52 protein-coding genes and 1 tRNA gene (2 of these 53 cut by a window edge) are annotated in these 56,672 nt (G+C 65.5%); 28 read left to right on the top strand and 25 right to left on the bottom strand.

Translation table 11 applies throughout. The features are described from left to right. Both B0G62_RS04075 and B0G62_RS04070 read left to right on the top strand, forming a co-directional pair. Positions 1–187, top strand: partial view of a hypothetical protein gene (locus B0G62_RS04075; RefSeq protein ID WP_027815839.1) — the 3' portion only. Its footprint begins 26 nt before the window's first position; 187 of the gene's 213 nt are visible here — the last part of the coding sequence; the start codon falls outside the window, past its left edge; it ends in the stop codon at positions 185–187. A 213-nt stretch (positions 188–400) separates the two neighbouring features. Beyond that, a complete protein-coding gene (locus B0G62_RS04070; RefSeq protein WP_103702707.1) occupies positions 401–1,441 on the top strand; it encodes a serine/threonine protein kinase in 1,041 nt (346 codons plus the stop codon). Positions 1,442–1,463: 22 nt separating this feature from the next. On the opposite strand, the gene B0G62_RS04065 is transcribed toward B0G62_RS04070, so the two are convergent. Further along, positions 1,464–3,386: a DUF3857 domain-containing transglutaminase family protein gene (locus B0G62_RS04065; RefSeq protein ID WP_103702705.1), complete on the bottom strand. Its 1,923-nt coding sequence runs from the start codon at positions 3,384–3,386 to the stop codon at positions 1,464–1,466. 343 nt (positions 3,387–3,729) lie between these two features. Here B0G62_RS04065 and B0G62_RS04060 point away from each other — a divergent pair, with 343 nt between their 5' ends. From B0G62_RS04060 to B0G62_RS04050, 3 genes are all read left to right on the top strand, one after another. Beyond that, positions 3,730–4,422, top strand: a complete 693-nt coding sequence (locus B0G62_RS04060) for a PepSY-associated TM helix domain-containing protein (RefSeq protein WP_103702703.1) — start codon at positions 3,730–3,732, stop codon at positions 4,420–4,422. 319 nt (positions 4,423–4,741) lie between these two features. Continuing rightward, positions 4,742–6,145 carry an L-lactate MFS transporter gene (locus B0G62_RS04055; protein WP_103702701.1) on the top strand — a complete coding sequence of 468 codons (1,404 nt, stop codon included), beginning with the start codon at positions 4,742–4,744 and terminating at the stop codon, positions 6,143–6,145. Positions 6,146–6,158: 13 nt separating this feature from the next. Beyond that, positions 6,159–6,296 carry an MFS transporter small subunit gene (locus tag B0G62_RS04050; protein WP_103702699.1) on the top strand — a complete coding sequence of 46 codons (138 nt, stop codon included), beginning with the start codon at positions 6,159–6,161 and terminating at the stop codon, positions 6,294–6,296. Positions 6,297–6,432: 136 nt separating this feature from the next. On the opposite strand, the gene B0G62_RS04045 is transcribed toward B0G62_RS04050, so the two are convergent. The 14 genes from B0G62_RS04045 to B0G62_RS03980 form a co-directional block, all read right to left on the bottom strand. Then, the gene (locus tag B0G62_RS04045; protein WP_103702697.1) at positions 6,433–7,455 is read right to left on the bottom strand and encodes an XdhC family protein; all 1,023 of its coding nucleotides are present in this window, start codon (positions 7,453–7,455) and stop codon (positions 6,433–6,435) included. Continuing rightward, a complete protein-coding gene (locus tag B0G62_RS04040; RefSeq protein ID WP_103702696.1) occupies positions 7,428–8,018 on the bottom strand; it encodes an SRPBCC family protein in 591 nt (196 codons plus the stop codon). The genes B0G62_RS04045 and B0G62_RS04040 overlap by 28 nt, the downstream gene beginning before the upstream one ends. After that, positions 8,009–9,301: a vWA domain-containing protein gene (locus B0G62_RS04035; protein ID WP_103702694.1), complete on the bottom strand. Its 1,293-nt coding sequence runs from the start codon at positions 9,299–9,301 to the stop codon at positions 8,009–8,011. Before B0G62_RS04035 ends, B0G62_RS04040 begins: the two co-directional genes overlap by 10 nt. A gap of 5 nt (positions 9,302–9,306) precedes the next feature. Then, positions 9,307–10,194, bottom strand: a complete 888-nt coding sequence (locus B0G62_RS04030; RefSeq protein WP_103702692.1) for an AAA family ATPase — start codon at positions 10,192–10,194, stop codon at positions 9,307–9,309. 101 nt (positions 10,195–10,295) lie between these two features. Continuing rightward, on the bottom strand, positions 10,296–11,096 hold the full coding sequence (locus B0G62_RS04025) for an FAD binding domain-containing protein (RefSeq protein WP_103702690.1): 801 nt from the start codon (positions 11,094–11,096) through the stop codon (positions 10,296–10,298). 13 nt (positions 11,097–11,109) lie between these two features. Beyond that, entirely contained in the window at positions 11,110–13,506 is a 2,397-nt protein-coding gene (locus B0G62_RS04020; RefSeq protein ID WP_103702688.1) for a xanthine dehydrogenase family protein molybdopterin-binding subunit, read from the bottom strand. Between the two features lie 15 nt (positions 13,507–13,521). Further along, complete coding sequence (locus B0G62_RS04015; protein WP_103702687.1) at positions 13,522–14,046, bottom strand: (2Fe-2S)-binding protein; 525 nt, start codon at positions 14,044–14,046, stop codon at positions 13,522–13,524. A gap of 330 nt (positions 14,047–14,376) precedes the next feature. Next, positions 14,377–15,780, bottom strand: coding sequence for a branched-chain amino acid transporter BcaP (bcaP, locus tag B0G62_RS04010; RefSeq protein ID WP_103702685.1), 1,404 nt, complete (start codon positions 15,778–15,780; stop codon positions 14,377–14,379). A 442-nt stretch (positions 15,781–16,222) separates the two neighbouring features. Continuing rightward, complete coding sequence (rqpR, locus tag B0G62_RS04005) at positions 16,223–16,879, bottom strand: response regulator transcription factor RqpR (protein WP_103702683.1); 657 nt, start codon at positions 16,877–16,879, stop codon at positions 16,223–16,225. Next, a complete protein-coding gene (locus tag B0G62_RS04000; protein ID WP_103702681.1) occupies positions 16,876–17,907 on the bottom strand; it encodes a sensor histidine kinase in 1,032 nt (343 codons plus the stop codon). The genes rqpR and B0G62_RS04000 overlap by 4 nt, the downstream gene beginning before the upstream one ends. Positions 17,908–18,362: 455 nt before the next feature. Next, positions 18,363–19,133, bottom strand: coding sequence for a ferredoxin--NADP reductase (locus B0G62_RS03995; RefSeq protein ID WP_103702679.1), 771 nt, complete (start codon positions 19,131–19,133; stop codon positions 18,363–18,365). 620 nt (positions 19,134–19,753) lie between these two features. After that, positions 19,754–20,407 carry a LysE family translocator gene (locus tag B0G62_RS03990; RefSeq protein WP_103702677.1) on the bottom strand — a complete coding sequence of 218 codons (654 nt, stop codon included), beginning with the start codon at positions 20,405–20,407 and terminating at the stop codon, positions 19,754–19,756. Positions 20,408–20,592: 185 nt separating this feature from the next. Beyond that, positions 20,593–21,420 carry an endonuclease/exonuclease/phosphatase family protein gene (locus tag B0G62_RS03985; RefSeq protein WP_146055193.1) on the bottom strand — a complete coding sequence of 276 codons (828 nt, stop codon included), beginning with the start codon at positions 21,418–21,420 and terminating at the stop codon, positions 20,593–20,595. A gap of 64 nt (positions 21,421–21,484) precedes the next feature. Next, positions 21,485–22,072 carry a hypothetical protein gene (locus B0G62_RS03980; RefSeq protein ID WP_407671108.1) on the bottom strand — a complete coding sequence of 196 codons (588 nt, stop codon included), beginning with the start codon at positions 22,070–22,072 and terminating at the stop codon, positions 21,485–21,487. 456 nt (positions 22,073–22,528) lie between these two features. Here B0G62_RS03980 and B0G62_RS03975 point away from each other — a divergent pair, with 456 nt between their 5' ends. The 3 genes from B0G62_RS03975 to B0G62_RS03965 all read left to right on the top strand — a co-directional run bounded on the left by B0G62_RS03975 (position 22,529) and on the right by B0G62_RS03965 (position 24,675). After that, positions 22,529–22,768: a DUF4148 domain-containing protein gene (locus B0G62_RS03975; protein WP_103702673.1), complete on the top strand. Its 240-nt coding sequence runs from the start codon at positions 22,529–22,531 to the stop codon at positions 22,766–22,768. A 284-nt stretch (positions 22,769–23,052) separates the two neighbouring features. Further along, the gene (locus B0G62_RS03970) at positions 23,053–24,159 is read left to right on the top strand and encodes an NAD(P)/FAD-dependent oxidoreductase (RefSeq protein ID WP_103702671.1); all 1,107 of its coding nucleotides are present in this window, start codon (positions 23,053–23,055) and stop codon (positions 24,157–24,159) included. Positions 24,160–24,363: 204 nt separating this feature from the next. Further along, on the top strand, positions 24,364–24,675 hold the full coding sequence (locus B0G62_RS03965; protein ID WP_103702669.1) for a high-potential iron-sulfur protein: 312 nt from the start codon (positions 24,364–24,366) through the stop codon (positions 24,673–24,675). A 44-nt stretch (positions 24,676–24,719) separates the two neighbouring features. Here the strand turns inward: B0G62_RS03965 and B0G62_RS03960 are convergent, their stop codons facing one another. Both B0G62_RS03960 and B0G62_RS03955 read right to left on the bottom strand, forming a co-directional pair. Next, on the bottom strand, positions 24,720–26,234 hold the full coding sequence (locus B0G62_RS03960; RefSeq protein ID WP_103702667.1) for an amidase: 1,515 nt from the start codon (positions 26,232–26,234) through the stop codon (positions 24,720–24,722). 133 nt (positions 26,235–26,367) lie between these two features. Continuing rightward, on the bottom strand, positions 26,368–27,066 hold the full coding sequence (locus B0G62_RS03955; protein ID WP_227473342.1) for a dienelactone hydrolase family protein: 699 nt from the start codon (positions 27,064–27,066) through the stop codon (positions 26,368–26,370). Between the two features lie 231 nt (positions 27,067–27,297). On the opposite strand from B0G62_RS03955, the gene B0G62_RS03950 reads away from it, so the two are divergent. Continuing rightward, positions 27,298–28,398 carry an NAD(P)H-dependent flavin oxidoreductase gene (locus B0G62_RS03950; protein WP_103702663.1) on the top strand — a complete coding sequence of 367 codons (1,101 nt, stop codon included), beginning with the start codon at positions 27,298–27,300 and terminating at the stop codon, positions 28,396–28,398. A gap of 556 nt (positions 28,399–28,954) precedes the next feature. After that, positions 28,955–30,100 (top strand): branched-chain amino acid ABC transporter substrate-binding protein, encoded by a 1,146-nt coding sequence (locus B0G62_RS03945; protein WP_103702661.1) that lies wholly within the window; start codon positions 28,955–28,957, stop codon positions 30,098–30,100. Positions 30,101–30,221: 121 nt separating this feature from the next. Here the strand turns inward: B0G62_RS03945 and B0G62_RS03940 are convergent, their stop codons facing one another. Next, positions 30,222–31,463 (bottom strand): MFS transporter, encoded by a 1,242-nt coding sequence (locus tag B0G62_RS03940; RefSeq protein WP_341865956.1) that lies wholly within the window; start codon positions 31,461–31,463, stop codon positions 30,222–30,224. Positions 31,464–31,710: 247 nt separating this feature from the next. Here B0G62_RS03940 and B0G62_RS03935 point away from each other — a divergent pair, with 247 nt between their 5' ends. The 3 genes from B0G62_RS03935 (at position 31,711) to B0G62_RS03925 (ending at position 34,573) form a co-directional block, all read left to right on the top strand. Continuing rightward, complete coding sequence (locus tag B0G62_RS03935; protein ID WP_103702659.1) at positions 31,711–32,379, top strand: HugZ family pyridoxamine 5'-phosphate oxidase; 669 nt, start codon at positions 31,711–31,713, stop codon at positions 32,377–32,379. A gap of 446 nt (positions 32,380–32,825) precedes the next feature. Then, the gene (locus tag B0G62_RS03930; protein ID WP_103702657.1) at positions 32,826–33,134 is read left to right on the top strand and encodes an H-NS histone family protein; all 309 of its coding nucleotides are present in this window, start codon (positions 32,826–32,828) and stop codon (positions 33,132–33,134) included. Positions 33,135–33,409: 275 nt separating this feature from the next. Then, positions 33,410–34,573: a cation diffusion facilitator family transporter gene (locus B0G62_RS03925; protein WP_103702655.1), complete on the top strand. Its 1,164-nt coding sequence runs from the start codon at positions 33,410–33,412 to the stop codon at positions 34,571–34,573. An 87-nt stretch (positions 34,574–34,660) separates the two neighbouring features. Here the strand turns inward: B0G62_RS03925 and B0G62_RS03920 are convergent, their stop codons facing one another. From B0G62_RS03920 to B0G62_RS03910, 3 genes are all read right to left on the bottom strand, one after another. Next, positions 34,661–35,131, bottom strand: coding sequence for an Lrp/AsnC family transcriptional regulator (locus tag B0G62_RS03920; RefSeq protein WP_181315535.1), 471 nt, complete (start codon positions 35,129–35,131; stop codon positions 34,661–34,663). 90 nt (positions 35,132–35,221) lie between these two features. Beyond that, entirely contained in the window at positions 35,222–35,857 is a 636-nt protein-coding gene (locus tag B0G62_RS03915) for a 3'-5' exonuclease family protein (protein ID WP_103702653.1), read from the bottom strand. A 55-nt stretch (positions 35,858–35,912) separates the two neighbouring features. Continuing rightward, on the bottom strand, positions 35,913–36,584 hold the full coding sequence (locus B0G62_RS03910) for an MBL fold metallo-hydrolase (RefSeq protein WP_103702651.1): 672 nt from the start codon (positions 36,582–36,584) through the stop codon (positions 35,913–35,915). A gap of 762 nt (positions 36,585–37,346) precedes the next feature. Here B0G62_RS03910 and B0G62_RS03900 point away from each other — a divergent pair. After that, on the top strand, positions 37,347–37,961 hold the full coding sequence (locus B0G62_RS03900; RefSeq protein WP_103702647.1) for a septal ring lytic transglycosylase RlpA family protein: 615 nt from the start codon (positions 37,347–37,349) through the stop codon (positions 37,959–37,961). A gap of 173 nt (positions 37,962–38,134) precedes the next feature. On the opposite strand, the gene rsmI is transcribed toward B0G62_RS03900, so the two are convergent. Then, on the bottom strand, positions 38,135–39,037 hold the full coding sequence (gene rsmI, locus B0G62_RS03895) for a 16S rRNA (cytidine(1402)-2'-O)-methyltransferase (RefSeq protein WP_103702645.1): 903 nt from the start codon (positions 39,035–39,037) through the stop codon (positions 38,135–38,137). Between the two features lie 37 nt (positions 39,038–39,074). Between rsmI and B0G62_RS03890 the strand changes: the two genes are divergently transcribed. The 7 genes from B0G62_RS03890 (at position 39,075) to B0G62_RS03860 (ending at position 42,649) form a co-directional block, all read left to right on the top strand. Further along, positions 39,075–39,563, top strand: coding sequence for a YraN family protein (locus tag B0G62_RS03890; protein WP_407671102.1), 489 nt, complete (start codon positions 39,075–39,077; stop codon positions 39,561–39,563). A gap of 180 nt (positions 39,564–39,743) precedes the next feature. Beyond that, positions 39,744–40,331, top strand: coding sequence for a phosphoheptose isomerase (locus B0G62_RS03885; RefSeq protein ID WP_103702641.1), 588 nt, complete (start codon positions 39,744–39,746; stop codon positions 40,329–40,331). A 49-nt stretch (positions 40,332–40,380) separates the two neighbouring features. Further along, a complete protein-coding gene (locus B0G62_RS03880) occupies positions 40,381–41,172 on the top strand; it encodes a BON domain-containing protein (protein WP_103702639.1) in 792 nt (263 codons plus the stop codon). Then, positions 41,172–41,498, top strand: coding sequence for a c-type cytochrome (locus B0G62_RS03875; RefSeq protein ID WP_103702637.1), 327 nt, complete (start codon positions 41,172–41,174; stop codon positions 41,496–41,498). Before B0G62_RS03880 ends, B0G62_RS03875 begins: the two co-directional genes overlap by 1 nt. Positions 41,499–41,568: 70 nt before the next feature. Beyond that, a tRNA-Ala gene (locus tag B0G62_RS03870) sits at positions 41,569–41,644 on the top strand. 329 nt (positions 41,645–41,973) lie between these two features. After that, a complete protein-coding gene (locus B0G62_RS03865; protein ID WP_103702635.1) occupies positions 41,974–42,267 on the top strand; it encodes a hypothetical protein in 294 nt (97 codons plus the stop codon). A gap of 109 nt (positions 42,268–42,376) precedes the next feature. Next, entirely contained in the window at positions 42,377–42,649 is a 273-nt protein-coding gene (locus B0G62_RS03860; protein WP_103702633.1) for a hypothetical protein, read from the top strand. 371 nt (positions 42,650–43,020) lie between these two features. On the opposite strand, the gene B0G62_RS03855 is transcribed toward B0G62_RS03860, so the two are convergent. Continuing rightward, on the bottom strand, positions 43,021–43,338 hold the full coding sequence (locus B0G62_RS03855) for a DUF4148 domain-containing protein (RefSeq protein WP_103702631.1): 318 nt from the start codon (positions 43,336–43,338) through the stop codon (positions 43,021–43,023). A 288-nt stretch (positions 43,339–43,626) separates the two neighbouring features. On the opposite strand from B0G62_RS03855, the gene B0G62_RS03850 reads away from it, so the two are divergent. The 6 genes from B0G62_RS03850 (at position 43,627) to B0G62_RS03825 (ending at position 49,826) form a co-directional block, all read left to right on the top strand. After that, the gene (locus tag B0G62_RS03850) at positions 43,627–43,875 is read left to right on the top strand and encodes a BufA1 family periplasmic bufferin-type metallophore (protein WP_103702629.1); all 249 of its coding nucleotides are present in this window, start codon (positions 43,627–43,629) and stop codon (positions 43,873–43,875) included. An 18-nt stretch (positions 43,876–43,893) separates the two neighbouring features. Then, positions 43,894–44,733, top strand: coding sequence for an MNIO family bufferin maturase (bufB, locus tag B0G62_RS03845; protein WP_103702969.1), 840 nt, complete (start codon positions 43,894–43,896; stop codon positions 44,731–44,733). After that, entirely contained in the window at positions 44,730–45,518 is a 789-nt protein-coding gene (locus B0G62_RS03840) for an HvfC/BufC N-terminal domain-containing protein (RefSeq protein ID WP_103702627.1), read from the top strand. The genes bufB and B0G62_RS03840 overlap by 4 nt, the downstream gene beginning before the upstream one ends. A 284-nt stretch (positions 45,519–45,802) precedes the next feature. Next, the gene (locus B0G62_RS03835; RefSeq protein WP_103702625.1) at positions 45,803–47,308 is read left to right on the top strand and encodes a sensor domain-containing diguanylate cyclase; all 1,506 of its coding nucleotides are present in this window, start codon (positions 45,803–45,805) and stop codon (positions 47,306–47,308) included. A gap of 80 nt (positions 47,309–47,388) precedes the next feature. Next, the gene (locus B0G62_RS03830) at positions 47,389–48,057 is read left to right on the top strand and encodes a DUF2239 family protein (protein ID WP_244193097.1); all 669 of its coding nucleotides are present in this window, start codon (positions 47,389–47,391) and stop codon (positions 48,055–48,057) included. A 467-nt stretch (positions 48,058–48,524) separates the two neighbouring features. Further along, a complete protein-coding gene (locus B0G62_RS03825; protein WP_103702623.1) occupies positions 48,525–49,826 on the top strand; it encodes a solute carrier family 23 protein in 1,302 nt (433 codons plus the stop codon). Between the two features lie 81 nt (positions 49,827–49,907). On the opposite strand, the gene B0G62_RS03820 is transcribed toward B0G62_RS03825, so the two are convergent. Beyond that, positions 49,908–51,575, bottom strand: a complete 1,668-nt coding sequence (locus B0G62_RS03820) for a Na+/H+ antiporter (RefSeq protein WP_103702621.1) — start codon at positions 51,573–51,575, stop codon at positions 49,908–49,910. Positions 51,576–52,061: 486 nt separating this feature from the next. Here B0G62_RS03820 and B0G62_RS03815 point away from each other — a divergent pair, with 486 nt between their 5' ends. Further along, entirely contained in the window at positions 52,062–53,339 is a 1,278-nt protein-coding gene (locus B0G62_RS03815; protein ID WP_103702965.1) for an EAL domain-containing protein, read from the top strand. Between the two features lie 73 nt (positions 53,340–53,412). On the opposite strand, the gene B0G62_RS03810 is transcribed toward B0G62_RS03815, so the two are convergent. Further along, a protein-coding gene (locus B0G62_RS03810) for an indolepyruvate ferredoxin oxidoreductase family protein (RefSeq protein WP_103702619.1) crosses the window boundary here: on the bottom strand, positions 53,413–56,672 show its 3' portion. The gene runs 385 nt beyond the window's last position; 3,260 of the gene's 3,645 nt are visible here — the last part of the coding sequence; its start codon lies beyond the right edge, outside the window — the gene reads right to left on this strand; its stop codon occupies positions 53,413–53,415.

The following is a 56,672-nucleotide window of genomic DNA, read 5'->3' as shown; positions in this document are numbered from 1 at the left end:
TGTCCATATCGCCGTGCCTCATGGCGCGCGCGGCATCGTGATGCGTATTCTCGGCGACATGGCCATGGTTACCTGGTACATCGGCGAGCCTGGCGCGTCGCGACAGCTCAATACCGAGCCCTTTTTTCTGGAAGATTTGATCGACACGGGCGAGCAGGTCATGCCCGCCGGCGCGAAAGTCCACTGACGTTCAGCACATGCACTGAGCGGTAACTCACAACGCTCCGATCCCGGCGCGCATCCAGCGCGCCGACTCATCCCCGCAGCGCATCGGCGCGGCGTGTGCGATCCGCGCGCCGCTTCCAGGGATCCCAGGGCTTCCAGGCACACCCCGGCCGCATGGCGCAGGGCTTCGCGCGCGCAACTCGCGGACGCAGCCCGCAAGATGCACAATGCGGGGATGAACGATCACAACTCCTCTTCTTCCGGTACGTCTGACGAATCCAGCGATTCGTCCGCGCCCTATGCGCGCCTGACGCCCGAGTGCGTGCTCGATGCCGTCGATGGCGTGCTGATGCCCACGGGCCGGCGCACCGACGGACGCATGCTCGCGCTCAACAGCTACGAAAACCGCGTCTATCAGATCGGCGTGGAGGACGAAGCGCCGCTCGTCGCCAAGTTCTATCGGCCCGAGCGCTGGAGCGACGAAGCCATTCTCGAAGAGCACGCCTTCGTGGCCGATCTGGCCGCGCGCGAGATTCCCGCTGTGCCCGCGCTGGTGCTGGAAGGGCGCTCGCTGCACGAGCACGAGGGTTTTCGCTTCGCGTTGTTCGAGCGGCGCGGCGGCCGCGCGCCCGACATCGACCGCAGCGAGACGCTCGAATGGATCGGCCGCTTCATCGGCCGCATTCATGCGGTGGGCGCCGCGCAACCGTATCGCGCGCGTCCCTCGATCGATATTCAAAGCTATGGCTACGAGCCGCGCACGTATCTGCTCGAACACGATTTCGTGCCCGCCAACGTGCGCGACGCGTGGCAGACGGCCATGGGTCTTGCGCTGCAAGGCGTGGAAGCGGCCTTCGAGCGCGCGGGCGACGTGCGCCAGTTGCGCCTGCACGGCGACTGCCACCCGAGCAATGTGCTGTGGACCGATGCAGGCCCGCATTTCGTCGACTTCGACGACAGCCGCATGGGCCCCGCGATTCAGGATCTGTGGCTGCTGCTGCCGGGCGATCGCGCCGATGCATCGCGCGCGCTCGCGGATCTGCTGGCCGGTTATGAGGACTTCTGCGAATTCGATCCGCGCGAGCTGCATCTCGTCGAAGCGCTGCGTACGCTGCGCTTGATCCACTACTCGGCGTGGCTCGCGCGGCGCTGGGGCGATCCCGCTTTCCCGGCGGCGTTCCCGTGGTTCAACACGCAACGTTACTGGGAGGAGCGCATCCTCGAATTGCGCGAGCAGATCGGCGCGATGCAGGAAGGGCCGCTCTGGCCGGTTTGAAGAGCAGACCTGTACAGGTTTTCTACTGATCGCGCGTCATGCCTTGCGCGCCCGAGGCTGTCTTCGCCTCGGGTTTCACGATCAGTTGCGCGCGCAGGTCGCGCGCCATCGTCTCGAACGCGGGCCGCATCTGCGCGAAATCGGCGGCGCTGCACACGTCGCTCGCGAAATGCGTGTGGCCCGTGCGCGTCACGCGCAGCACGTTCGCGTTCGCATCCATCACATAGTCCGACTGAAAATCGATGAACGCGTTGCCCGCGTGCTGGGGCGCGGGCATGTCGAGCACGCGCAGACCCGGCGGCAGCGCGATGCGCGCGCGCTCGGTCACCTCCATGTTGTGGCACACGAAGGGCTGCGTGCGGCGCGGCTCGCCCAACCAGTAGCGCAGGCTCGCGTCGAGCCCGCCCACCAGGCTCGTGAGCGTTGGCACGGGCGTGGTCATCTCCGGGTCGACGAAGCCGTCAAGCGTCCCCGTGAGCGTCACCACGAGCGGCCCCGCCGTGGCGTCGAGCGGGCTGGACGCCAGCGTCGCGTAGCCGCGCAGATTCGCATTGCGCAACTCCCATTGCATCGACTCCTCGCGCTGCGCGGGCGTCTGCAGGCGTAGTACGCTGCGCGTCTGCTCGGCGGCCCAACCGGTGGATTCGAGCCGATAAACAAAGCGCGCCGATCCGTCGGGCGCGACGGTGATGTCGAGATCGCTGTCGCGCGTCGTGTTGGCGGTCGAGGGCGTGCGCAGCAGCGTGCCGTCACCGGCGAGCACGGTTTCGCGGTTCATGTCGGTCGAGGGCAGGAAGCCGAATTCGACGTTATTCGCCGTGGAGTCCGCGAACATCTGCAGATCGGGCAGCCAGGTGATGACGTGATTGATCACGCCGAAGCCGGGCACCGCGGGCAGCGTGTAGACCGTGCCGCTGTTCACGAGCGCGGGCACGTTGCGCACGCCCACGGCGTCGAGCAGCGCGCCGTAGAGCGCGACGTGGTCCTTGCAGTCGCCATAGCGGTTCGCGAGCACATCGGTGACGCGATGCGGCACGATCTCGCCGCGCCCGACATTGATCGCCACATAGCGGATATTGCGGCGCACCCAGTCGTAGAGCGTCTGCGCTTTCGCGCGCGGCGTGGCGTCATGGGCGGTGAGCGACTGCGCTAGCTCGACCACGGCGGCATCGTGCGCGCCCGGGTCGGCGGACGCTTCGCGATAGACCTTCGCGAATGCGGCGTAATCGGGAAACGTGGAGACCATCAGCCGGTCGCCGTAGCTTACATAGGAAACCGAACCATATTCGAGGCGATCGAAATTGGCCTTGTCGTAGCGATATTCGTAGCGCGTGCGGCCATTCGCCGAGACCGGTTTGAGCGCCGTGAAGCCGCGCGCATCGGCGTGTAGCGGCACGCTCGCGGGCAGATCGTAGATCACGCGGAAGTTGTGCGTGGGTGCCATGTCGGGTGGCGTGAAGTCGCTGAACCAGCCAGGCACGAGCGGCACGCGCTGGGTCTTGCGCCAGGTGAGATGCACGCGCGCGCCGGGCTCGACGGCGGGAAACACGATCACCTTGTCCTGTACGTCCTGGAACATGGGCGCGTCGAACGAGCGCACTTCCTGCACATCGCGGATCTGGTCGGGCCGCACGTCGTGGCGGCCGCCCTGGGCGTCCTCGGTCCACGCTTCGAGGATATCGACGTGCGCCATCTCCCGGTTGAACCACACGTAGTACTGGCCCGCGCGCGCGATGCCGGCTTCGGTGTTGACGCGCAGCGTGAGCTTGTCGAGCTTGGTGTAGGAGCCGTCGGCGTTGACGGTGAAGGTCTGCGTTTCCGCTTCGTTCGTATAAGGCGCCTGGCTGGCGGCCGAGAGCGAGGAGACCGGTTCGCCGCTCGCCTGAGCGCCGAAGCCGATAGCCGTGCCGAAGAGGGCAGTGCAAAGAACGAGGACGTGGCGCATGGCGGCGTTCCGTTGGCGGCGCGGCGGTTGTCGGGGACGGCGTAAATGGGGGTTTGGCGCAACTCTCCTACTTAAAAGTCACGTTATTCCCTTGTCAAGCGGGTCTTCCGCACAGGGGTGCGGAACGCCTCACGGCGCAGCACGCAGGGTCGTTTCGGGTCGCTTCGGCGCGTTTCGCGCATCGGATTCTGACAGTTGCCTTTCCATCATGTAATAATAACTATTCTCAATTGTAAGTTTGGCGCATGTTTCGAGTGGCGCCCGCCGTATCTGGAGTCATGCCTTGAACGCCCGTCTTGACGAGCCCCTGATCGAATCCCCGAGCGCCGGTGTCGCCGCAGACATGATTCGCCGCGCGGGTCAGCCGCTCGATGCCGCCGATCTGGCTGCGCGCCGCAAGCGTTCGCGTCGCGCCAGCTTCATCAAGTGGCTGCGCAAGGTGCATGGCTGGGTGGGCCTGTGGGGCGCGGTGCTGGGCCTGCTGTTCGGCGTAACCGGTTTCCTGCTCAACCATCGTGCCGGGCCGCTGAAGATTTCCTCGGGGCAGGCGCAGGTCAAGGAGATGCAGGTCGCGCTGCCTGCCGATCATCTCAATCATCCCGATCGTCCCGCCACGCCCGAAGCGCTCGCGCTCTGGCTGCAGCAGACGCTCGATTTCGACGGCAAGCCCGGCCGCATCCGCCGCGAGAAGGCGCATCCGGTCGCGTGGGGCGAGCGCAGCGTGGTGCAGCCCGAATCGTGGCAATTCGCGCTGATGGGGCCGCGCGAGAGCATCGCGGTCGAATACTGGGTGGGCAACAACACGGTGTCGGTGAAGCGCACGCAGAGCGCGTTCTTCGCCACGCTCAACAATCTCCATCGCGGCGTGGGCATGGGCATCGGCTGGGTGCTGCTGATGGACACCATCGCGGGCAGTCTCATTCTGCTGTCGCTGACCGGTGTGCTGCTCTGGACCGAACTCAATCGCAAAAAGACCGTGGGCGTGGTGCTCGTGGTCGGATCGGTCGCGGCGGCGTGCGCGATCGGCCTGCTTTAACGCGCGCTTTTCTCGTTTTTCGCGCTTTTTTCTCCTTCCGGCAGGGCGTTTTCTTCGCTCTCCTGCGTGCCCGAACGAGGCTGCCGACGGTGCTTTTCAGCCCATCCAAACCGTCGCGCCGGCCAGATATGCATCGCTATCTCATATTGCCAAGTGCCCCGTTGTCGCACTAACGTTCGTGCGTGCCGGATTTCCGGCACGTAAGTGCTTCGTGCAGCAGCGCGCCCAATCGTGCGAAACGGCCTTCGCGGCCGGTCTCCATAACAAACCGCGCGCCTGCACGTGATGACGAACATACGCTTCCCAGGGAGACCGACCAATGAGCAGCGTTGCGGATTCGACGCGCGGCACCGCAGCCGCGCCCTTCTTCTCCAAGGAGGCCACCATTGCGCCACCCGGCTTTTCACGCTGGATGGTGCCGCCCGCCGCGCTCGCGGTGCATCTGTGCATCGGCCAGGCCTATGCCTTTTCGGTGTTCAACGCGCCGCTCACGAAAGTGATCGGCGTCACGCAGTCGTCGCCCGATGACTGGACGCTCACTTCGCTCGGCTGGATTTTCTCGCTGGCGATCGTGTTCCTGGGGCTTTCCGCGGCGTTCGGCGGCAAGTGGCTCGAACGCGTCGGCCCGCGCCGCACGATGTTCACGGCGGCTTGCTGCTTCGGCGGCGGCTTTCTCGTGTCCGCGCTCGGCGTCTATCTGCATCAGATCGTGCTGCTGTATCTGGGCTATGGCGTGATCGGCGGCATCGGGCTGGGTCTGGGCTATGTCTCGCCGGTCTCGACGCTGATCCGCTGGTTCCCGGACCGCCGCGGTCTGGCCGCGGGCCTCGCGATCATGGGCTTCGGCGGCGGCGCGATGATCGCGGCTCCGCTGTCCGTGATGCTGATGAAGCACTTCGCGAGCGACACGAGCGTGGGCGTCGCGCAGACCTTCGTGGTGCTGGGCGTGGCGTACTTCATTTCGATGACGATCGGCTCGATCGCGATCCGCGTGCCCCCCAAGGACTGGCAGCCCGCAGGCTGGACGCCGCCCACGACGACGGGCAAGCTGGTCTCGCGTTCGCACGTGCATATCGACCAGGCGCTCAAGACGCCGCAGTTCTACCTGATCTGGCTCGTGCTGTTCCTCAACGTGACGGCGGGGATCGGCATTCTCGGCCAGGCCTCGGTGATGATTCAGGAAAGCTTCAAGAACACCGTGAGCGCGGGCGCAGCAGCTGGTTTCGTCGGCCTGCTCTCGCTCTTCAACATGGGCGGGCGTTTCGTGTGGGCGTCGGCGTCTGACTGGGTCGGCCGCAAGAACACCTACTTCATCTTCTTCGTGTTCGGCGCGGTGCTCTACTACGCGGTGCCGCAGTTCGCGCAGAGCGGCAATATCGTGCTGTTCGTGCTGGCCTACTGCCTGATCCTGTCGATGTACGGCGGCGGTTTCTCGACCGTGCCCGCGTATCTCGCGGACATGTTCGGCACGGCTTTCGTCGGCGGCATTCATGGCCGTTTGCTGACCGCGTGGGCGGCGGCGGGCGTCGCGGGCCCGGTGCTCGTGAACTACGTGCGCGCCTATCAGGTTGCCAACGGCGTGGCCAAGGCCGATGCCTACACGATGACCGTCCACATCATGGCTTCGCTGCTGGTGGCGGGCTTCATCTGCAACCTTCTGGTGCGCCGCGTGCACGAGAAGCATCACATGAGCGACGCGCAACTCGCGACCGCCGGCAAATAAGGAGCGCACGATCATGACGAACGCAAACAACGTTGCCGCGCCGAAGCAGTCGAACAAGGCGCTGATGGCGGTTTTCTGGCTTTACGTGGTGGTGCCGCTCGTGTGGGGCGTGACCAACACGCTCGCGCAGGCCATGAAGCTGTTTGGCTGATGCAGCAGGACAGGCGCTGAACCAGGCGCCATAAAGCGCGGCGAACATTGCCGCGCGAATTTCGACGGGCCGCAGGCGTGAAGCCGCGGCCCGTTTTTCATGGACGTATGCTGCCCGGCCCCAATCCGGCGATGCGTCAAACGTCGCAACTCGACCCGACGCTCGCGGCCTGCTCGCGCGCGGCCTTCGCGCCTTCGACCTGGAGGATGGTTGGCAGCGACACGCCGTTCTTCGCCGCCGTGACCTCCGCGAGAATCGACACGGCGATCTCCGGCGGCGTGCGGCTGCCGATGTAGATGCCCACCGGCCCGTGCAAGCGAGCCAGTTCCGCATCGCTCAGATCGAACTCCTTGAGCCGTTCGCGCCGCGCCTGATTGTTGCGCCGCGAACCCAGCGCGCCCACGTAGAACGCGCGCGTCTTGAGCGCTTCCATCAGCGCGAGATCGTCGAGCTTGGGATCGTGCGTGAGCGCGATCACGGCGCAGCGCTCGTCGAGCTTCATGTCGAGCACGGTGTCGTCGGGCATGGTGCGCACGAGCGTGGTGCCGGGCACGTCCCAGGTATCGGTGTATTCCTCGCGCGGATCGCATACCGTCACCTGGTAGTCGAGCCCCACGGCGATCTGGCAGAGATAGCGCGAGAGCTGCCCCGCGCCGATCACCAGCATGCGATAACGCGGCCCGTGGATCGTCAGCAGACGCTCGCCGTCGAAGTCCACGCCGTCGGTGGCGCTGGCGGGGCCGAGCGTGGCGCGGCCCGTCGCGACGTCGAGCGTGCGCGCGACCAGTTGACCGCGCTCGACCGTGTCGAGCAGCGCGCGGATACCGGAGGCAGCGCCCAGCGGCTCCAGCACGAGCTGGATCGTGCCGCCGCAGGGCAGGCCAAAGCGATGCGCTTCTTCCGCCGTGATGCCGTACTTCACGGCCTCGGGCTTGACGATGTGGATGCCTTCGCGGCGCACGCGGTCGATCAGATCGTCCTCGATGCAGCCGCCCGACACCGAGCCGACGACGAGGCCATCGTCGCGCACGACGAGCATCGCCCCTTCCGGACGCGGCGACGAGCCCCACGTCTTCACCACCGTCACCAGCAGGGCGCGGTGGCCTTCGTCGAGCCAGCGTACGCTGGATTTCAGGACTTCGAGATCCACGCTGTCCATGATCGTTTCCTCTTCTGCGGTTCTTCGCCGCCGGCGGCATCGCTGCCTTCGGCGGTGTGTGTTTCGTCTTGCGCTGCCACGGCCTCGATTACGCCGTCATCGCCGCCATCGTCTTGATCGCCCGCACCCAGTTGCTCGCCGAAGCGCTTGAAGAATTCGGCGGCGATCTTGCGCGCGGCGCCATCCACGAGCCGCGAGCCGATCTGCGCGAGCTTGCCGCCCACCTGGGCGCTTGCCGTGTAGTGGAGCGTGGTCGCGTTCTCGCCCGCGGGTTCGAGCGTCACGCGCGCATCGCCCTTGCCGAAGCCCGCCGCGCCGCCCTGGCCCTCGAACTGGATCGTGTAGCTGCGCGGCGCGTCGATATCGGCGAGCTGCATGCGGCCCTTGAAACGCGCCTTCACGGGGCCGACGGCGGCGGTCAGCGCGACAGCATAAGTGTTTTCGCCATCGGCCTCGATGCTCTCGCAGCCGGGAATGCACACCTTAAGGATTGCCGTATCGTTGAGCGCTTCCCACGCGCGCTCCTGCGGCACCGGCAACGTGTGGCTTTCGGTCAGCTCCATCGTATCGCTCCTTGCGTTGTCGCAGGCCTCGCGCTCCGAGCCATGCCCGGCTGCCCGGAGCGCTCGGGGGCGCGGCCCGGCGGCGCCTCGCGCAGGCTGCGCCCGAACGCTTCGAGGCTTTCCAGGTTGTGAACGGGGTAGTGCGCATCGACGTGCGGCAGCATCGCCTGCACGCCGCGCGCCTTCGGCGTGAAACCGCCATAGCGCAGCAGCGGATTGAGCCACACCACGCGATGCGCGAAGCGATGCAGCCGCGCCATTTCGTCGGCGAGCGCGCCGCCCGGATCGTGGTCGAGGCCGTCGGTGACGAGCAGCACCGTGGCGCGAGCGCCCAGCACGCGGCGCGCCCAGCGCCGGTTGAACTGCGCGAGTGTTTCGCCGATGCGCGTGCCGCCCGACCAGTCCGCCACCTGCGCGGAAAGCTGCGCGAGCGCCACGTCGGGATCGCGTTCGCGCAGCGCGCGCGTGGCGTGCGTGAGGCGCGTGCCGAACAGGAACACCTGCAGGCGCTCGCGCGATTGCAGCAGCGCGTGGCAAAAATAGAGCACCGCGCGCGAGTAGCTGCTCATCGACCCGGAGATGTCGAGCAGCAGGACGAGCGGCAACTTGCGCTCGACGCGCGCGCGGTATTTCCAGACGGTCCAGTCGCCGCCCGCGCGCACGGCCTGGCGAGCACTCGCGCGCAGGTCCGCGTGATTGCCGTGCGAGGCGGCTTTGAGGCGCCGCGTGCGCGCGCTCGCGAGCGGCAGGCAGCGCGCGCGAATCAAATGGCGCAGCGTGCGCCATTCGTCGGCGCTGAGCGTGTCGAAATCGCGCTGACGCAGGCGTTCTTCGGCGCTGAAACTCGCGTGCGCGCGCAACGCGTGCTCCTCGCTGCTGGCGGGCGGCTTCGCGCCTGCGCATGCGACCGGGCGCGCCGCGAGCGCGTCGGCCAGGCGGTTGTTGCGGCGCGGCGGCGGCAGGCCGCCTTGCACTTTCGGCAGCAGCAGCGCGCGCAGCTTGTTTTCCCAATCCGGGTCGCGCCAGAACAGCGTAAAAGCAGCGTCGAACAGTTCGCGCTCGTCGGGTGCGGCGGTGAGCACGGCGGCCAGCGCCGCGCGCACGTCGTCGCGGCGGCCGAGGTCGATATGGCCGAGCGCTTCGAGCGCATCGACGGCGCGGGCGCTCGCCATCGGCAGGCCCGCGCCGCGCAGCACGCGCACGAAATGCACGACGTTGCGCGCGAGCATGGGCGGCGGCTTTTCGTCGGCGGCGGGGCGGGCGGGCGTTGGCTGCGTGGGCATCGGCGTTACTCCGCGAGCGCGAGCGTGCCGGCAATCCGCTGCGCGTCGAGCTGCGCGAGATCGTCCTGGTACTTGAGCAGCACGCCGAGCGTGTCCTGCACCGATTGCGGATCGAGTTCCGTCACCGAGAGCGCCGAAAGCGCGCGGCACCAGTCGATGGTTTCGGCGATGCCCGGCGCCTTGAAGAGGTCCATCGTGCGCAACTGATGCACGAACGCGACGGCACGGCGCTGCAATTCACGGCTGGTTTGCGGCGCGCGCGCCGCGACGATCGCCAGTTCCCTGTCACGCTCCGGATAGCCGAGCCACTGATACAGGCAGCGCCGCTTGAGCGCGTCGTGCACTTCGCGCGTGCGGTTGGAGGTGACGATCACGAGCGGCGGCACGCGCGCGCGCACCGTGCCGTATTCGGGAATCGATACCTGGAAGTCCGAAAGGAGTTCGAGCAGGAAGGCTTCGAACGGTTCGTCGGCGCGGTCGATTTCGTCGATCAGCAATACGCGGCGTGCGTCGGGTCGATCCGGATCGGCTTCGAGCGCCTGTAAAAGCGGGCGTTTCAGAAGAAATTCGTCGCGATAGAGCGTGTCGCCGCGCGGCTTTTCGCCCGAGGCTTCGGCGAGGCGCAGCGCCATGATCTGACGCGGATAGTCCCATTCGTAGAGCGCGCTGGCCGTGTCGAGCCCTTCGTAGCATTGCAGCCGCAACAGCGTCGTGCCGCAGAGCGCCGCCGCCGCTTTCGCCAACTCGGTCTTGCCGACGCCCGGCTCGCCTTCGAGAAAGAGCGGGCGCTCCATCTTCAGCGCGAGAAAGAGGGCGGTGGCCAGTTCGCGGCTCGCGAAATAGCGGTGCGCTTCGAGTTGCGCGAGCGTGTCGTCGATCGTGGCGGGGAGCATGGCGGGCCTGTTCTGTGCAAACGTCGCGTGATGCCGCGCTGCCCGCGCCGCGCCTTGAATCGTATCGATCCGGCGAGCGCGGGCAGCGCGAGCGACAGCTTCTAGCCGAGCGCCATCGCGACCGCCCGCGCGGCCAGCACGGGGATCAGATGCGCGCGATAGTCGGCGCTCGCGTGCAGATCGGTGTTGAGGTCGTCGGGCGCGATCTTGACCGCCCGCGCAGCGGCGGGCGTGAAACTCGCCTTCAACGCATCTTCCAGCGCCGTCGCGCGGAACACCGAGGACGCCGCGCCCGTCACCGCCACGCGGACCGCGCCATCCGCACACTGCGCAACGAACACCCCCGTCAACGCGAAGTGCGAAGCCGGATTGCGAAACTTTTCGTACGCCGAACGTTCCGGCACGGGAAACTCGACGGCCACGATCAACTCGTCGGGTTCGAGCGCCGTTTCGTACATGCCGATGAAGAAGTCGTCGGCGGCGATGCGGCGGCGGTCCGTCACGACCGTCGCGTTCAGGCCCAGCACGGCGGCGGGATAGTCGGCGGCAGGATCGTCGTTGGCGAGCGAGCCGCCGAGCGTGCCCAGCGCGCGCACCTGGCGGTCGCCAATATGCGCGGCAAGCTGCGCGAGGCCCGGCAACGTGGCGAGGATCTGCGCGTTCGCGGCCACGTCGGCATGGCAGACCGCCGCGCCGACTTTCACCACCTTGCCGTTCACCTCGATCGTTTTGAGTTCGGGAATGCGCGTGACGTCCACGAGCGTGGAGGGCTGCGCGAGCCGCAGCTTCATCGCCGCGAGCAGGCTCTGGCCGCCCGCGAGATATTTGGCTTCGGTGTCGGCGGCGAGCGTTCTCACGGCGCCTTGCGCGTAGCCGGCGCGCTGGTAGTCGAATGAATACATGGTGCGCCTCCGCTCAAGGTTGATTTGAAGACTGCGCGGCCTGCATCGCCTGCCACACGCGATGGGGCGTCGCCGGCATCTGCATGTCCTTCACGCCGAGCGGCGAAAGCGCGTCCAGGATCGCGTTGATGACGGCGGGCGGCGAGCCGATCGCGCCCGCCTCGCCGCAGCCTTTCACGCCGAGCGGATTGTGCGTGCAGGGCGTGCCCTTGGCGGTTTCGACCGTAAACGAGGGCAGGTCGGACGCGTGCGGCATCGCATAGTCCATGTACGAGCCGGAGAGCAGCTGGCCGCTCTCGTTGTCGTAGACGCAGCGCTCCAGCATCGCCTGGCCGATGCCCTGGCCGAGCCCGCCATGCACCTGGCCTTCGACGATCATCGGATTGATGACGTTGCCGAAGTCATCCACGGCGGTGAAGCGTTCGATGCGCGTGACGCCCGTATCGGGATCGATTTCGACTTCGCAGATATACGCGCCCGACGGATAGGTGAAGTTGGTCGGATCGTAGAAGGCGCTTTCGTCGAGACCCGGTTCGAGCGTCTCCAGCGGATAGTTGTGCGGCACATACGCCGCGAGCGAGATTTCCGCGAAGGTCTTGGTGCGGTCGGTGCCCGCGACGCGGAACACGCCGCCCGCGAATTCGATATCCTCGACGCTTGCTTCGAGCATGTGCGCGGCGATCTTCTTCGCCTTCGCCTCGATCTTGTCGAGCGCCTTCATGATCGCCGAGCCGCCCACGGCGATCGAGCGGGAGCCATACGTGCCCATGCCGAACGGAATGCGCGCGGTGTCGCCGTGCACGATTTCGATTTGCTCGATCGGCACGCCCAGACGCTCGGACACCACCTGCGCGAAGGTCGTTTCGTGTCCCTGGCCGTGGCTGTGCGAGCCGGTGAATACCGTCACGGAACCCGTAGGATTCACGCGGATTTCGCCCGCTTCGAAGAGGCCCGCGCGCGCCCCCAGCGCGCCCGCGATATTCGACGGCGCGAGACCGCAGGCTTCGATGTAGCACGAGTAGCCGAGGCCGCGCATCATGCCGCGCGCCTTCGATGCGTCGCGGCGCGCGGCGAAGCCTTTGACGTCGGCGAGTTCGAGCGAGCGCGCGAGGCACGCTTCGTAATCGCCGGTGTCGTAGGTGAGGCCCACGGGCGTCGCATACGGGAAGGTCGTGATGAAGTTGCGTCGGCGCAGTTCGGCGGGATCGATGTTCAGTTCGCGCGCGGCGGTTTCCACGAGGCGCTCGACCACGTAGGTCGCTTCGGGCCGTCCCGCGCCGCGATAGGCATCGACGGGCACGGTATTCGTGAACACGGCTTTGACTTCGGCGTAGATTGCGGGCGTGGTGTACTGGCCCGCGAGCAGCGTCGCGTAGAGGATGGTCGGCACGCTCGATGCGAAGGTCGAGAGATACGCGCCCATGTTCGCCGTCGTGTGCACGCGCATGGCGAGAAATTTGCCGTCCTTGTCGAGCGCGAGTTCGGCCTTCGTCACATGGTCGCGGCCATGCGCATCGGAAATAAAGGATTCCGAACGTTCTGCAGTCCACTTGATCGGACGGCGGATTTTCTTCGAGGCCCAAGTGAGCGCCACGTCTTCGGCGTAAAGAAAGATCTTCGAGCCGAAGCCGCCGCCCACGTCGGGCGCGACGATGCGCAGTTTCGTTTCCGGCAGCGCCAGCACGAAGGCGGCCATCAACAGGCGCTCGACGTGCGGGTTCTGGTTCGCCACATAGACGGTGTAGCTGTCGTCGTGCTGCGTGTAGCTGGCGTTGACCGCGCGCGGCTCGATTGCATTCGGCACCAGCCGGTTGTTGACGATGTCGAGCGTGGTGACGTGCGCGGCCTGCGCGAAGGCGGCGTCGGTGGCGGCCTTGTCGCCGTGGCCCCAGGTGTAGCAGGTGTTGTTCGGCACGCTGTCGTGCACGAGCGGCTGGCCGTCGTCGGCGGCGTGGGCCGTGTCGACCGAGGCGGGCAGTTCTTCGTAATCGACTTCGACGAGTTCGGCGGCGTCCCTCGCTTCCTTGAGCGAATCGGCGATCACGAGCGCGACCTGATCGCCCACGTGCAGCACTTTCTCGTGCGCGATCACGGGATGCGGCGGCTCGTGCATGGGCGTGCCGTCGATGCTGTGAATCAGCCAGCCGCACGGCAGGCCGCCGATGTTTTCGGCGGCCAGATCCGCGCCCGTGAACACGGCCACGACGCCGGGCGCGGCTTGCGCGGCATTCGTGTCGATGCGTTTGATGCGGGCATGCGCGTAGGGCGAGCGCACGAACACGGCGTAAGTCTGCGCGGGCAGGACGACGTCGTCGGTGTACTGGCCTGCGCCGGTGAGGAAGCGGTAGTCTTCCTTGCGCTTGATCGAGGCGCCGATCATGTGCGGCGCCGGGGAGTCGGGTGCGTTCATGGCCGTCTCCCCCCTTTACGCGGCAGCGGCAGCGGCAGCGGCGGCGGGTTGCGCCGCCTGCTGCATGCCTTCGGCGCCCGCGAGCACGGCCTTCACGATGTTGTGATAGCCCGTACAGCGACACAGATTGCCGTCCAGATTCGCGCGGACATCGGCTTCGGTGAGGTCTGGCTTTTCGTTGGCCAGCGCGACGGCGCTCATCACCATGCCGGGCGTGCAGAAGCCGCACTGCAAACCGTGGCACTCGCGAAACGCCGCCTGCATCGGATGGAGCGTGCCGTTGCCGAATTCCGTACCGCCGGCCAGGCCTTCGATCGTCGTGACGCTCATGCCTTCGCATTGCACGGCGAGCGTGTTGCACGACTTGACCGCGCGTCCGTTCAGATGAACGGTGCAGGCGCCGCACTGGGCGGTGTCGCAGCCGACGTGCGTGCCGGTGAGACGCCGCTGCTCGCGCAGGAACTGGACCAGAAGCGTGTGGGGTTCGATCTGCGCGGTCACGGGCTTGCCGTTGACCGTCAGGCTGAGACTGATCGCCATTTAGCGTCTCCGTCGGCCAGAGTTGGTGCTTCAGCACGCCAGTCAGGCCTCGCCTGAGGTAACGCTGCGCTTCGCTCTGGTCCCATACAAGGTTATGGGGTATCGACCAACCTGGGGCACGCAATCACCCCGGCGGGTGCGTTGCTGTTCAGTAATGCCTGGAATGTCTGGAGCTTTTTGCGTACTGCGAGGGATATTGCGATAAGCCCGATCAGTAAAGCACAAATCGCCGATCGGCGCTGCGCGGGCTTTTACCCGTCTTTTCGAATAGAAAACGGCCCGCGCGGAAAACCGGGCGGGCCGTTGCAGTGCAGCGAAAACCAGCGTGTTTTACTCGTGCGGCTGATGCGCAAGACGCGCATGATGGCGCGAGTAAAGGAAGTAAATCGACAGGCCGATCACGAGCCAGACGACAAACGCCACCCACGTGAGCCACGCGAGATTGAGCATCAGGAACAGGCACGACGCCACGGCGAGAATCGGCACCACGGGCACGCCGGGGCAGCGGAACGCGCGCGGCAGATCCGGGTGCGTCTTGCGCAGCACGAGCACGGCGATCGACACCATCGAGAATGCCGCGAGCGTGCCGATGTTGATGAGTTCCGCGAGCACGTTGAGCGGCACCAGCGCGCCGATCAGGCCGAAGAAGATGCCCACGAGCCAGGTCGTGAAGAACGGCGTGGCATAGCGCGGGTGCACCTTCGAGAGCTTCGCGGGCAGCAGGCCGTCACGCGACATCGCGAAGATGATGCGGGTCTGGCCGTAGCTCATCACGAGAATCACGGTGAGCATACCCAGCACGGCGCCCAGATCGATGAAGCCCGCGACCCATTTTTCACCCGCCACCTGCAGCGCGTACGAAACCGGGTGGCCGATGTTGGCGAATTGCTGCCACGGCACGATGCCCGTGACGACCGCCGCGACCGACACGTACAGCACCGCGCACACGGCCAGCGAGGCGATGATGCCGACCGGCAGATCGCGCTTGGGGCTTTTCACTTCTTCGGCGGCCGACGACACCGCATCGAAACCGATGAAGGCGAAGAACATCACCGCCGCCGCGCCGAACACGCCGTTCCAGCCGTGCGGCATGAACGGATGCCAGTTCGCGGGCGTGACGTGGAACGCGCCGACGGCGATCACCAGCAGCACGACCGTGACCTTGATCGCGACCATGACGTTGTTGATGCGGGTGGATTCGCGCACGCCGATCGACAGCAGCGCGGTAATCCCCATCATCACGAGGAAGGCGGGCAGGTTGAAGAGCGTGTGGACGCCCGGCAGCGCGCCGGGCGCGGCCGTGAGCGCGGCGGGCAGCGACACGCCGAAGCCGGACAGCAGCGACTGCAGATAGCCCGACCAGCCCACCGAAACCGCGGAACTGGCGAGCCCGTACTCCAGCATCAGATCCCAGCCGATGATCCAGGCGACCAGCTCGCCGAGCGTGGCGTATGAATAGGTATAAATCGAGCCGGCGACGGGAATGGTCGAGGCGAATTCGGCGTACGAGAGCGCGGCGAAGCAGCAGGCCACGGCCGCGATCAGGAACGAGACCATGAGCGCCGGGCCGGCCTGCACGGCGCCCGTGCCGGTCAGCACGAAAATGCCGGTGCCGATGATCGCGCCGATGCCGAGAAAGGTCAGGTCCAGTGCGCCGAGCGCCTTCTTCAGACCCGCGCCCTTGGCGCTCGCCTGCAGCATGTGTTCGACGTTCTTTTTGCGAAAAAGGGACATTTGGCGAGGAACTCCAGGTGTAACGCGCGGGCGGTCGGGAACGAATGCGAATCGGAAACGAATCGGAAACGAGTTGGAAAACCTCGCGCCTCGCGTGCCGTATGTCGGGGAAACCCATAATTTTAGCCGATCGCAGCTTTCAGACCGATTGATTCGGGACGATCCGGGGCGGAATGTGCCGGTATCCGGCCAGATTGCACCCGGATTGCACCCGGATTGCACCCGGATTGCACCCGGATTGCACCCGGATTGCACCCGGATTGCACCCGGATTGCACCCGGATTGCACCCGGATTGCGCGGTCGATTTCCCCGCAAAGCGGCGTTCGCGCGCGCGATCCTTTTCGGCGCGTGCCGCAATCGGCGAAATTCATTTCCGCATCAAGGGCTTATCGCGATAAGGCCGCCTGAGTGGGCGCGGGCGTGGCGCCCGCTGCGGCGAGTTCAGACCGTGGGCGCGGGGGAGAGGTCAATGAGCTGGTTGCTCATGACGTAGAAGGTCAGTTCGGCGTTGTTGGCGAGCTTCATCTTTTCGAGCAGGCGCGTGCGGTACACGCTCACCGTCTTGACCGACAGCGAAAGCGTATGCGCGATATCGGTCAGGCGCTTGCCCGAGGCCAGCATACAGAGCGTCTGATACTCGCGGTCGGAGAGCTTTTCGTGCGGCAGTTGCTCGCCGTCGATCAGCACGTAGTCGGCGAGCGCTTCGGCCATCGCCGGGCTGACGTACTTGCGGCCGCTCGCGACCTGCTGGATCGCCGCGGTCATCTGCGCGGCGTCCACCGTCTTCGAGAGATAGCCCGACGCGCCGGCCTTGAGCGCGCGCACGGCGTACTGATCCTCGCGATACATCGAGAACATCAGCACCGGCACGCGCGGCGCTTTCTTCTTCGCGCGCTTGAGCACTTCGATGCCGCTCATGTCCGGCAGGGAGATGTCGAGCAGCACCACGTCGCAGGTGTGTTTGGCGACGGCGGTGAGCGCTTCCGCGCCGGTTTGCGCCTCGATCACTTCGCTGGCGATGCCGCGGTCGAGCAGCAACTGGCGCACACCCTGACGCACCACGGCATGATCGTCGACGAGCAGGATGCGCAGGGTCATGAGTGAACGCCTTTCACGAGATTTGCAGCGAGGTCGGCGGGCGTGCGCGAGAGCAGCGTTTCCCAGCAAAAGCGCGCCTCGACGAGCGTGCCGGAGCTTGTGCCGGCCGTTGCGCCCGCGCTCGCCGGATTGGCCGCCATGCGCAGCGAGCCGCCAAACGCGGCGCAGCGCTCGCGCATACCGGCGATGCCGTAGGCGCTGCGGCGGTCGATGCCGTCGTCCGCTGATGGCTGTGTGCTTTCGTCGTGCGGTTGGCCGCCCTGTTTCTCGCCCTGTGTCCCGCCCTGTCTCCCGGCGCGGCGCGTCGCTTCGCGCGACAGGCCCACGCCATCGTCGATCACGCTCAGCACGAGTTCATGCGCCGTGCTGGTCAGGCGCACTTCGACGCGCGACGCCTGGGCGTGGCGCGCGACGTTAGTGAGCGCTTCCTGCGCAACACGGAACACGGCGAGACCGGCTTCGGCGGGCAGGCGTTCGAAACGCGCGCGGTCGTCGGCCGTGAAGCCAGCGTTGGCCGCATCGTGCGCGCCGGTGGATGTCCGAGCGATGAACGTGGCGGCGAGACCCGTGCGCGCGCCAAAGCCGCGCGTCCAGTTCGCCAGCGCCGTCGCGAGGCCTTCGTCGAGTTCGGGGGCATGCAGGCCGTCGAGCACATGACGCACGGCCTCGGCGGCGGCGTCGAGCGAGCGCGTCACCAGCTCAAGCGCCTGGGCGCATTGCGGCGGTGCATCGGCGGGCAGCCAGGTGTGCACGTTCGCCAGCGCGAAGCGCGTCGCGGCGAGTTCGGCGCCGACGCTGTCATGCAGCTCGCGCGCGAGACGGCGGCGCGCGGCTTCGTCGGCGTGGATTCGTGCGGCGCCCGCCGCGACGATCTGCCGCTGCACGCGCGCGATGGCGTCGAGTGCCGCACGCGCCCCTTCGGCGTCGGCGAGGAAGGAAAGGCCGCCGGCCGCATGCGCGGCGCGCGTGCCGGGCGCGTCCGCGCGAGGCGCTCGCGCGTCGAACCCGCCGAAAATCGACGTATCCATCAATCCCCCGTGAATTCCCTTAAGGAACCGGTACCTTGCTGATTTTCCGCCTGCGCCGTTAAAGCCAGCGGGCGAGAGCCGGCGTGGTTCTCACGGCACGGCGCAGCGTAACGAAATTTACATACGGTAACAATCTGGCGCTGATACCGCCAGACGTACCGGCTTGGTCTATGTTGCGCCGCGATAATATCCCAATAGAAGAAAACCTTCAGTCAGGACAAGGCTTAGCGGCACAACCTTGAGAGCCTGCATGAAGTCGGCTCTTCGCATTCTTGTAGGAAAAAATCTGACACGGAAGTTACGCTAATTCCGCGAAAAATGTAACCGCTGGGCATCATTTCATGCGCGGTTGTGGCGTGCAAGCCGCGAAAAAAAACCGGAGCGCATGGCTCCGGTTTTTGAATCGGCTTTGGCCGAAAACTGGCTGTAAGTCGGTGGTCTGACTTAATCGTGAATTAGCCCACGAAAGCCTTTTCGATCACGTAATGACCCGGCTCGTTGTTGCTGCCTTCCTTGAGGCCGGCTTTTTCGAGCAGCTCGACCGTGTCGCGCAGCATGTGCGTGCTGCCGCACAGCATGATGCGGTCGCGCTCGGGCGTGAACGCCGGCAGGTCGAGGTCCGCGAACAGCTTGCCGGTGTCGATCAGTTCGGTGATGCGGCCCCGGTTGTCGAACACTTCGCGCGTGACGGTCGGGTAGTAGACCAGCTTCTCGCGCACGATCTCGCCGAGGTATTCGTGCTCGCGCAGCTCTTCGGTGATGAATTCCTTGTACGCGAGTTCATCGACGAAACGGCAGGTGTGCGTCAGGACGATCTTGTCGAAGCGGTCGTAAATATCCGGGTCCTTGATGATCGACATGAACGGGGCGAGGCCCGTGCCGGTCGACAGCATCCACAGGACCTTGCCGGGCAGCAGGTTGTCCGCGACCAGCGTACCGACCGGCTTCTTGCCGATCAGAACCTTGTCGCCGACCTTCAAGTGCTGCAGACGCGACGTGAGCGGGCCGTCCGGCACCTTGATGCTGAGGAATTCGAGATGCTCTTCGTAGTTCGCGCTCGCGAGCGAGTACGCGCGCATCAGCGGCTTGCCGTCCACTTCGAGGCCGACCATGGTGAACTGGCCGTTGTCAAAACGCAGGGCCTGGTCGCGCGTGCACGTGAAGCTGAAAAGCGTGTCGGTCCAGTGGTGGACGCTCAGAACGGTTTCTTCGGTGAATTTGCTCATGGTTCCTGAAGGTGCAAACAAGGTCCGCCAAACGGGGCGTTCCTTCCGGCCGCGCATGCAAGGCATGACGGACGCGGTCTTGACGATGCGCGGCGCGCGCGGCTTGCACCGCGGGATGCCGCAGTGCGCCTTCGCTGTCTACCCGCTGCCTGTAGCGCCCGTTGTTACCGCGCTGTTACCCCGCTGGTACCCAATGGCCGCCGGCCAGCCGCGCAATGGCGAACGAGGCGCAATCCGCCATTTTAACGCGAGCGCGCCTCGTGGGCGCCGTCGCGTCGAAAGGGGAAGAGGGCCACGCCTTTGGCTGGGCGTTTTGCTGGCATCCGCACGCGGGGCGTGACGGGGATCGCTGGCGTCGGCTTGGGAGGCGGCGCCGTGACAGGGCGCGCTGGCCGCAAACGGCGTGCGTTCGTTATCGGATCGACACCCGAATAGCGGCGCACGCCCGCGATTTGCTGCGATTGTTCGACCTGGATGATACCGGAACGTCTGTCGGATCGCAGCATAGACCCTGCTGACAAGGCAGCTACGAGGCAACTGCGAGACAACCGCGGCAAGGCTTGTGCGGCGTTTTATTGCCGCTTTCGCTGCGTCAGCGACGCTCATGCGCGGGCGCGGCTTCAGCGATCGGCGGCGAGCCTGGCCGCGAGTCCGATCAGCGCCGTGCCGCAGAACGCGTCGATGGGGCGGCGCAGGCGCTTGTAGCCGCGCTGCGTGCGGTGATCGGCGAACAGCAGCGCGAGGCTCGCGTGCCAGCCGAACGACATCGACGCCACCAGCGCGAGCGCCGCGCCGTAGAACCATGTCGGCGGATGCGCGGGAAACATCGCCGCGAACACGCTGGTCCAGAACACGCACGACTTCGGGTTGGTCAGGCAGGTGAGAAAGCCCGCGCGCCACGTGCGCAACCAGGTGCGGCGATCGGGCGGCGGCAGCGGTGCGAGCGGCACGTCCGGCGCCGCAATCGTTTCGGCCGGCGCCTTGCGCACGCCCGAGCGCAACAGCTTGAGGCCGAACCACAGCAGATAAAGCGCGCCCGCCACGCGTACGCCCTGATAAAGCCAGTCGATTTTCTGCAGCACGGCGGCGAAGCCGAGCATGGCGAGCGCGGCCCAGAGCGTCGAACCCGCGCCGACTCCGAATGCCGAGGCGATGCCCAAACCACGGCGACCCGCGAGCGAAAGCTGCGTCACCATGAAGAAGTTCGGCCCCGGACTGATGAGCGCGAACAGGTAGACGACGGCGATCTGGAGCAGCGTGACGAGAGGGTGCATGGCGGCGGGCGGCAAGGGAGCAGCAAAAGGACAGCAAAAGCGCAGCGGCGCGCTACCACGGCGCGCGACGCGACATGGTAGCGCGTCGCGCGCGATTACATCGTTGTCCTGTTGGTGTTGTCGGCGCGGCGTTGCACGCACGCGTCGGCATGTCTATTGGTCAGCACGTCTATTCGTTGCGCGCATCATTCGATCCGCAGCCGCGCCATATACGGCAGGTGATCCGAGAGCCACGCGGTTTCCTGCGCGGGCTGGATCAATTCGATGGGCTTGATGCCGCGCACGAACATCTTGTCGAGCGCGAGCGCCGGCGAGAACGCCGGGAACGTGCGCGCCGGCTCGCCGAGCAGCGTCGCGACTTCCTGCAGGCCGTGCTCCGCGAACAGCGGCACCGAATCGTTGCGCCAGTCGTTGAAATCGCCCGCGAGCACGAGCGGGCCATCGGGCGCTTCCTTGGCGATCCAGTGCGCGATCCACGTCATCTGCCGCATGCGCGCGCTGCGCGTGAGCGCGAGGTGCGCGCACAGCAGCGTGACCGACTGGCCCGCGACGCTTGCGCGCGCAACCAGCAGCCCGCGCCGCTCGAAGCGGTGCGCCGAGATGTCCCAGCGTCCGCCCAGATCGAGCGGATGCGGCGAGAGGATCGCGTTGCCGTGCCGCCACGACGGCTTGAACACATTCGGTCCGAGGGCGATCTGCAGGTCGAGCGCATGGGCGATCTCGCTTGCCTGGCACTGCCAGACATCTTCGAGCGGATCGCCGAGCGGCGCGCCGAACGCGGTGGACAGCAAAGGCTGCGGCATGCGCCGCGCCATCGCTTCCTGCAGAAACCAGGCATCGGCGTGGGTGGACTGCACCCAGCGGCGCATCGCATCCCAGGCCTGAAAGCCAAGCGGCGAGCGGCCCTTGTGCAGGTTCCAGCTCACCGCGACGAAGTCCCGCTTGTGAGCCGGATCATGAATCGGATCATGAGCCGGATCGACGTCGATCAGAGGTTGTTCGAAATTTCGCATGCTGGTTACGACGGGTTCTTACGACGGTTTCGAGCGGACATCGGTGCGCGCTGCCAGGCGCCGATCAAGGCTGCGCCGACGGCGGCGCGAGGCTGGCGCGCACGCGGTAGACGATGGTCGGGTCCTTGTCCACGATGGTCCAGTTCACCCACTGGCCCGCCGGCACGTTCAAGCCCGGATGGCTCGCGCCGATCTGACGCGGCTGCGGCGGGAGCTTGCAGCCGTCGGTGGTTTTGGGCGCAGCGGGGTTTTCAAGCGTTTCCTGAGCGTCGATCTGCAGCAGCGCCGCACTGGCGTTCGCCTGCAAGGGCGACACGGTGATGGTGCGTTGCAGGTCGATGCTGCCGGCAGGCTGATCCTTGCAGCCGACGTTGTGCGTGACGACTTTGTGGTGCGTGTCGGTACGGGCCTGGCCGACCGTCGTGGCGCCATCGAACGAATCGATCTGCTGCCCGTCACGCATCACCTGCAAGGTCCACTGGACGACGGGCGGCGTGCCGTCGGGCGTGAGCGCGACGCCTGCCGATGCCGGTTGCGCCGCCGCCTGCGAAGCTGCCTTCGCGAGCGCCGCGCTGGCGGCCGCGTCGGCGAATCCGCTGGGCGCCGACGCCGGTGTGGCCGGCGTGCCCTGGGCATGCGCGTTCGCGGCCAGCAGGCCGGCGGCGCACAGCGCGGCGGCAAGCGAGGTGGCGAGACAAGGCTTCAGCGGGTTCCACAACGTCATATCCAGGCTCCATGCACGCGCCGCGTCGGGCGACGGTGTTGGTTTTTGACCTTCGATCCTATACCGGGTTCGCAAACGCCGGACCGCAACAGGCCATTGCAGACGGGGGCGAGGTGCGCGCGGTTCAATCAGAGCGCATCTCGACATTTGCGATACATGCGCAACGATGGTGCATTTCGCTTCGCTCCAATCAGTCAGATTGTTGTCATTGCGGCAACAGTGACTTGTTGTTTATCAGGGCGATTAATCGATAGTAGGTGTTTACACTGAACTCACTGCGATTCATCGCCCAGCGCGAATGCCGGCAGGCATGGCCAGATTTGCTCGCGCCGACGCCCCGTGGGTTACCGCGGGTTACTGAATGTCACCGCTCAAGGATTCGTCATGAAAAAGACTGTCTCGCTCGCCGCACTCGTTCTTGCTGCCGCTACCGCCTTCGCCGCCGCGCCCGCTTTTGCGTCGGCCAATCTGTCCAAAACCCGCGCCGAAGTGAAGGCCGAACTCGCCCAGGCGCGCGCCAGCGGCGAAATGCAGAACCCGAACGCCCCGGATTACCCGCAGCAGTTCGCGACCGGCGGCTACACGGTGCCGCGCGTGCAGATCGCGACGCCGCACGCCCGTTAAGCCACTGAAGCAGGCCCGCTGAAGCACCCGCCGAAACCGCTTTGACCGATCCCCATCGCTTTACGACGCCGCATGTACGCCAGCGCGCCTTCGCTTGCGAAGCGCCTTCGGAAGCGCCGCCGCCCACGGCGTACAATTTTCGTGAGGCGGCGCTGTCATCGCTCTGACTGGATACGCGACTCGAAACGCGAATTCACGCACAGCGCCGCGCCCAACGCATAGACGCAGGCGGCGCGCGGAGCACCCGCAACGCCGCCGCATTCGCCGGAGGCGGGCGCAGCAACATGGATCAGATCGAATGTGTGGTGATCGGCGCGGGCGTGGTTGGCCTCGCCGTGGCGCGTGCGCTGGCCGCGCGCGGACGCGAAGTGATCGTGCTGGAGGCCGCCGACGCCATCGGCACCAGCACCAGTTCGCGCAATAGCGAGGTCATCCACGCGGGGCTCTATTACCCGCGCGGCTCGCTCAAGGCGACGCTTTGCGTGCGCGGCCGCGAGATGCTTTACGACTACTGCGCTTCACGCAACGTCGCCCACGCGCGCTGCGGCAAGCTGCTGGTGGCGACGGCGCCCGCGCAGATCGCGCAACTGGATGGCATTCTTGCGCGCGGCAAGGAAAACGGCGTGTTCGACCTGACGCGCATCAGCGCCAGTGAAGCGCTTTCGCTGGAACCGGCGCTCGAATGCGTGGCGGCGGTGTACTCGCCGCAGACGGGCATCGTCGACAGCCATCAACTGATGCTGGCGCTGCAAGGCGACGCCGAACGCGACGGCGCGGTGGTCGCGCTCAAGTCGCCGGTCGAATCGATCGACGCGACGGCCAATGGCTTCCTGATCCGCACGGGCGGCGACGCGCCCACGGAGATCCGCGCGGCCTGCCTCATCAACAGCGCGGGCCTGCATGCGACGGCGCTCGCCAAACGCATTCGCGGACTCGATGCGCGTCATATCCCGCCGCTCTATCTCGCGCGCGGCAATTACTTCAGCGTGTCGGGCCGCGTGCCGTTTTCGCGGCTCATCTATCCGATGCCCAACGAGGCTGGCCTCGGCGTGCATCTCACCCTCGATCTGGGCGGCCAGGCGCGCTTTGGTCCCGACGTTGAATGGATCAAGTCGATCGACTACGACGTCGATCCGCGTCGCGCCGAAACCTTCTACTCGCAGATCCGCAGCTACTGGCCGGGGCTGGCCGACGGCGCGCTGCAACCGGCCTACGCGGGCATTCGCCCGAAGCTCTCGGGACCGGGCGAACCGGCCGCCGATTTCGTGATCCAGGGCAGCGCCGCGCATGGCGTGCGCGGACTCGTGAATCTGTTCGGGATCGAATCGCCGGGGCTCACCGCGTCGCTCGCCATCGCGCAGCGCGTGTGCGAGATGGCGGGCGCGGCCTGACCTCTGCGCCGCTGCGGTCGAGTACTTGCGTCAATCCGCCGCGCTTGCCGCAGCGGACCCATTTTTCCCTGCTCAAAGCGCATCGCCCGCAAGATGCGCTTCCCTTATCTCCGGAATTTCGGGCGCACGCGCCACGGCTGCGTTGCTATCCTTCACGCCACGCCGTCGTCAGAACGGTGTGCCCACAATACTGGAGTACGTCCCATGAAATCGTCCCGCCGCAGCTTTCTGATCACGAGCCTTGGCGTCGCCACGACCGTTGCGCTGTCGCGCCAGGCTTTCGCCGACGCGCCGAAGGCCGCGGAATCCGATCCCACGTCCCAGGCGCTCGGCTACAAGCTCGACGCCACCAAGGTCGACAAGGCAAAGTTCGCGAAGTACGCCGCCGGCCAGGATTGCAGCAACTGCACCTTCTATCAAGGCAAAGCCACCGACGCGTTCGCACCGTGCCCGATGTTCGGCGGCAAGCAGGTCGCGGGCAAGGGCTGGTGCAGCGCCTATAACAAGAAGGCTTAAGCCGAAGGCTGAAATCACAGCCAGCTCCGGCGCGCGGATTCACCTCATACGCGCGCCATCAGCAGCGGCGGGCGCTTGCCGAACCACGGGCGCGCCGCTTCCAGTTGCGCGGCGAGGCGCAGCAGCAACGCATCGTTGCCCTCGCGCGCCGCGAACTGCACGCCGATCGGCAGGCCGCGCGCGTTCCATGCAAGCGGCACCGTCATCGCCGGTTGCCCGGTCAGGTTGAACAGTTCGGTGCAGCCCGCCCACGCGAATGCCTTGTTCGAGGCTTCGGTCAGCATTTTTCTCATCAGCGTTTCCACCGGCATCGCCGTGACGGCGCGCATCTGCATGCGCTCCGATTGCGTCGGCTTGAGCTCGCCGATCTTCACCGGCGGCCCCGCGAGCGTCGCGCACAGGATCACGTCGAAACGCGTCATCAGATCGGCGAGCTGCGCCGTGATGCGCTGCTGCACGGCGAGCGCGCCGGGCAATTCGCGCTCGCCGAGCTTGCGGCCGATATGCGCCATCGCCCACGTCGCGACTTCGAAGTCCTGGCGGCGCGGCTTTGTGCCCGTGATGGTGTCGGCATTGAGCACGTATTGCTCGGCGACCACCGACCACAGCATCAGAAAGGCTTCGCGCGCCGCCGAAAAATCGATGCCGAGTTTCACCGGCTCCACATTGTGGCCGAGCGAGGTCAAGAGCGCGGCGGCGTCGTCGAGCGCGCTGCGCACATCGGGCGAGAGCGCGTCGGCGAACAGCGGATCGGCGATATAGGCGATCGCGAGCGGCTTGCTGCCGTCGAACGGTTCGCGCGCCGCCGCCAGATACGTGCCCGGCGCGCCCGGCGCGAGCGCGGGGTCGCCCGCGAACAGGTCGAGCATGAGCGCGCTGTCGCGCACGCTGCGCGACACGGCGAGATCGACGCCGAGTTCGCCCGGCGCGGGCGGCACCTTGGAGGGCGGCTGCTTGCCGCGCGTAGGCTTCATGCCGAACAGCCCGCAGCAGGAAGCCGGAATGCGGATCGAGCCTCCGCCGTCCGAAGCGTGCGCGAGCGGCACGATGCCGGCCGCGACCGCCGCCGCCGCGCCGCCGCTGGAGCCGCCCGGCGTGTGATCGAGGCTCCACGGATTGCGGCACGCGCCGAACAGTTCCGGCTCGGTGTAGGGCATCTGGCCGAGTTCCGGCGCGCTGGTCTTGCCGAAGATATTGAGGCCCGCGGCGCGAATACGCTCGATCACGGGCGAGTCGGCCGCCGGCACGTAATGGCGATAGTGCCGGCTGCCGAACGTCATGCGCAGGCCGGCGACCGCCGCGCCCAGATCCTTCACAAGAAACGGCACGCCCGCGAGCGGCCCAGCCGCCAGGGCGTCGAAACCGTCGCCGCCCGCCTCGATGCGCAGCGCGCGCTTGCGCGCCGCGTCGTAGTCCTTGAGCACGACCGCGTTGATCGCGGGATTCGTGGCCTCGGTGCGCGCGATCGCGTCGTCGAGCAGTTCGCGTGCGCTGACGTCGCGGCGCTGCACGAGTTCGGCGAGACCGATGGCGTCGTATTCCAGATAGTCGGACTGCAAGTCGCACACTCCTTGAAGGGTGTTATCACCGGGCTGCGGCTGGCAAAAAAAAGAAAACGGCCATTGCAGCGATTCTGCCGCAATGGCCGTTTTTCAGGCGCTTGCGTTGGTTCGACGCAAACGACGGTGCGATTTACAGATGCTGCGCGAGGAACGCGAGCGTGCGGCCATGCGCGAGCGCCGACGCGTTCTGGTTGTACGACGCGCGCGCCGAGCAGTTGAAGCCGTGATCGGCGCCCGTGTAGATATAGACCTCGGCGTTGTCGCGGCCCGCGAAGCGCTCCTTCACCTGGCCGACCGAGTCGAGCGGAATGCCGTGGTCGAGTTCGCCGTAGTGGAACAGGATCGGCTGTTTGATCTTGTCGGCGAGATCGAGCTGCGTGTGGATGCCGCCGCCGTAGTACGAAACCGCTGCGTCGACCGAGCCGTTGCCCGCCGCCATATAGGCGAGGCGTCCGCCCAGGCAATAGCCGATGGCCGCGACCTTGCCGGTGCATTCGGGCAGCTTGCGCAGCGTGTCGGCCGTGGCGGCGATGTCCGCGACGACGTTGTTGAAGTCGAGCTGTTTCATCAGTTCGATGCCGCGATCGCGGTCCGCGCCCACGTAGTCCAGCTCCACGCGCGGCGCGCTGCGCCAGAAGATATCCGGCGCGATCGCCACATAGCCGTCCAGCGCGTACTGCTCGACGACGTCGCGGATATGCCCGTTCACGCCGAAGATTTCCTGCAGGATGACGATGCCGGGGCCTTTGCCGCCCTTGGGCAGCGCCAGGTAGGCGCCGAAGCTGTCCTTGCCGGCGGGGATGTCGATCCACTTGGTCGTTACGCTCACGTTGCTCTCCTTCTTCGCGAATAGGATGATGCGGTCAAAACGGGGAGCCAGTTTGCCATAGCCAGGGGTTAGCCCGCAGCGACTGCCTCGCGCGATCTCCGCAATCTCCGCGATCTCCGTTCTCGCAGGCGGATCGTAATGATCTCGATTATTCATTTTTCGAGCGCGATGGGCTTCGCTAGAGTCGTCGGCAGATTCGCTTCGATTTGTTCGATCAGCAAGGATATCGCCATGACCTCTGCATCTGCCGCATTTTCCACTCCGTTCAGCCGCCGCTTCGATCTGCGCCTGCCGCTTGTGCAAGGCCCGATGGCCGGCGGTCCTACCACGCCCGCGCTGGTGTCCGCCGTGTCGAACGCGGGCGGGCTGGGTTTTCTCGCGGGCGCCGCGCTCGCGCCGGACAAGATCGCGAGCGAAGTCGCCGCGATACGCGCGCTCACCGCGAGGCCCTTCGGCGTGAATCTCTTCGTGCTCGACACGGCGCGCCCCGACGACGCCACCGTGCGCCGCGCGCTCGGCGCGATCGATCCGTTGCGCGCGCAATTCGATCTGCCGCCCGGCGCGCCGCTCGCGGCCTACGCGCCCGACTTTCGCGCACAGCTCGACAGGCTCGTCGAGCTGCGCGCGCCGGTCGTGAGCTTCACGTTCGGCCTGCTCGCCAAAGAAGATGTCGCGCGGCTGCACGCGGCGGGCAGCTATGTGATCGGCACGGCGACGCACGTGGCCGAAGCGCTCGCGTGGCGCGACGCGGGCGCGGACGCGATCGTCGCGCAGGGCGCCGAAGCGGGCGGTCATCGCGGCACCTTCATCGGCGAGGTGGCGCACGCGCTGATCGGCACGATGGCGCTCGTGCCGCAGATCGCCGACGCCACCGGTCTGCCCGTGCTGGCGGCGGGCGGCATCATGGACGGACGCGGCATCGCCGCCGCGCTCGCACTGGGCGCGCAGGCCGTGCAGATGGGCACGGCGTTTCTCGGCTGTGCGGAAAGCGCGATTCCCGCCGACTGGAAAGCGCGCCTGCGCGCGAGCGCCGATACGGCCACGTCGGTCACGCGCGCGATCACGGGCCGCCACGCGCGCGGCATCCGCAACCCGCTGATGGCGCGGCTAGAAGCGCAGGGAGACACCGTCGCGCCTTATCCCGTGCAGAACGCGCTGACCCAGGAATTGCGCCAGCGCGCGGCGCGCGCGAACGACGGCGACTGGCTCTCGCTGTGGTCGGGGCAGGGCGCGCCGCTGTCGCGCGTGCGCGCGCAAGGCATCGGTGCGGCGCAACTCGTCGATGCGCTCGACGCCGAATGGCGCGCGACGTTGCGCGGCTTTCACGCCTGAGGGAATAGAGGAAAAAGTCGAATAAGCCACTATCCCGGTCGATATCCTGGCGCGCCTGCCGCGAGCGCCAGGAAATTAATCGAAGGCTGATTTCAGGGCATGGGTATTGACTAATTCGCCATTTCGTTGCGCAGTCAAAAAAGCAAACGTTGCCGAACCCGTTCCGCTCACTCCGGAATGCTTCGCATAACTCGCCAAAAATACCAAAAAAATATTCGAATGACGTTTGGACAAACCTTTCCAATAGATTGCAAACGTCTTTTCAAGCCTTGATGGATAAGGTTTTCGGCGACATTGATCAGGGTTTCGAAGCACTCGGGTGAAAGCCTATTGGTACTCGCCCCGATATCTGAAAAAAGTCCCCCAAATTAATTTGATCACCTACACTTGCGCGCAAGTATGGTGCGCGAACGCTGTCACAAACGGCATTCGAAACCATGCTGGCCAGGTGCATCAAGGATGCATCCTGCGTGGTCGTCCGCACGGGGAGCGACACGTTCGGGGCGCGGGGGCACAGGGCGATTACGTTGCTTTTGGGTTCAAACTGGAGACTTACATGAATATCAAGCTTCACAAGCTGTTGCCGATCAGCGCTGCAGCCATGCTGTGCGCGTCGTTCGCAACGGTGGCGAGCGCCGACGAAACGATCAAGATCGGTCACGTCGCGCCGCTGACGGGCGGAATCGCGCACCTCGGCAAGGACAACGAAAACGGCGCGCGTCTCGCAGTCGAAGAGATCAACGCCAAGGGTCTTACGATCAACGGCCAGAAGGTCACGCTCGTGCTCGACGCGCAGGACGACGCGGCTGACCCGCGTACGGCTACGCAGGTCGCGCAGAAGCTCGTCGACGACAAGGTTGTCGCAGTTGTCGGCCACTTGAACTCGGGCACCTCGATTCCGGCTTCGAAGATCTATAGCGATGCGGGCATCGTGCAGATCTCGCCGTCGGCCACGAACCCGGCCTACACGCAACAAGGCTTCAAGACGACGTATCGCGTCGTGGCGACCGACGCCCAGCAAGGCCCGGCGCTCGCGAACTACGCGTCCAAGAACCTGAAGGTGAAGAGCGTCGCCATCGTCGACGACTCGACCGCCTACGGCCAGGGCCTCGCGAACGAATTCGAGAAGACCGCCAAGTCGCTCGGCATGAACGTGCTGTCGCATGACGCGACCAACGACAAGGCCGTGGACTTCCGCGCCATTCTGACGAAGATCAAGGGCGAAAACCCCGACGCGATCATGTACGGCGGCATGGACGCCACCGGCGGCCCGTTCGCCAAGCAAGCCAAGCAGCTCGGCCTGCGCGCCAAGGTGCTGGCCGGCGACGGCGTGTGTACCGACAAGCTGTCGGACCTGGCCGGCGACGCGACCGACAACATCGTGTGCTCGGAAGCGGGCATGGCGCTGGAAAAGATGGCGGGCGGCAAGGCTTTCGAAGCCAAGTACGAGAAGCGCTTCGGCCAGCCGATCCAGATCTACGCGCCGTTCACGTATGACGCGGTGTACATCATCGTCGACGCGATGAAGCGCGCCAACTCGACCGATCCGGCCAAGATCCTCGCCGAAATGCCGAGCACCGACTACAAGGGTGTGATCGGCGAGACGACCTTCGATTCGAAGGGCGACCTCAAGCACGGCGTGATCTCGCTGTACAACTACAAGGCAGGCAAGAAGTCGCTGCTCGACGTGGTGAAGATGTAAAGCCGGCTTCGACGCTGGCCGGCGTGCAGGCCGGCGTCGATGTCGATGCGAAAAAGCCCGCGGATTTCGATCCGCGGGCTTTTGCTTTTTTGGGCGTGACGCTGGAAGGCTCAGGTTTCGCTCAAATCCCCAGCCGCCGCAACACCTTCGGCCCCGCAAACGCGACCAGCGCCGCGCAGAGCGCGACGACGGCGAGGCCCACGGTGAGATTGGTCACCTGCGTGATCGCGCCGATCACCACCGGCCCGAACAGCAGGCCGAAATAGGCGATACCCGCGACATGCGCGAGCCCCTCGGCGGCGTGGATGCCCTTGACGCGTGCGGCGGCGGCGAACAGCACCGGCATCATATTGGCGAGGCCCAAGCCCATCAGCGTGAAGCCAGTGAGCGCCGTGAGCGAGTACGGCAGCACCAGCGCGCCGATCATGCCCGCGCAGGCCAGCGATGCGCTCGCGAGCACGAGTTGCGGCGCGCCAAAGCGCGCGCGCACGGCGTCGCCCGCGAAGCGCGCCACGGCCATGCCGCCCGAGAACGCCGCGTAGGCCGCGCTCGCGAGAGCGGGCGTCGAGACCACGACGTCGCGCATATAGACCGTGGCCCAGTCGTACATCGCGCCTTCGGCGATCAGCGCGATCAAGGCGACGCCGCCCAGCGCCCACAGCGCGGGCGTGCGCCAGCGGTTGCCGGTTTTGGCGTGCTCGCCGTGCGTGGCGTGCGGCACGTGCGGCAACACGGCGGGGCACGCGACCCACAACACCAGCGCGGCCAGCGCGGAAGCCAGGAACAGATGCAGCGCGGGCGCCATGCCGCGCGCGAGCAGCGCGCCGCCGATCGCGGCCCCGGCCATCCCGCCCAGGCTGAACATGCCGTGCAGCGCCGACATGATGGGGCGGCCAATGGCTTCCTCGACGGCGCTGGCTTCCGCGTTCATCGACACGTCCAGCGTCGCCATGCCGATGCCGAACACGGCCAGCACGACGAGCAGCATCCAGTAGTACGGCACCACGAGGATCAGCGCGCCGCATACGGCCATGGTGAAGCCGCCCGCCAGGCACGCGCGCCGCGAGCCGACGCGCGCGATCCAGCCGCCGATCGTCGTCATCGCGGCGATCGAGCCGCCCGCCACGGCGAAGAGCGCATACGAGAGCATCGCGGCGCTCAGATGGAACTTGTCGCGCACGGTGGGCACGTGCACGCCCCAGGAGGCGTACATCATCCCGGCGATGAAGAACAGCGCCATCGTCGCGTAGCGCGCGCGCCGGCGCGTGGCGTCGGGCAGCGCGCGGTGGGCCGCCGTGGGGGAGCCCGCGGGCGGCGTGGAGGTCGACGCTGAAAGCGCCGGATCGGTGAGGCGGTCGGACACGGACAATCCCGTCGAAGAGAGGTTGCGCGCGTGCTGCACGGATGTCAGGCACGGCGCTCATACTGGAAGGGACGGCGGCGCGGCGTGGCTTCCTGGGTGTACTTGCAGGCACACTGGTGGCCAATCCGCACGCACAAGCCATCTGAAAGGCAAGCGATGATTCTAGCGAAGGCGCGCAGGTCGTGCTGATGCGTGCCCCGACCTGTTTTAATCAGCGCAGATCATTCCATCGACCGAGGACGTTTCCTTGAAGATTCCCGCTCACGCTCCGCTTCATCTGCTGCATCAGGTGCCCGCCGGCACGCTCGCCACGCACGCGCGCGATCCGCACGGTTTCCCGTATCCGACGCTTTTGCCCTTCGCGGCCGATGCGGGGCACCGTCCCGTGATCCTCGTGAGCCGGCTCGCCGAGCACACGCGCAATCTCCAGGACGATCCGCGCGCAGGCTTCCTGGTCGCGCTGACGAGCGGCGATGACGTGCTGAGTGCGCCGCGCATGACGATGATCGGCCTGTTCGAGCCGTCGGACGCCGAGGTGGATTCGCCGCTTGCGCGCCGTTACCTGCGCTACCACCCCGACGCGGCGCGCTATCTTGCGCTGGGCGACTTCGCCTTCTGGACGCTGCGGGTGGAGCGGTTGCGGTATATCGGCGGCTTTGGGGCGATGGGCTGGCTCGACGGAACCGACCTCGACACGCTCGATCCATTGCCCGCCGACGAGGAGGAAGCGCTGATCCAGTTCGCCGAATCTCACCCGTCGCGGCGCGAGGGTTTCATGCTGCTGGGCGTCGATCGTCACGGCGCCGATTGCCGTATCGATGGCCGACGCACCCGGCATGTATTCGAGACGCCGCAACTCGACACACCATCCTTGCATGCCGCGCTAACCGATTGCCTCGCGCAGTATTCAAACTGAGCAAACTGAGTATCTTTTCTAAAATCCGGCGGCGTAGGGCTGCTGCGGGAAATGATGCGGTGCGCGATTCCGGGATATAGAGCGGGATTCGTCGGAAGTTATCACGCGATGAAATGTTTATCGTGTTTTCGGAAGATAATTTTCATGCGCTGCTAATTGCGAAAAACGAATTTATCCGCGGAAAACGAGCATTGGGTAAAAATACCGATTTGCATGAAATGAAAGATTCTTGCCATTCCTGCAATCTAGCAAACGTTGAACTCAGTGATGCCTATCATCGGCAAACGTTTCGTAAAATATTTCGATTATTTTTATTGCCCCGCGCTTTTCGCGACATTCGATTCTGTGTTAATCTCGCCTCCAATTTCCGAGGCAATTCAACTGTCAATCGGCATACTGGCATCAGATCGGTAGCCATTATCAACAATCACCAGGGCATCTGACTCATGTCGTCATACAAAGAACTCCTCGCTCAGCGAGAAAAGCTGGAAAAGCAGATTGAAGAGGCGAAAGAGCGCGAGTACGCCGAGGTCCTCGACGAAATCAAGCAGAAAATGGCCGACTACGGCATTACCATCGCAGAACTTGGCGGCAGCCGTGCTGCAGGCAAGGGCGCGAAGGCAGCCAGCCGCTCGCGCGCCAGCGTCGCACCGAAGTATCGCGACCCGGATAGCGGCAGCACGTGGTCGGGCCGCGGCAAGCCGCCGCGCTGGATCGCGGGCCAGGATCGCGATAAATATCTGATCCAGAAGTAATACGCAGTAATGAGATGGACTTCAGAGCCCATCGGTAAAAAAGCCGCGCTGTCACGGGGACGCGCGGCTTTTTGTTTTTTGCTTACCGTGGCCTTCTGTTTCTTACGAATACTGACCGGGCGGCCGCTTTGCCCGCCCTCGCGCCAGGTGTTGAACGCGAATACGAGGGGTTCTCGTAGTCGCCTGATTTAAAAGAAGATTCCAGGGTTATCTCCAATTGGGGACGGCGTCGCGATTACAATCGCGGAAATTCCCTTGTTCGCCTCTGGATCAGCATGTCCCCTTCCGCCGCCGCGTTATCAGATAAACAGCAGGTCGCACGCAAGACAACGTTTGTTAGCGTTGGCTTGAATTCGGTGCTTGTCGTGCTGCAAATCGCCATCGGCGTGATTGCGCATTCGCAGGCCTTGATTGCCGATGGCGTGCATTCGCTTTCCGATCTCGTCTCCGATTTCGTCGTGTTGATCGCCAATCGGCATAGTGGCGCGAAGCCGGATGCCGATCACAATTACGGACACAGCCGTTACGAAACGGTCGCTTCATTATTTCTGGGCGCATTGCTGATTGCCGTGGGCGTGGGCATGCTCGCGCGCGCCGGCGAGCGTCTGGCGAATCTCGGCGATATTCCGCCCGTACATGCGAGCGCGCTCGCGGTTGCCGTGCTGGTGCTGGTGTCGAAGGAGGCGCTGTTTCGCTACATGCTGCGCGAGGCGCAGCGCGTGCGTTCGGCGATGCTGATTGCGAATGCGTGGCACGCGCGCTCGGATGCGGCGTCGTCGCTCGTGGTGGCGCTGGGCATTATCGGCAGTCTCGCGGGCGTGCGGCTGCTCGATCCGATCGCCGCCGCCATCGTCGGTTTCATGGTCGCGCGCATGGGCTGGGTGTTCGGCTGGGACGCGCTGCAGGATCTGTCGGATCGCGCGCTCGACGAATCGGCCGCCGCCGATCTGCGCAAGCTGTTGACCCAGACGCCCGGCGTGCTCGACGTGCACGAGATGCGCACGCGCAAGACCGGCGACCTCGCGCTCGTGGACGCGCATATCCTCGTCGATCCGTTTATCTCGGTGTCCGAAGGGCATTTCATCGCCGAGATGGCGCGCACGCGGCTGCTGACCGATGCGCGCGTGCTCGACGCGCTCATCCACGTCGATCCCGAGGACGATATGCACGTGCGCTCGGTGTCGAACCTGCCGCCGCGCGACGAAGTCGCCAGCGCGCTGCGCGAGGCGCTCGCGGCGCACGACGTACATGTGGAGGCGGTGACGCTGCACTATCTGAGCACGGGTCTGGAAATCCAGTTCGCGCTGGCGGCGCGCGACGATGCGCGGCGTCTCGCCGATGTCGATATGGAGGCGTTGCGGCGCAAACTGGGTGCGAGCCGGCTGGAGGCGCTGCAGATGACGGCGGATGCGCGGCTGACCACAGTGCCGCGCGAATAACGGGATCAATATGTGAAAACACCGCGCGGCCATCGATGGCGAGCGCGGCGCGTTTCAGGTTTTAATGCGACGTCTTAAAACGACGCCTCAAAGCGGCAACTGCGTATCGAACTTGATTTCGCGCAGCACGACGCTCGTGCGCACCTGTGCGACGGCCGGAATACGGAAGATGCGTTCGTGCAGGAATGCGTCGTAGGCCTTGATGTCCGGCGCCACGATCTTGAGGATGTAGTCCGATTCGCCGGTCGTGCTGTAGCACTCGGTCACTTCGGGGCAGGTGGCGATCTCGCGCTCGAACGCTTCGACGCCGCCTTCCGTGTGACGCGTGAGATGGATATGCGCAAGCGCGCAGACGTGCAGGCCGAGCTTTTCGCGATCGAGCAGCGCCGTGTAGCGCTGGATCACGCCCGACTGCTCCATGTCCTTGATGCGGCGCCAGCAGGGCGTGCTGGAAAGCCCGACCTGATCGGAGATTTCCTGCACCGAGCGACGCGCGTCGAGCTGCAACAGGCGCAGGATCTTCTGAGAGAACGTATCGAGTGTCAAATGCGCCTCCATGTGCGTCGCCGTATTCCCGAATGGTAGAGGTCGGAGAAACGAAACGCAATGCAAACCGCAGATAACGAGGAAGATTGCCTGATATCGTGCTCAACTGGCGGTGTTTTGCCCTGAGGCGTCCCCTTCATCGGCCGCCGCGACCGCCTTCAGGGCAGCCTGCTGCGCGCGCAGATCGGCGAGCATGTTGCAGAACAGCGCACCCTGCTCGATGGCGTCGTCGAGCGCCACGTGCGTGTGCGGATGATCGTCGAACCAGTGCTTCGGAAAGCGCGGCTTGATGTTCTTGCGATAGGGCAGGCCCGTGATCGCAAAGGCGAGCGTCTTGATGTCGAGCGCCGACCACGAGAACGGGCAGCGCCCCGCGAAACGCATCATGTACCAGAACATGTAGGTGAAATCGAAGCCCGCGGGCATGGCCACGAACACCGGCTTGCCCGGCAGCGCCTCCACCCATTCGACATATTTGACGAGCGCCGCAGCGGGGTCCTGCAGGTCCTTGCGGCAGGCCGCCCACGCCTCGGGCTGCGTTTCCCACCACGCGGCCTGCACCGGATGCGGCGCCGCGCCGTCGAGCGTCGACAGATTCGCCGAGAAGGTGGCGATCAGGCGCTTGTCGGCGGTATAGGCCGCCGAGGCGAAACTGAGCATCGAGTGCGGCCCGGGAATCGGACCGTCGGCTTCGACGTCGGTGCTCACGTAGATTTCTTCGATGGCGGCTTGATTCATCTCTTCCTGTGGATGACGCGCGGAATTCGCGGATTCGTAAGTTGTTGGGCGGCTTTCAGCCCCACTGCGCCTGGCTGGGCGCGTCGCCGGGCACGCTGTCTGCGACGTAGGGGTTGGTGCGGCGCTCCTCGCCGAACGTCGAAACCGGGCCATGGCCCGGCACGAACGTGACGTCGTCGCCCAACGGCCAGAGCTTTTCGCGGATCGAGCGAACCAGGTCCGCATGATTGCCGCGCGGAAAGTCCGTGCGGCCAATGGACCCGGCGAACAGCACATCGCCGACCAGGGCCAGGCGGTGCTCGCGGCTGAAAAAGACGACGTGTCCCGGCGTGTGGCCGGGGCAATGGTAGACCTCCATCTCCTCGTTGCCGAAGCGCACGGTGTCGCCGTTGACGAGCCAGCGGTCCGGCTCGAACGCCTGCGCGTGACCGAAGCCGAAACGCACGCTCTGCTGCGGCAATTGCTCGAGCCAGAAGCGTTCGTCTTCCTGCGGCCCCTCGATCGGCACGCCGAACTTGTCGGCCAGCGCCCTGGCGCCCGCGCAGTGATCGAGATGGCCGTGCGTGAGCAGCACCTTTTCGAGCTGCACGCCCTGCCGCGCGATCTCCGCTTCGATGCGATCGAGGTCGCCGCCCGGGTCGACGACGGCGGCGCGCTGCGTCGCTTCGCAGACGAGCAGCGAACTGTTTTGCTGGAACGGCGTGACGGGAATCAGCGTGACTTTCATGCGCGCGGTCGGACTGGAACGAGGGGTGAGGAGGAGGTTTGCTTTCGTGGGGTTCGTGCCGAAGCCGGACCCAAAGAGCGATTGTACCGGGGCGCGCCTGGCGCCGCCCGCGCATCCCGGCGGATCGCCGCAGCCCTTGTCTGACAAGGGCTGCGGGGCCCTCGCCAAACGGCTTTGTTGCAGCAATAGTTAGAAATCATGGAGATTTGTGGGTCGCGGCGGTGACAACAATTACTTTTAGGTATAATGCGACCCATCAAGCACGATTTCGAGTGCATTCACTGGGCGGTGTGACCTGCTGTAAAAAATGGGTCGCGATACATCGCCGTCAAGCAGTGCCGTCTACAGAGGCCAGCTAAACAGGCTGCCTTACAAGACGGCAAATCAGGTGCCGATCCGTTCGGCACCGCACGTCTTACCCAGCCAGGCGCCACGCGCCTGCTACGGCCTTGCTGCCGTGACGCTGGGTGGGGCCTACGCCGCCGTTCCTGTACGCCGTGTGTTATCCGGCGTGCCTGAATGTGTACATCGCGTTCGATGGCGGCATGTGGGGTCTGGTCAGGCTGCCGGGGACAGGTTGCGCCAGACGTGAAAGAAAACCAGCGGTTAGCGGCTTAAGGTGCCGCATCCGGGTATTGGCACTTGCACGCCTTTTGTTCACACGACAAGGCGCGCTCGGCGTCCTTTTGCCTGCGACCGCCGGGGTCATCCAGCGTTGCACCGCCAAGGTGCAGGATGGCCTCGAAACGTGATGGCTAACTTATGAATTTTGGACTATCTCGACGACGACTCGGGAGTCTCGCAGCCGTGTCAGTGCTGGCCGGTTGTGCCATGCCGCCCGGCCAGCAGGACCAGGCGCAGGGCAACGCGCTCAGCACCAGGGACGCAGCCCACACCGCGTTCGCGTCACCGCAGAGCTACGGCTCGGCGCTGGCCGCGCTGCCGGCTTCGGGCACCAGCAAGGACAACTCGCTCGCCGATGCACAGGCGATCGACGACAACGCTGTGGACGCCGGCTCATTCCATCAGACCGGCCGCGCCTCGTGGTACGGCAGCGCCTTCCACGGCCGCAAGACCGCGAGCGGCGAGCGCTTCAACATGGGCGCGCTGACCGCCGCGCACCGCACGCTGCCGCTTGGCTCCTACGTGCGCGTGAGCATTCCGGCTAGCGCGAAGTGGGTGGTCGTGAAGATCAACGACCGTGGCCCGTATGCGCGCGGACGCGTGATCGACCTCTCGTACGCTGCGGCGAAGATGCTGGGCCTGCAACACGCGGGCACCGCGAAGGTGAACATCGAAGGACTCTCGCGTCAGGAAGCGAAGGCCGCACAGGCCCAGCAGGCCGAAATGCTGGCGGCGAACTCGAACAGCCAGTGATGACGTGACCGGAGCGGTTCGAATGGATTGGTGAGTTTTGTCGGCGTGGATCGGTTCGTGTTGGCGCGTGGCGCGCACCGGACGATCGACGAAGCCGAAGCTCGCCAGGTTCGATGTGCAAAGGGCTGCCCAGACGGGCAGCCCTTTGGTTTTTCTGGCGGTTCAAGCGGGGGTCAGTCTTCTTCGTCCTCGCTGTCTTCTTCCTCTTCCTTCAGCTCCAGCGCGCGCGCGTAGAGCGCGTTGCGCGACGCGCCTGACAGCGCCGCCGCGATCTTCGCCGCGCCCTTCACCGGCACTTCCTGCAGCAGCACGCGCAACAGCGCATCGTGATCCGCCTCGCCGGACGCGGGCGCGCTCGCGCCTTCCACTACCAGCACGAACTCGCCGCGCTGACGGTTCGCATCCTCGGCGAGCCACGTTGGCCCTTCGGCCAGGGTGCCGCACCAGAGCGCTTCATGTAACTTGGTCAACTCGCGGGCGATCAACAGACGCCGCGCGGGACCGAACGCATCCGCGAGCGCCTGCACGGTTTCGACGATGCGATGCGGCGCTTCGTAAAACACCATCGCGTGCGTATGCGAGGCGAGCGGCTGCAACGCCGACGCGCGCTGCTTCGTCTTGGGCGGCAGAAAACCGAGGAACGTGAACGTCGATACCCAGTCGCCCGCTGCGGAAAGTGCGGTGGCGAGCGCGCTCGCGCCCGGCAGCGGCACCACCAGGAAACCGGCGGCGCGCACCGCATCGACTAGCTTCGCGCCCGGATCGGAAATGCCCGGCGTGCCCGCATCCGACACGCAGGCCACGCGCTCGCCCGCGCGCAGATGCTCGATCACACGCTGCGCGGCCTCGCGCTCGTTGTGCTCGTGCACGGCGATGAGCGGCTTCGAGATGCCATAGCGCGTGAGCAACTGGCCGGTGTTGCGCGTGTCTTCGGCGGCGATGCGATCGACAAGACCGAGCACGTGCAGCGCGCGCACGGTGATGTCGGCCATATTGCCGATGGGCGTCGCCACGACGTACAGCGTGGCGGCCGGGTACTGCTGGGCCTGTGCGAGTTCGAAAGGAGACGACGTCATGACACGGAACGCGCGAACGCAAGAAAGGAGGCCGTCATTGTGCCATGTGGGGGAGCGTGCGGCGGCGACCGCGCGTGCGGGCGAGCGCGGTCGCGGCGACAACTTTTCTGCATATACCCGGTCAAATGCCGAGCGCGGCCCGACCGAACGCGGCTCGATCCAACGCCGCGAAGCAGGGGCGCGCTTCGAAACGCACGCGCTGACCTGGCTGCAACGTCAGCGGCTCGTATTTGTCGCGCGCAATGTGCATTGCCGTGGCGGCGAACTCGATCTCGTCATGCGCGAGCGCGACGGCACGCTGGTGTTCGTGGAGGTGCGGGCGCGTACGCGGGCCGCATACGGCGGCGCGGCGGCGAGCGTGGGCTGGCACAAGCGGCAACGGCTTTTGCGCGCCGCGCGCGAATATCTGCTCACGTATGCGGGCGAGCATGGCGCATTGCCGCCGGCGTGCCGCTTCGACGTGGTGACGTTCGAAGGCGGCCGCCTCACGTGGCTGCGCGACGCGTTTCGCGAGGACGAGAGTTGAGCACGCCATGCACAGCGCCTTAAGGCACGAAAAGCGGACGAACGAAGCGCGCAGAAAACGCGCGATGGAAAAGAACGCCGGAAGAGAACCCCTGCGAGTGCGCTAAACTTGCGGCACGCCGCAACCAAGGGAAAATTCGCGAGGGAACTCGCGAAACCCGCAGTACAGATTAGAGAGTCGATGTCCGTCGAACGTATTCAACAGCATTTTCGCGATAGCGCGGCGACCCAGCTCGCCGCGATGGAAACCCTGGCGGTGCCGATTGCCGCCGCGGTCGATACGATGTTCGCCGCGCTGGCGAACGGTAACAAGATACTCGCCTGCGGCAACGGCGGCTCGGCCGCCGACGCCCAGCACTTCGCCGCCGAACTGATCGGCCGTTTCGAGCGCGATCGCCCAGGATTGCCCGCGCTCGCGCTCACGACCGATGCATCGGTGCTCACGGCGGTGTCGAACGACTACGCCTACGACCAGGTGTTCGCTCGCCAGGTGCGCGCGCTTGGCCAGCCGGGCGACGTGCTGCTGGCCATCACGACCTCGGGGAATTCCGCGAACGTGCTGGCCGCCATTGCCGAAGCGCACGAACGCGAGATGATCGTGATCGCGCTGACCGGCAAGGGTGGCGGAGCGGTCAACGATACGCTCGCGGACACCGACATCCACCTGAGCGTGCCGTCCGAGCGGACCGCGCGCGTCCAGGAAGTGCACCTGCTGACCATCCATTGCCTGTGCGACGGCATCGACGCGATGCTGATGGGTGAAGAGTGAAATCGGACCGGGAACGGACTGACACCGAAGGACAAAGGAGAGGGAGTTGATGAGCAGATACGGCATGACGCGCGCGCTGGCCCGGACCACGCTGACGATCGGCTTCGCGGCCTCGCTGTGCGCGAGCCTGCAGGGCTGCTTCCTCGCGCTCGCGGGCGCGGCGGGCGGCACGGCACTGGTGGCGACCGACCGCCGCACGGTGGGCTCGCAGACCGAAGACCGCGAAATCCAGGTGAAGGCGCTTTCCAATGTGACGAGCGGGCTGCCTGATACCGCGCACGTGAATGTGGCGGTGTTCAATCAGCGCGTGCTGCTGACGGGTGAAGTGCCTGACGAAGGTGCGAAGCAGAAGGCCGAGAGCATCGTGCGCGGGATTCCGAATGTGGGTTCGATCGTGAATGAGCTATCGGTGCAGCCGGCTAGTTCGTTCTCGTCGCGCGCTAACGACTCGTATCTGGAAGGGCGCGTGAAGAGCGAGCTCGTTCTGTATAAGGAGATCTCGGCGAATAACTTCAAGGTGGTCGCCGAGCGCGGGAATATTTATCTGATGGGCCTGGTGACGCAGCGTGAAGGGAATGTGGCGGCCAATGCGACGAGCACGGTCTCGGGGGTGGCGCAGGTCGTGAAGTGCTATCAGTACATCGCGCCGGATCAGGCGTTGGCTTCTTCGAATAACGCACCGGTTTCTAGTGCGCCTTCGCAGGCTGGTGTGGCGGATGCGCCGACGGTTGGGGCGATTCCGGATTCGGGTGTTAGCTCGCGTCCGATCGATCAGCAGGCGCCTGCGCCTGTGATGGAGTCGGCGCCCGCGCATCCCGGGTCCACCGGGGCGGCGATGTGATGGTGCGGCGTTTTGTGGTTGGGCTGGTGTTGATGGGGGCGGCTGTCTCTGCATTTGCGGGTGATGGGCAGGCGGTTGCGCGGGCTAATGCTTGTATGGGTTGCCATGCGGTCGATCGGCGGCTGGTTGGGCCTTCTTTTAAAGACATCGCTGCGAAGTACAAGGGCGATGGCGGTGCGCAGGCCAGGCTTGAGAAGAAGGTGAGGGATGGGGGCGCTGGGGTTTGGGGCGCTATTCCGATGCCTTCTCATCCGGGCATGAGCGCGGGTGATATCCACGATGTTGTCGCGTGGGTGTTGGCTGGGGCGCCTGCTTCTTCGAAGTGATTTTGGTTGCTGCGGCGCAATTTCGGGGTTGGCACAGGGAAAAATAGGTGTGCTACACTCTTCGAGCAGTGGGGCGGTAGCTCAGCTGGGAGAGCGTCGCGTTCGCAATGCGAAGGTCGTGAGTTCGATCCTCATCCGCTCCACCAACAGACATTCCAGGCAGCTCTGCAGTATTCCGCAAACCCCGCGTCCTATAAGGCTCGCGGGGTTTTTTACATTGAACCAGCACAAGTTCAAGATATTCCCCACCAACGATCAGATCAAGCTGCTGCGCCACCACAGTACACCGACCCGACAGTAGCCATTTCACGGCTGCTTCTGCATCAGAAATCCACAAGCCCGCCACAGCCGATGTTCGCGACAGCACGGCACCCACCAACCGGCATCATCCGCCCATCCGCAATCGCCTAAACTTTCTCAATACCCTCGGCCAACCACCACCGGTCCGAGATGCCCAGAAGAAGGAGGCTCCGCCATGCCCACGCCTCAACCCGAACCCCAAAAGTTCACCCACGAAGGCTTCGAAATCCACATCACAGCAGCGCCGATAGAAGAAAGCGCCACGCGTTTCACCTACACCGCCTACATTTGTCACCCCGGCGCAAACCCATCGCTGCCGGGTCACACAGTCCACTACCACGCTGACGGCGAAGAAACCTTTCGCACCGAGCAGGAAGCAATCGAAGAAGCCGCCCATGTCGGCCGAAGCATCATCGACGGCACGCATCCCGACCTCTCGGTGTTATCGCTAGTCACGCACGGCTTCTAATCGCAACTAACAGCCAGCCGAAGCCGCGCTCCCCCCCGGCTTCCAAAGCAGCGCCACTCGAAGCCCCCCGCGACTATCGGCGCTCGTCCTTCGTGGCATAAAAAGCCCGATGTTCGCCCTCAAGCTCACACTCGTTCCGCTTTTCCTGCTGTTCGTGTCGATGTCCGGCAAGCTCTGGGACCCACGCGTCGCGGGCTGGCTTGTCGGTTTGTCTGTCGTGGCCGGGCCGATTCTCTTCCTGCTCGTGATCGAGCACGGCGCACCTTTCGTGATCGCGTTGCTAAGGGGCGTGGTATCAGGCCGCTTCGGATTCGCGGCGTTTTGTCTGACGCTTGCGCCTGGATGCTCGTGCAAACCGCAAGCGCCCGTCTCACCCGTCTAAAGCGCGCACAGACTCTCGCGCAGGACACCATCCGCGCCGACGCAATCACAACAGAATAGGAAAGGAGATAGAGTGAGTCCGCACCCCGACGCCAACGAAGCGCGAACCGATACGACAAAGACGTGCAGTGCCCGACAAATAAGAAAAAGGCCCGGGCAACGAATTGCCCGGGCAAGCCGCCGGGTATCCGACGGCGGAGGTTTCCTGCGGGCGTGCCTCGCGTGACGAAAGCCGAGCGAAGCAACGAAAACTAACGTACCTGCACAAAAGACTGACGGGCCCGCTCTCAAGTTGCTGCGAGAGAGCGAGCCCGACTGGCGTGCGTCACGCAGCGCGCCTCAAGGCCGCGCGCCGCGAATGACCGAGCGAAATTACTGGCCGAAATAAACCGGCTTGATGTTTTCCGTCGTGCGGCTGCCGGCTTGCGTGGAGCCGTTGGTCGATGCGCCGTAGGCGGTGGCTTCAGCCGTTGCGTTCTGTTGGGCGACGCGTGCTTGCGCGGCTTGCAGGTCTTCCGGGTAGTACGGGCTCGACAGGCCCGGGCGGTAGCCGGCCTTTTCGAGTTGCACGAGTTCGGCGCGCACCTGCGCACGGGTCAGCGGCTGCTGGTTAGCGGTAGCCTGGGCGAACGACACAGCCGGGGCGGCAAGAACGGTAGCGGCGAGCGCTGCGGCAATCAGGGTCTTCATGATCTATAACCTCCAAAATTATCATTCGAACCGTAACAATGTGCTTGTTCGATCCGTTAATGAAACTTTATTGCAGTGCACATTAAAGATAAATATCGGGATGCGGCAAACATCATTGCGAGATTCGAGATAATTCACACATCCATTCAGTGCTGGAACGCAAGGGCGGAAATAGCGTCCACATGCTTATCGCGATTAAATCGGCGCCACCGACGCTCAGGCAAAATAGTGCGTACGAGGTGCGCGCCGTTACGCCGCGCGCCATCCGCAACTTCGAGGAGATTTCCCATGAAAAACGCGCTCGGCCGTCAGGCCGTGATCGCCGCCGCGCTAGCGGGGCTGGCAACGGCAGGCGTCGCGCACGCCGATGATTCGGTGAATTGCTACGGCGTCGCCAAGGCCGGTCAGAACGATTGTTCGAGCAAGACCGGCGTGCACGATTGCGCGGGCCAGGCCAAGGTCGATCACGACAAGGGCGACTTCAAGACCATGCCGAAGGGCACCTGCGAGAAACTCGGCGGCACGCCGGAAAAGTAACTCGCTAGCGCAATGACGATGCAGACGTCCGCAGGTCCGACGCAAAAGCACGCGCAAGGCGTCGGCATCGGCTTGCGTCATGCGCACCATGACGCCTTCATGCAGGCGCCGCCGCCCGTCGGCTGGGTCGAGGTGCATAGCGAAAACTACTTCGGCGACGGCGGCTACGATCTGCACGTACTCGACACGGTTCGGCGCGATCTGCCGGTGAGCCTGCATGGCGTGGGCCTTGGCCTCGGCTCGGCTGCGCCGCTCGACGAGAGCCATCTTGCGCGCCTGGCACGCCTCGTCGAGCGCATCGAACCGGCGCTCGTGTCCGAGCATCTCTGCTGGGGCGCGACGCCACATGCCGCGCTGCACGATCTGTTGCCGATGCCGCTCACCCACGCGTCGCTCGCTCATCTATGCGCGCGCGTGGCGCACATGCAGGACACGCTGCGCCGCCGCGTGCTGATCGAAAACGTCTCTACGTATGTGCGCTTTCGCGATGACGACTACAGCGAGGCCGCGTTTCTCGCGGAACTGGCGCGGCGCACCGGCTGTGGAGTGCTGCTCGACGTGAACAATCTCTACGTGAACCAGCGCAATCACGGTGAAGACGCGCTCGCCGCGATGAACGCACTGCCACCCGACATAGTCGGCGAGCTGCATCTTGCGGGCCATCGCGTGACGCCGGCAGCGGTGATCGACGATCACGGTTCGCGCGTCGCGCCCGAGGTCTGGTCGCTTTACGATGCTGCGTTGCATCGCTTCGGCGCGGTGCCGACGTTGATCGAATGGGACACGCAAGTGCCGCCGCTCGATGTGCTGCTCGATGAGGCACGGCAAGCGCATGAACGCATGAGTGCGCACGCATGAACACGTCGCTAGAAACACTACAGTCGCTGTTTGCCGATGCCATCGACGATCCCGCCGCCGATGCCGCGCTCTGCAAGCATCTGCACACCCCCGACGATGCCCTCGCGCGCGAGCGCCTCGGTCTCTATCGCGGCAACGTGCGCGCGGCCCGGCGCGCGGCGCTGGCCAGTGCGTATCCTGTGCTCGCTCAACTCACCGGCGACACCTACTTCAATGCGCTGGTGCTCGCCTATGCACGTGCACAGCCTTCGCGCGACGCGGATCTAAACCGCTTCGGCGCTTCGTTGCCCGAATTCATCGAACGTTACGAAACCGACGCACGTTACGTGTATTTCGGCGATGTCGCGCGACTCGAATGGGCGCTGCATGTCGCCACTTTCGCCGCGAATGTCTCCCCGCTTTCGCCCGCGCAGTGGCAAGCGATCGGCGTTGAACGTTTAATGTCGGCGCGTCTGAAAGTACACCCGGCATGTGTCGCGCTGGCATCGCGCCACGCGGCCTTCGAAATCTGGCGCGCGCATCGCCAGAGCGGCGACCCGACGCAAGCGCAATGGCCCGAGCGTATCGACGTACCCAACTGGACGCTCATCGTGCGCCCGCAATGGCGATCCGCTGCGCTCTCGCAGACTCAGGCCGCGCACGCGGCCTTCGTTGCGCTGCAACGCGGCGAAACGCTCGACGCCGCACTCGAGCGCGCTTTTTCAATCGACGATGACTTCGACTTCGCAGCTCAATGGCGAACGTGGATAGAAACCAACGCGATCGTCGGACTGCGCGACGCCTGACTGGCGGCTAGCGAACATACAGACACAAACAACGCGCGGAAAAAACAGGATTCCGAACAAATAGCGCGCAATGAAAGACACGCATTAATCAGGCGATTTCAGCGTAAAACCCGTTACGAATTCAACGTGAACCACGCCACATAAACGCCGTACGCAGCACGTTTTCAGGATGTACACTCGATTGCAAACCGGCACGCCATGCGCGCCGCGCATCGACGCGCGCGGTCCGTCCGTGACGCTGCCGGATGGCTGTTCTTCGCCCGAGCGCACGCGAGTCCACCGCCATGATGAACCGCCGACCGAACGTCGTGATCGCCATCAGCATCGTGCTGGCTGCTGTCCTCACTGCGGTGGCCGGTTGGGTCATGGCGCAGATGCGTGAGGACGCGCTCGCCAGCGCTCGCGCCGCGACCTTCAACATGACGCTTCTGTTCGAGCGCGACACGCAGCGCAATTTCGATGTCTATGCGCTGTCGCTGCAAGGTGTGATCGACGCCATCGACGACCCGCGTCTGGCCGAACTCCCCGACAATCTGCGCCAAAGCGTGCTATTCGACCGCTCGGCGACGGCGAAGAGTCTCGGTGAGATTCTCGTCGCCAATGCCAATGGCGACGTCATCTTCGATTCGCGCGTGTCGCCGCCGCGCAAACTCAACGTGGCCGGGCGCGACTATTTCGTCGCGCAGCGCGACTCGCCGCACACGGGCCTCTACGTCAGCCATCCGATGATGGCGCGCGACGGCCCGGACGACGCCACCATCGGCCTGAGCCGCCGCCTCGAAAAGCCCGACGGTTCGTTCGCGGGCGTGGTGGTGGGCACGATGCGGCTCGACTACTTCCGCCGTCTCATGAGCGGCATCGAGATCGGCGCGCATGGCGCCGTCACGCTCACGCTCGCCGACGGCACCTTGCTCATGCGCCGTCCTTACGCGCCCGAAATGATCGGCCTGAATCTTGCCGGTTCGGCGTTGTTTCAGCGCTTCGGCCGCGCGCGGGAGGGTGGGTTTTTCGGCATCGGGCCGGTGGACGGCGTGCGGCGCTGGTTCGCGTTTCGCCGCGTGGAGGGTTATCCGCTCGTGTTCAGCGTGGCCGTGGCGGCCGGCGACATTTACACCAAATGGCGTGCGCGCGCGTGGATCATCGGCTCGCTGACGGCGCTGCTCGACGCCTTGCTGATCGCCTTCGCGGTGCTGCTCTCGCGCCAGTTGCGCCGACGCGAGCTGCTCGAAGACGAGTTGCGCGCGCTGGCCGGCACCGACGCGCTCACGGCGCTCGCCAACCGCCGCGCTTTCGAGGCGCGCGCCGATCATGAATGGCTGCGCGCGCGGCGCGCGGGTCAGCCGCTCGCGGTGATGATGCTCGACGTCGATCGCTTCAAACCCTTCAATGACCGTTACGGCCATACGGCGGGCGACGCCGCGCTGGCGTCGGTCGCCCGTTCGATCGGCAGTCATGCGCGACGGCCTGCCGACTGCGCGGCCCGTTACGGCGGCGAGGAGTTCGTGCTGCTGCTGCCCGATACGAACGCGGCCCAGGCGCTCGCGCACGCGGAGAAACTGCGCTCGGCCATCGAGACGCTCGACATCCCGCACGCGGACAGCCCCAACAACGTGCTCACGGCCAGCGTGGGCGTGGCGAGCACATCGGCGCGCGACTTCGAGAGCTGGCGTGCCCTGGTCGAAGCCGCCGATGCCGCGCTCTATAAGGCCAAGCGCGGCGGCCGCAACCGCGTGGCGGTCTGGCAGCCCAGCTTTGCACGCGCGCACCAGGGCGCCGGGCCGGAATTCTGAATATTTTTACCCGGATGATATTGTGTCGTTAAATTTATCCGGGTAATATTCGCTGCATCATTCGACGAGAGGGAATCACGATGACAGCGACATCCATCCATTCGCCGCACGCGGCGGGCATGACGGGCATAGCGGGCGTGACGGCGTTCGCGGGCACGCGGCTGATCGCGCGCGGCACGCCGCTCGACGTGGCGCTGGCGGTGAAGGCGGCACTGGAGCAGGGCGAACCGGCGTCCGTGCTGATCTTCGACGACCGCGACGCGACCCAGGTGGAATTCGATCTGCGAGGCCGTGCCGCCGATGTCGCCGCGCGACTCGCGGCCGATGCCGCGTGGCAGGCGAAAACGCAATCCGCGAGCGAAGCCGCGCAGGACGCAACGACCGAAGCAGCCGGCGACGACGCCCCGCGCGGCCGTGGCCGCCCGAAGCTGGGCGTCGTCGCGCGCGAGGTCACGCTGCTGCCGCGCCACTGGGACTGGCTGGCGGCGCAGCCGGGCGGTGCGTCGGTGGTGCTGCGCAAGCTCGTGGAAAGCGCGCGTCACGCGAGCGAGGCGAAGGACCGTGTGCGTACGTCGCGCGAGGCCGTGCATCGTTTCATGACGGCGCTGGCGGGCAACCTGCCGGGTTATGAGGAGGCGTTGCGGGCGCTCTATGCGGGCGAGCGCGCGCGCTTCGAGGCGTGGAGCGTGGACTGGCCCGAGGGCGTTCGCGACTACGTGCGGGAACTGGCGCAAGGCGCGTTCGCCTGATGCCGGGTCCGCCCTGACGAGGCGCATGCACAAAGCGCACGTGCAAAAAAAAGCCGCTCAAGCCGGGGGGGACATGAGCGGGAAGTCGGAGAGTTACAACTAAACAACCTCTGCATGAACAGTCATGAGGTCACGCAGTGGATCCAGTCTACGGATAGCACTTCGGCGTCGATATAAGACTTGTCCGAATCTCCGTCCCCGCGCGCTGTTTCCTCCTGCCCACACGCAGCGAGACTTGCCTTGCCACGCCGATTGCGGCTCCGTACACTCGCGCGTGATTTCTCTGACGGGTAAGGCCGAGGCTCGCCGCAACGCACGCGGGCCACACTCCGTTCCAAAAATAGCACCCGACCAAACCGGCGGCACGCTCGCGCTCTGCGCGAGGCAGCGCGAGTGAAGCGCGCGCGGCCATAGCCGGCCGCCGTCGCAGGTCGCAACGGCACAAACACACACAAGAAGGAGCCCTTATGTCCGATTCCTGGTTTCCCCGCTGGCGCGCGCAAACGGGCGCGAAAAGCGTCGTCGCGCCCGATGAGCGCCTCGCCTGGCCGCAGATGTTCGCGATGGGCGTGCAGCACGTCGTCGCGATGTTCGGCTCGACGGTGCTCGCGCCGCTGCTCATGGGCTTCGATCCGAACCTCTGCATTTTCATGTCGGGGATCGGCACGCTGCTGTTCTTCGTGGTGGTGGGCGGGCGCGTGCCCAGCTACCTGGGCTCCAGCTTCGCCTTCATCGGTCTCGTGATCGCCGTCACGGGCTACGGCGGGCACGGACCGAACACCAACATCCCGGTCGCGCTCGGCGGCATCATCGCGTGCGGCGCGGTCTATGCGCTGATTGGCGTGCTGGTCTCGGTCATCGGCACGAAATGGATCGAGACGCTCATGCCGCCCGTCGTGACCGGCGCGATCGTCTGCGTGATCGGCCTGAATCTCGCGCCGATCGCCGTGAAGGGCGTGAGCGCGACGCAGTTCGATTCGTGGATGGCGCTCGTCACGGTGCTGTGCGTGGGCGGCGTGGCCGTGTTCACGCGCGGCATGTTGCAGCGCCTGCTGATCCTCGTCGGCCTGATCGTCGCCTACGTGATCTATGCGGTCGTGACCAATGGCCTGGGCCTTGGCAAGCCGATCGACTTTTCGATCGTCGCCAACGCCGCCTGGTTCGGCATGCCGCAGTTCAGCGCGCCGGTGTTCGATCCGCACGCGATGACGCTGCTTGTGCCGATCGCGGTGATCCTCGTCGCGGAAAATCTCGGCCACATCAAGGCCGTTTCCGCGATGACGGGCTACAACCTCGACCGCTACGTGGGCCGTGCGTTCATCGGCGACGGTCTTGCCACGATCGTTTCGGGTTTTGCGGGCGGCACGGGTGTGACGACTTACGCGGAAAACATCGGCGTGATGGCCGTGACGAAGATCTATTCGACGCTCGTGTTCGCGATCGCCGCGCTGATCGCGCTCGTGCTGGGTTTCTCGCCGAAGTTCGGCGCGGTGATCCAGACGATTCCGGGGCCGGTGCTGGGCGGCGTGTCGATCGTCGTGTTCGGCCTGATCGCGGTGACGGGCGCGCGCATCTGGGTCGTCAACAAGGTGGACTTCTCGGACAACCGCAACCTGATCGTCGCCGCCGTCACGCTGGTGCTGGGCGCGGGCGACTTCTCGCTGAAGGTCGGCAATTTCGGGCTGGGCGGCATCGGAACCGCCACCTTCGGCGCGATCATTCTGTACGCGCTGCTGCGCAGAAAGCCGGCGCAGCAAGCGGCGGTTTGAGCCCTGCCGGTTTAGCTCCGCGCAAAATAAAAACGCGACGCCTTCCACGGAAGGACGTCGCGTTTTTTTGTCTGCGCGGAATTAACCCCGGCCCCGCCCGCGATTCATCATCGCGGTTTCGGTGAGATCGACTTCGCGCATCAGCTTGCTGAGCGTTTCGTCGTTGATCGTCTGCTGGTTGCGTAGTTCGAGCAGCGTCGCGCGTTCCGCGCGCATGGCGGCCAGCCGCATCTGCACTTCGAGCATTTCCGCCTGACGCGCGTTCTTGCTGCGGTCGTGGTCGGCGTCGAGGGTCGCCAGGCGCCGCCGATAGGTGTCCATCACGCGCGCCGTGGTGTCGGCGGCATGGGCGAACTCCGATTCGTCCATGTCCTTCGTGGCCGTTTCCATATGCGCGTCCACGGCGCGGATCGCGGCCTGTGCGGCCTGGATGCGGGCGAGGCGCTCCTCGGCGGCGTGCTTCGATTCGCCGCCGCGCCGCACGCCGCGCAGCAAAATCGGCAAGCCGACGATCGCCACCAGCAGCGACGCGAGGATCACGCCCGTGGCGATGAAGATCGCGCTGTCGCGCCCCGGCAGCGGCAGGCCGTTATCGAGCGCGACCGGCAGCGAGAGCACGCCCGCGAGCGTCACCGCGCCGCGCACCCCGGCGACCGTCGTGATCGCCACGGTGCGCAGGCCCGGCACCGCGTTCGATACGCCATGACGCGCCGCACCGCGGCTCGCGACCCAGCGCAGCAGCCAGACCCAGCCGAAGCGCATCGCGTAGAGCGCGACCAGCACGGCGGCAACGTACAGGATGAGGCGCAGCATCTGCAGATTGCTGGTGTGATGCGCCTCCAGCAGCGCCTTGCCGAGAATGCCGGGGAACTGCAGGCCGAGCAGCGTAAACACCATGCCGTTGAAGACGAATTCGATCATCGACCAGGTGCTGGCCGCACGCACGCGCGCCGAGACCGGCCCGATGTGCGCGGCGCTCGTGTAATTCATCATCATCCCGGCGGAGACCGCGGCGAGCACGCCGGAGACTTCCATGTGCTCGGCGAACAGATAGGCCGCGAACGGAATCAGCAGCGTCATCACGACGCCGGGCGCGGGGTCGCCTTCGGCGTTGAAGTTCAGGAAGCGCTCCGAAACAAAGCTGAAAGCCCAGCCGATGAACGCGCCCACGGCGAGGCCGCCCGCCGCGATCAGCACGAAGCTCAGCGTCGCGTCGCGCAGCGAGAAGTAGCCCGTGAGCGCCGCCGCCACCGCGAACTTGAGCGCGACGAGGCCGGAGGCGTCGTTCATCAGCGCCTCGCCTTCGAGGATGTGCATGAGTTGCGCGGGGATGCGGTCCTTGCCCGCGATTGCCGAGAGCGCGACGGCATCGGTCGGCGAGAGCACGGCCGCGAGCGCGAAGGCCACCGGCAGCGAAATCTGCGGCACGAGCCAGTGCACGAAATAGCCGACGGCCACCACGGTCAGCAGCACGAGGCCGAGCGCGAGCATCAGGATCGCGCGGCGCTGCATGAAGAACTCGCGCTTGGGAATGCGCCAGCCGTCCGCGAACAGCAGCGGCGGAATGAACAGCGCCATGAAGATGTCCGGGTCGAAGGTGACGTGCGGATTCAGGCGCGGAAACGTCAGCAAGGCGCCGATGCCGATCTGCAGCAGCGGCAAGGGCAGCTTGACGGGAAGAAGACGCACGACAACGCCCGAAAGCGCGACGGCAAGGAGCAGAATGAGGACGGTGAAGAGTGTTTCCATCGATCAGGCAAAGGATGCGGCAAAGACGGGACGCCGGAGCACGCGATAAGCGGCTTCAGTGCGTCTCTTGATGCGGAAGCGTTGCGAACGGAGGAGCGTTTGACCCGGGATTTCGCCGGGAGTTTGCCCGGTTTAGCCACGGGTCCAACTCACGAGGCAGGTGGCTAGCTTACAACTAGTTTAGCTTGACGACGGCGCAGGACGCCGTGAAGCGCGCAGCAGGCCGAGCCGATGGCGGCCCGACGGTGACCCGATGGCGGCCCGCGCCGCGCGCTGCGTCCAGACGGTGCGCACGATTTTGGTGCGCATCATGCCCGCTCGCCGCGCACAGGCGCGGGCCAGGGTGCGTCATTCGATGCGCGCCGGGTCCGGATGCCAGCGTGCACGGACCTTGCTTTATCGCCTCGCGTGGCGCAACGCATCGGGTGCCCGCCGCCGACCGTCGGCAGCAGGCCCGCGGCGATCAACTTGCGCGAAGAGGAAGGCATGATCACAGAGCAACAGGAAAAGACGGCGCTCGCGCCGCACGGGTTCGATCTGAGCGTGACCTCGGGGCTGCAGCGCTATAGCGCGCAACATGGCGAGCTCACGCTCACGAGCGTGTTCCAGCCGGTCTTCAGCCTCTCGCACATGCGCGCGATCGGCTATGAAGGGCTTTTGCGCGCGCATGACGCGCTCGACCGGCCCGTTTCGCCGATCGACGTATTCGGCGAGGCCGCGCGCGTGGGCGAAGTCCTCCAGGTCGACCGGCTCGCGCAAGGGCTGCATCTGGAGAACTTCTCGCTGCTCGGCGCCGAGCGCGAATGGCTCTTTCTCAACGTGCATCCGGGCACGCTGATCGAGCCGTATCACGCGGCGGCGCTGCTCGCGAATCTGAACCGGCTGGGCTTGCCGCCGCGCCGCATCGTGCTCGAAGTGCTGGAGGCCGATGCGACCGATCTCGACGCGCTCGCGCATGCCGTCGACGCATTCCGCGAGCGCGGCTTTCTGATCGCGCTCGACGACTTCGGCGCGGGCCACGTGGATATCGGCCGCGTCTGGCAACTGAATCCCGATATCGTGAAGCTCGACCGCATCATGCTGATGCACGCCGCGCATCGCGCCGATATGGCCGCGACGCTGCCCGCGCTCGTTTCGCTGTTGCACGAGGCGGGCAAGCTCGTGTTGATCGAGGGCGTGGAGACGGAGCAGGAAGCGCAGCTCGCGCTCTCGTGCAACGCTGATTTCGTGCAAGGCTTCTTCTTCGCGCGACCGGCGCCGGGCCTCGCGGATTCCTCCCACGCGCAGGTCATCATCGCGGAGGCAACCGATCGTTTCCGCGAGCAAACCGAAGCGCGCGAGCGCGGCACGGCCAGCCGGCTCGCGCCGTATATCCGCGCGTTCGAGCGCGCGGCGGAACGCCTGGGCGCAGGCGAGACGCTCGAAGAAGTGTGCTGGAATTTTCTCGCGCTCGATCATGCGGCGCGCTGTTTTCTGCTCGATGCGAACGGGCGTCAGGCGGGGCGCAACGTCGTGCTGCGCGTGGATCGCGCGGAGCAGGGCGCGCGCTTTTTGCCGCTCGACGACGCGCAGGGCGCGAACTGGCTGCGCCGGCCGTATTTCCGCGCGGCGCTGGTGGCGCCGGGGCGCGTGCATGTGACCTCGCCCTATCTGTCGATCAACGAGGCACTGCCGTGCGTGACGCTGTCGATGGCCGTGCAGGTGGGCGATCGTCTGTGCGTGCTGTGCGGCGATGTGGACTGGCTGGCGGAATTGCTGGCTTGAATGCGAAAAGCGGAGTGAGCGCGCCCGCACTCACTCCCACTCACTCCGTTCATTTCAGGCCTTTAAACAAGGACTATTTCGCGACTACCACGGGAATGCCGCGCAGCGCGCCCGCGCCCTTGAACGAGTCGATCGCTTCCTGCACGACCGCGCTCGTCTTCACGTCGAGCTTCAAACGCGCGCCAAGCTCACGCTCGCTGCGCTTCACCGCCGCGAGATTCGCCAGCTTCACGTGACCATAGCCGCGCACACGCTGATGCAGATTCGCGAGCTTCACGATCTCTTCGTCGTTCTGCGCCGTCAGCTTTGCGATGGCGCCGCGCAGCGTCGCTTCATAGTCGTCGGCGAGCGCGCGTTCCATGCGGCGCTCCAGCGTTTTGCCGAACGGATCGAACCACGTCCCGCGCAGGCCGCGTCCCTTCGAAAGCAGCGCGAACGCGCTCCAGAGCCACTGGCCGAACTGCATCTTGCGCGGCGGCTGGCCGTTCTTCTCGCGTGCGATCAGCGGCGGCGCGAGATTGAACTTCACCGTGAAGTCGCTGCCCGCGCGGCCTTCGAATTGCGCTTCGAGCGCGGCACGCAAGGCCGGATCGGCGTGCAGGCGCGCGACTTCGTACTCGTCTTTCACCGCGAGCAGTTTGTAGAACGTGGCCGCGACGGCGCGCGCGAGCGCCTGTTCCGTCGAGGCCATCGAACGATCGGCATCGCGCGCCGCATCGACCAGCGCACGATAGCGCTTCACGTAGCTCGCGCCGCCATACGAAAGCAGACGCGCTTCGCGATCGGCGATCAGTTCGTCGAGCGTCTGCGTGAGCTTGCGTGCGCTCGCCTTCGCCTGATTCACGCTGCGCGTGTCGAGCGCTTCGAGCGCGGCCGGATCGGCGGCGGCCATGCGGCCGATCGAGAGCGCGAAGAGATTCGCCTGCACGGCCACGTTGTTCAACTCGATGGCCCGCGTGAGCGCCGCGAGCGACACGGGCACAAGACCCAACTGCCACGCGAAACCGAGCATCACGATATTCGCGCCAATCGTGTCGCCCAGATAGCGTTGCGCAAGTGCCTGCGCGTCGCACGCCGAGAGCGGATCTTTCGCATCGGCCGTGTTAATCGCGCCGCCCGTCGCCGCATGCCGCATCTTCGCGAGCAGCGCGTCGGCGTGCAGGTTGGCTTCGGGGTTCTGCACGAACGACGCGTTCGGAATTTCATGCGTGTTCACGACGATGCGCGTGCGGTCGTGGCGTACCGTTTGCAGCGCGTCGGCGCTTGCGCCCACCACCATGTCGCAGGCGAGCAGCAGGTCGGCCTGCTGCGTGTCGATGCGCACCTGGTTGAGCAGCGCGTCGGTTGCCGCGAAGCGCACGAACGACAGCACCGAGCCGCCTTTCTGCGCAAAGCCCATGAAATCCAGCACCGAAGCGCTCTTGCCTTCCAGATGCGCGGCCATGCTGATGAGCGCGCCCACCGTCACCACGCCCGTGCCGCCCACGCCGGTGACGAGAATGTCATAGGGCGCGTTGTCCAGATGCGTCGCGGGAACCGGCAGCGCGTTGACGCGCGCAGCCAGCGCCTGCGGATCGAACGCCGCGCCTGCGGCCTTCTTGAGCTTGCCGCCTTCGATCGTCACGAAGCTCGGGCAAAAGCCGTTCACGCAGGAATAATCCTTGTTGCACGACGACTGATCGATACGGCGCTTGCGGCCCAGTTCCGTTTCCACCGGCTCGACCGAAAGACAATTCGACTGCACGCCGCAATCGCCGCAACCTTCGCACACTTCTTCGTTGATGAAGAGGCGCTTGTCCGGGTCGGGGAACTCGCCTTTCTTGCGGCGGCGGCGCTTTTCGGCGGCGCAGGTCTGATCGTAGATCAGCACGGTCACGCCCGGCGTTTCGCGCAGTTCGCGCTGCACGGCGTCGAGTTCGCTGCGGTGATGGAACGTCGTGCCCTTCGGGAACAGGCCGTGATGGCCGTCGTATTTCTCGGCTTCGTCGCTGACCACGACGAAGCGCGAGACGCCTTCGGCTTCCACCTGACGCGCGATCTGCGGCACGGAGATGCTGCCGTCCACGGGCTGGCCGCCCGTCATCGCCACGGCATCGTTATAGAGAATCTTGTAGGTGATATTGGCCTTCGCGGCCACCGCCTGGCGAATCGCAAGGATGCCTGAATGAAAATAGGTGCCGTCGCCGAGATTCTGGAACACGTGGCGCGTTTTCGTGAACATCGAATGCGAGGCCCAATCGACGCCTTCGCCGCCCATCTGGATCAGGCCCATGGTGTCGCGCTCCATCCACGACGCCATGAAGTGACAGCCGATGCCCGCCTGCGCAACCGAGCCTTCCGGCACCTTCGTCGAGGTATTGTGCGGGCAGCCCGAGCAGAAGTAAGGCGTGCGGCGCACGGCGTCGGCCACGTTGGAGAGGATTTGCGGCGCGACCAGATCGACCACGCGTTCGCGCCGGTCGAGCGCGGGCTTATGCTGCGCGAGCCACGCGGCGAACACGGGCAGAATGCGCGAAGGGCGCAGCTCGCCCAGATCGGAAAGCAGCAACGTGCCGTCTTGCGCATGCTTGCCGACGATCGCGGGCCGCGCGCCCGATGTTCTGTTGTACAGATGATCCTTGATCTGCTGCTCGATCACCGGGCCTTTCTCTTCGATGATGAGCACGTTGTCGAGGCCCGCGACGAAGGCGTCGATGCGCGACATTTCCAGCGGGAACGACAGGCCCACCTTGTAGATGCGCACACCCGCCTGTTCGAGGTCGTCCACGGTCAGGTCGAGGCGGCGCAGCGCCTCCATCAGATCCAGATGCGCCTTGCCGCAGGTCACGATGCCCACATTGGCGTGCGGGCTGGGCGCGATCCACTTGTCGATGCTGTTGGCGCGCGCGAAGTGACGCACGGCGTCGAGCTTGGCGGCGAGGCGCTGTTCGATCGCGAGACTCGGCAGATCGGGCCAGCGGTTGTGCAGGCCGCCGGCGGGCGGCTCGAAGCCCGCCGTTGCCAGATCCGGCGCCTGCCAGTCGGTTTTGAGCGCGTCCAGATCGACGGTCGAACCCGATTCCACCGTTTCGGAAATCGCCTTGTAGCCCACCCACGCGCCCGAATAGCGCGACAGCGCCCAGCCATAGAGGCCGAATTCGAGCATGTCCGCGATATTCGACGGATTCACCACGGGCATATGCCACGCCATCAACGCGAAGTCGCTCTGATGCGGCATCGACGACGACACGCAGCCGTGATCGTCGCCGGCCACCACCAGCACGCCGCCATGCGGCGACGAGCCATAGGCGTTGCCGTGCTTGAGCGCATCGCCCGCGCGATCCACGCCCGGAC

The sequence above is a fragment of the Paraburkholderia eburnea genome, from assembly GCF_002917095.1.
Classification (GTDB): Bacteria; Pseudomonadota; Gammaproteobacteria; order Burkholderiales; family Burkholderiaceae; genus Paraburkholderia; species Paraburkholderia eburnea.
The sequence above is the reverse complement of the archived record's forward strand: the minus strand, read 5'-3'. Positions and strand labels throughout refer to the sequence as shown.

Coding starts and splice junctions, on each gene's coding strand:
- B0G62_RS04070 (WP_103702707.1), top strand. CDS start 401: ATGAACGATCACAACTCCTCTTCTTCCGGTACGTCTGACGAATCCAGC.
- B0G62_RS04065 (WP_103702705.1), bottom strand. CDS start 3,386: ATGCGCCACGTCCTCGTTCTTTGCACTGCCCTCTTCGGCACGGCTATC.
- B0G62_RS04060 (WP_103702703.1), top strand. CDS start 3,730: ATGATTCGCCGCGCGGGTCAGCCGCTCGATGCCGCCGATCTGGCTGCG.
- B0G62_RS04055 (WP_103702701.1), top strand. CDS start 4,742: ATGAGCAGCGTTGCGGATTCGACGCGCGGCACCGCAGCCGCGCCCTTC.
- B0G62_RS04050 (WP_103702699.1), top strand. CDS start 6,159: ATGACGAACGCAAACAACGTTGCCGCGCCGAAGCAGTCGAACAAGGCG.
- B0G62_RS04045 (WP_103702697.1), bottom strand. CDS start 7,455: ATGGACAGCGTGGATCTCGAAGTCCTGAAATCCAGCGTACGCTGGCTC.
- B0G62_RS04040 (WP_103702696.1), bottom strand. CDS start 8,018: ATGGAGCTGACCGAAAGCCACACGTTGCCGGTGCCGCAGGAGCGCGCG.
- B0G62_RS04035 (WP_103702694.1), bottom strand. CDS start 9,301: ATGCCCACGCAGCCAACGCCCGCCCGCCCCGCCGCCGACGAAAAGCCG.
- B0G62_RS04030 (WP_103702692.1), bottom strand. CDS start 10,194: ATGCTCCCCGCCACGATCGACGACACGCTCGCGCAACTCGAAGCGCAC.
- B0G62_RS04025 (WP_103702690.1), bottom strand. CDS start 11,096: ATGTATTCATTCGACTACCAGCGCGCCGGCTACGCGCAAGGCGCCGTG.
- B0G62_RS04020 (WP_103702688.1), bottom strand. CDS start 13,506: ATGAACGCACCCGACTCCCCGGCGCCGCACATGATCGGCGCCTCGATC.
- B0G62_RS04015 (WP_103702687.1), bottom strand. CDS start 14,046: ATGGCGATCAGTCTCAGCCTGACGGTCAACGGCAAGCCCGTGACCGCG.
- bcaP (WP_103702685.1), bottom strand. CDS start 15,780: ATGTCCCTTTTTCGCAAAAAGAACGTCGAACACATGCTGCAGGCGAGC.
- rqpR (WP_103702683.1), bottom strand. CDS start 16,879: ATGACCCTGCGCATCCTGCTCGTCGACGATCATGCCGTGGTGCGTCAG.
- B0G62_RS04000 (WP_103702681.1), bottom strand. CDS start 17,907: ATGGATACGTCGATTTTCGGCGGGTTCGACGCGCGAGCGCCTCGCGCG.
- B0G62_RS03995 (WP_103702679.1), bottom strand. CDS start 19,133: ATGAGCAAATTCACCGAAGAAACCGTTCTGAGCGTCCACCACTGGACC.
- B0G62_RS03990 (WP_103702677.1), bottom strand. CDS start 20,407: ATGCACCCTCTCGTCACGCTGCTCCAGATCGCCGTCGTCTACCTGTTC.
- B0G62_RS03985 (WP_146055193.1), bottom strand. CDS start 21,420: ATGCGAAATTTCGAACAACCTCTGATCGACGTCGATCCGGCTCATGAT.
- B0G62_RS03975 (WP_103702673.1), top strand. CDS start 22,529: ATGAAAAAGACTGTCTCGCTCGCCGCACTCGTTCTTGCTGCCGCTACC.
- B0G62_RS03970 (WP_103702671.1), top strand. CDS start 23,053: ATGGATCAGATCGAATGTGTGGTGATCGGCGCGGGCGTGGTTGGCCTC.
- B0G62_RS03965 (WP_103702669.1), top strand. CDS start 24,364: ATGAAATCGTCCCGCCGCAGCTTTCTGATCACGAGCCTTGGCGTCGCC.
- B0G62_RS03950 (WP_103702663.1), top strand. CDS start 27,298: ATGACCTCTGCATCTGCCGCATTTTCCACTCCGTTCAGCCGCCGCTTC.
- B0G62_RS03945 (WP_103702661.1), top strand. CDS start 28,955: ATGAATATCAAGCTTCACAAGCTGTTGCCGATCAGCGCTGCAGCCATG.
- B0G62_RS03930 (WP_103702657.1), top strand. CDS start 32,826: ATGTCGTCATACAAAGAACTCCTCGCTCAGCGAGAAAAGCTGGAAAAG.
- B0G62_RS03925 (WP_103702655.1), top strand. CDS start 33,410: ATGTCCCCTTCCGCCGCCGCGTTATCAGATAAACAGCAGGTCGCACGC.
- B0G62_RS03920 (WP_181315535.1), bottom strand. CDS start 35,131: ATGGAGGCGCATTTGACACTCGATACGTTCTCTCAGAAGATCCTGCGC.
- B0G62_RS03915 (WP_103702653.1), bottom strand. CDS start 35,857: ATGAATCAAGCCGCCATCGAAGAAATCTACGTGAGCACCGACGTCGAA.
- B0G62_RS03910 (WP_103702651.1), bottom strand. CDS start 36,584: ATGAAAGTCACGCTGATTCCCGTCACGCCGTTCCAGCAAAACAGTTCG.
- B0G62_RS03900 (WP_103702647.1), top strand. CDS start 37,347: ATGAATTTTGGACTATCTCGACGACGACTCGGGAGTCTCGCAGCCGTG.
- rsmI (WP_103702645.1), bottom strand. CDS start 39,037: ATGACGTCGTCTCCTTTCGAACTCGCACAGGCCCAGCAGTACCCGGCC.
- B0G62_RS03885 (WP_103702641.1), top strand. CDS start 39,744: ATGTCCGTCGAACGTATTCAACAGCATTTTCGCGATAGCGCGGCGACC.
- B0G62_RS03880 (WP_103702639.1), top strand. CDS start 40,381: ATGAGCAGATACGGCATGACGCGCGCGCTGGCCCGGACCACGCTGACG.
- B0G62_RS03875 (WP_103702637.1), top strand. CDS start 41,172: ATGGTGCGGCGTTTTGTGGTTGGGCTGGTGTTGATGGGGGCGGCTGTC.
- B0G62_RS03865 (WP_103702635.1), top strand. CDS start 41,974: ATGCCCACGCCTCAACCCGAACCCCAAAAGTTCACCCACGAAGGCTTC.
- B0G62_RS03860 (WP_103702633.1), top strand. CDS start 42,377: ATGTTCGCCCTCAAGCTCACACTCGTTCCGCTTTTCCTGCTGTTCGTG.
- B0G62_RS03855 (WP_103702631.1), bottom strand. CDS start 43,338: ATGAAGACCCTGATTGCCGCAGCGCTCGCCGCTACCGTTCTTGCCGCC.
- B0G62_RS03850 (WP_103702629.1), top strand. CDS start 43,627: ATGAAAAACGCGCTCGGCCGTCAGGCCGTGATCGCCGCCGCGCTAGCG.
- bufB (WP_103702969.1), top strand. CDS start 43,894: ATGCAGACGTCCGCAGGTCCGACGCAAAAGCACGCGCAAGGCGTCGGC.
- B0G62_RS03840 (WP_103702627.1), top strand. CDS start 44,730: ATGAACACGTCGCTAGAAACACTACAGTCGCTGTTTGCCGATGCCATC.
- B0G62_RS03835 (WP_103702625.1), top strand. CDS start 45,803: ATGATGAACCGCCGACCGAACGTCGTGATCGCCATCAGCATCGTGCTG.
- B0G62_RS03830 (WP_244193097.1), top strand. CDS start 47,389: ATGACAGCGACATCCATCCATTCGCCGCACGCGGCGGGCATGACGGGC.
- B0G62_RS03825 (WP_103702623.1), top strand. CDS start 48,525: ATGTCCGATTCCTGGTTTCCCCGCTGGCGCGCGCAAACGGGCGCGAAA.
- B0G62_RS03820 (WP_103702621.1), bottom strand. CDS start 51,575: ATGGAAACACTCTTCACCGTCCTCATTCTGCTCCTTGCCGTCGCGCTT.
- B0G62_RS03815 (WP_103702965.1), top strand. CDS start 52,062: ATGATCACAGAGCAACAGGAAAAGACGGCGCTCGCGCCGCACGGGTTC.